The sequence below is a fragment of the Microbulbifer sp. ARAS458-1 genome (assembly GCF_045348205.1).
In the GTDB taxonomy this organism is placed as follows: Bacteria; Pseudomonadota; Gammaproteobacteria; order Pseudomonadales; family Cellvibrionaceae; genus Microbulbifer.
Genome location: NZ_CP155838.1, coordinates 1,824,419 through 1,882,089, shown reverse-complemented (window position 1 = coordinate 1,882,089; position 57,671 = coordinate 1,824,419). Strand labels below are relative to the sequence as shown.

50 protein-coding genes (1 of these 50 cut by a window edge) are annotated in these 57,671 nt (G+C 58.2%); 23 read left to right on the top strand and 27 right to left on the bottom strand.

Annotation, left to right across the window (positions count from 1 at the left end; translation table 11 throughout):
* Positions 1–750, top strand: partial view of a hypothetical protein gene (locus AAFH99_RS07765; RefSeq protein ID WP_406829100.1) — the 3' portion only. 165 nt of this gene lie to the left of the window's left edge; only the last 750 of its 915 coding nucleotides appear in the window; its start codon lies off the left edge, out of view; the stop codon is at positions 748–750.
* Positions 751–889: 139 nt separating this feature from the next.
* Positions 890–3,661 (top strand): valine--tRNA ligase, encoded by a 2,772-nt coding sequence (locus AAFH99_RS07760; RefSeq protein WP_406829099.1) that lies wholly within the window; start codon positions 890–892, stop codon positions 3,659–3,661.
* 179 nt (positions 3,662–3,840) lie between these two features.
* Here AAFH99_RS07760 and AAFH99_RS07755 read toward each other — a convergent pair whose 3' ends face one another.
* The 6 genes from AAFH99_RS07755 to AAFH99_RS07730 form a co-directional block, all read right to left on the bottom strand.
* The gene (locus AAFH99_RS07755; RefSeq protein WP_051687001.1) at positions 3,841–4,830 is read right to left on the bottom strand and encodes an alpha-L-glutamate ligase-like protein; all 990 of its coding nucleotides are present in this window, start codon (positions 4,828–4,830) and stop codon (positions 3,841–3,843) included.
* Positions 4,830–6,362 (bottom strand): inactive transglutaminase family protein, encoded by a 1,533-nt coding sequence (locus AAFH99_RS07750; RefSeq protein ID WP_043317250.1) that lies wholly within the window; start codon positions 6,360–6,362, stop codon positions 4,830–4,832. Before AAFH99_RS07750 ends, AAFH99_RS07755 begins: the two co-directional genes overlap by 1 nt.
* A gap of 117 nt (positions 6,363–6,479) precedes the next feature.
* On the bottom strand, positions 6,480–7,175 hold the full coding sequence (locus tag AAFH99_RS07745) for a RimK/LysX family protein (protein WP_051687002.1): 696 nt from the start codon (positions 7,173–7,175) through the stop codon (positions 6,480–6,482).
* 276 nt (positions 7,176–7,451) lie between these two features.
* The gene (locus AAFH99_RS07740) at positions 7,452–7,778 is read right to left on the bottom strand and encodes a YqcC family protein (protein WP_043317251.1); all 327 of its coding nucleotides are present in this window, start codon (positions 7,776–7,778) and stop codon (positions 7,452–7,454) included.
* A gap of 55 nt (positions 7,779–7,833) precedes the next feature.
* Positions 7,834–9,993: an ATP-dependent DNA helicase DinG gene (gene dinG / locus AAFH99_RS07735; protein WP_406829098.1), complete on the bottom strand. Its 2,160-nt coding sequence runs from the start codon at positions 9,991–9,993 to the stop codon at positions 7,834–7,836.
* Between the two features lie 86 nt (positions 9,994–10,079).
* Complete coding sequence (locus tag AAFH99_RS07730; RefSeq protein WP_043317255.1) at positions 10,080–11,255, bottom strand: 1-acyl-sn-glycerol-3-phosphate acyltransferase; 1,176 nt, start codon at positions 11,253–11,255, stop codon at positions 10,080–10,082.
* 337 nt (positions 11,256–11,592) lie between these two features.
* On the opposite strand from AAFH99_RS07730, the gene nhaC reads away from it, so the two are divergent.
* Both nhaC and AAFH99_RS07720 read left to right on the top strand, forming a co-directional pair.
* On the top strand, positions 11,593–13,083 hold the full coding sequence (gene nhaC / locus AAFH99_RS07725) for a Na+/H+ antiporter NhaC (RefSeq protein WP_043317257.1): 1,491 nt from the start codon (positions 11,593–11,595) through the stop codon (positions 13,081–13,083).
* Between the two features lie 8 nt (positions 13,084–13,091).
* Positions 13,092–14,150, top strand: coding sequence for a DUF3549 family protein (locus tag AAFH99_RS07720; RefSeq protein WP_406829097.1), 1,059 nt, complete (start codon positions 13,092–13,094; stop codon positions 14,148–14,150).
* A 446-nt stretch (positions 14,151–14,596) separates the two neighbouring features.
* Here AAFH99_RS07720 and AAFH99_RS07715 read toward each other — a convergent pair whose 3' ends face one another.
* A complete protein-coding gene (locus AAFH99_RS07715; RefSeq protein WP_043317261.1) occupies positions 14,597–14,851 on the bottom strand; it encodes a hypothetical protein in 255 nt (84 codons plus the stop codon).
* Positions 14,852–15,096: 245 nt separating this feature from the next.
* Between AAFH99_RS07715 and pgi the strand changes: the two genes are divergently transcribed.
* The gene (pgi, locus tag AAFH99_RS07710) at positions 15,097–16,710 is read left to right on the top strand and encodes a glucose-6-phosphate isomerase (RefSeq protein WP_406829096.1); all 1,614 of its coding nucleotides are present in this window, start codon (positions 15,097–15,099) and stop codon (positions 16,708–16,710) included.
* Between the two features lie 319 nt (positions 16,711–17,029).
* On the opposite strand, the gene AAFH99_RS07705 is transcribed toward pgi, so the two are convergent.
* The 7 genes from AAFH99_RS07705 to AAFH99_RS07675 all read right to left on the bottom strand — a co-directional run bounded on the left by AAFH99_RS07705 (position 17,030) and on the right by AAFH99_RS07675 (position 24,874).
* Entirely contained in the window at positions 17,030–17,800 is a 771-nt protein-coding gene (locus tag AAFH99_RS07705) for a slipin family protein (RefSeq protein WP_406829095.1), read from the bottom strand.
* 30 nt (positions 17,801–17,830) lie between these two features.
* Entirely contained in the window at positions 17,831–19,285 is a 1,455-nt protein-coding gene (locus tag AAFH99_RS07700; RefSeq protein ID WP_043317264.1) for a nodulation protein NfeD, read from the bottom strand.
* A gap of 133 nt (positions 19,286–19,418) precedes the next feature.
* A complete protein-coding gene (locus tag AAFH99_RS07695) occupies positions 19,419–21,095 on the bottom strand; it encodes a lysophospholipid acyltransferase family protein (protein WP_406829094.1) in 1,677 nt (558 codons plus the stop codon).
* Complete coding sequence (locus AAFH99_RS07690; protein WP_043317269.1) at positions 21,092–21,883, bottom strand: UDP-2,3-diacylglucosamine diphosphatase; 792 nt, start codon at positions 21,881–21,883, stop codon at positions 21,092–21,094. Before AAFH99_RS07690 ends, AAFH99_RS07695 begins: the two co-directional genes overlap by 4 nt.
* Positions 21,884–22,062: 179 nt before the next feature.
* Complete coding sequence (locus tag AAFH99_RS07685) at positions 22,063–22,788, bottom strand: hypothetical protein (protein WP_043317271.1); 726 nt, start codon at positions 22,786–22,788, stop codon at positions 22,063–22,065.
* A gap of 113 nt (positions 22,789–22,901) precedes the next feature.
* Complete coding sequence (locus AAFH99_RS07680; RefSeq protein ID WP_043317273.1) at positions 22,902–24,275, bottom strand: hypothetical protein; 1,374 nt, start codon at positions 24,273–24,275, stop codon at positions 22,902–22,904.
* Between the two features lie 266 nt (positions 24,276–24,541).
* A complete protein-coding gene (locus AAFH99_RS07675) occupies positions 24,542–24,874 on the bottom strand; it encodes a DUF1820 family protein (protein WP_197023776.1) in 333 nt (110 codons plus the stop codon).
* Between the two features lie 192 nt (positions 24,875–25,066).
* On the opposite strand from AAFH99_RS07675, the gene miaB reads away from it, so the two are divergent.
* The 6 genes from miaB to AAFH99_RS07645 all read left to right on the top strand — a co-directional run bounded on the left by miaB (position 25,067) and on the right by AAFH99_RS07645 (position 32,396).
* Positions 25,067–26,470, top strand: a complete 1,404-nt coding sequence (miaB, locus tag AAFH99_RS07670; protein ID WP_231491619.1) for a tRNA (N6-isopentenyl adenosine(37)-C2)-methylthiotransferase MiaB — start codon at positions 25,067–25,069, stop codon at positions 26,468–26,470.
* Positions 26,471–26,986: 516 nt separating this feature from the next.
* Positions 26,987–28,069 (top strand): PhoH family protein, encoded by a 1,083-nt coding sequence (locus tag AAFH99_RS07665; RefSeq protein WP_406829093.1) that lies wholly within the window; start codon positions 26,987–26,989, stop codon positions 28,067–28,069.
* A gap of 10 nt (positions 28,070–28,079) precedes the next feature.
* Positions 28,080–28,616: an rRNA maturation RNase YbeY gene (gene ybeY / locus AAFH99_RS07660; protein ID WP_051687083.1), complete on the top strand. Its 537-nt coding sequence runs from the start codon at positions 28,080–28,082 to the stop codon at positions 28,614–28,616.
* A gap of 32 nt (positions 28,617–28,648) precedes the next feature.
* Positions 28,649–29,545: an HlyC/CorC family transporter gene (locus AAFH99_RS07655; RefSeq protein ID WP_231491628.1), complete on the top strand. Its 897-nt coding sequence runs from the start codon at positions 28,649–28,651 to the stop codon at positions 29,543–29,545.
* Positions 29,545–31,146 carry an apolipoprotein N-acyltransferase gene (gene lnt / locus AAFH99_RS07650; RefSeq protein ID WP_043317275.1) on the top strand — a complete coding sequence of 534 codons (1,602 nt, stop codon included), beginning with the start codon at positions 29,545–29,547 and terminating at the stop codon, positions 31,144–31,146. The genes AAFH99_RS07655 and lnt overlap by 1 nt, the downstream gene beginning before the upstream one ends.
* A gap of 317 nt (positions 31,147–31,463) precedes the next feature.
* Positions 31,464–32,396: a TIGR01777 family oxidoreductase gene (locus tag AAFH99_RS07645; protein ID WP_406829092.1), complete on the top strand. Its 933-nt coding sequence runs from the start codon at positions 31,464–31,466 to the stop codon at positions 32,394–32,396.
* A gap of 32 nt (positions 32,397–32,428) precedes the next feature.
* On the opposite strand, the gene AAFH99_RS07640 is transcribed toward AAFH99_RS07645, so the two are convergent.
* The 3 genes from AAFH99_RS07640 to AAFH99_RS07630 form a co-directional block, all read right to left on the bottom strand.
* Complete coding sequence (locus AAFH99_RS07640) at positions 32,429–32,833, bottom strand: hypothetical protein (RefSeq protein ID WP_406829091.1); 405 nt, start codon at positions 32,831–32,833, stop codon at positions 32,429–32,431.
* A gap of 198 nt (positions 32,834–33,031) precedes the next feature.
* A complete protein-coding gene (locus AAFH99_RS07635) occupies positions 33,032–33,814 on the bottom strand; it encodes a YdcF family protein (RefSeq protein WP_406829090.1) in 783 nt (260 codons plus the stop codon).
* A gap of 93 nt (positions 33,815–33,907) precedes the next feature.
* The gene (locus AAFH99_RS07630; RefSeq protein WP_043317281.1) at positions 33,908–34,390 is read right to left on the bottom strand and encodes a hypothetical protein; all 483 of its coding nucleotides are present in this window, start codon (positions 34,388–34,390) and stop codon (positions 33,908–33,910) included.
* 102 nt (positions 34,391–34,492) lie between these two features.
* Here AAFH99_RS07630 and leuS point away from each other — a divergent pair, with 102 nt between their 5' ends.
* The 4 genes from leuS (at position 34,493) to AAFH99_RS07610 (ending at position 40,752) form a co-directional block, all read left to right on the top strand.
* The gene (leuS, locus tag AAFH99_RS07625; RefSeq protein ID WP_406829089.1) at positions 34,493–37,090 is read left to right on the top strand and encodes a leucine--tRNA ligase; all 2,598 of its coding nucleotides are present in this window, start codon (positions 34,493–34,495) and stop codon (positions 37,088–37,090) included.
* Positions 37,091–37,365: 275 nt separating this feature from the next.
* Positions 37,366–37,884 (top strand): LPS assembly lipoprotein LptE, encoded by a 519-nt coding sequence (gene lptE, locus AAFH99_RS07620; RefSeq protein WP_231491630.1) that lies wholly within the window; start codon positions 37,366–37,368, stop codon positions 37,882–37,884.
* Position 37,885: 1 nt separating this feature from the next.
* Entirely contained in the window at positions 37,886–38,890 is a 1,005-nt protein-coding gene (holA, locus tag AAFH99_RS07615) for a DNA polymerase III subunit delta (protein WP_043317286.1), read from the top strand.
* A 203-nt stretch (positions 38,891–39,093) separates the two neighbouring features.
* Positions 39,094–40,752, top strand: a complete 1,659-nt coding sequence (locus AAFH99_RS07610; protein ID WP_043317288.1) for an acyl-CoA dehydrogenase family protein — start codon at positions 39,094–39,096, stop codon at positions 40,750–40,752.
* 46 nt (positions 40,753–40,798) lie between these two features.
* Here AAFH99_RS07610 and AAFH99_RS07605 read toward each other — a convergent pair whose 3' ends face one another.
* The 5 genes from AAFH99_RS07605 to AAFH99_RS07585 form a co-directional block, all read right to left on the bottom strand.
* Complete coding sequence (locus AAFH99_RS07605; RefSeq protein ID WP_043317290.1) at positions 40,799–41,569, bottom strand: ATP-binding protein; 771 nt, start codon at positions 41,567–41,569, stop codon at positions 40,799–40,801.
* A 74-nt stretch (positions 41,570–41,643) separates the two neighbouring features.
* Positions 41,644–43,635 (bottom strand): aminotransferase class I/II-fold pyridoxal phosphate-dependent enzyme, encoded by a 1,992-nt coding sequence (locus AAFH99_RS07600; RefSeq protein ID WP_043317292.1) that lies wholly within the window; start codon positions 43,633–43,635, stop codon positions 41,644–41,646.
* A gap of 139 nt (positions 43,636–43,774) precedes the next feature.
* Positions 43,775–44,278: an NUDIX hydrolase gene (locus tag AAFH99_RS07595; RefSeq protein ID WP_231491632.1), complete on the bottom strand. Its 504-nt coding sequence runs from the start codon at positions 44,276–44,278 to the stop codon at positions 43,775–43,777.
* Between the two features lie 11 nt (positions 44,279–44,289).
* Positions 44,290–45,384 carry a phospholipase A gene (locus tag AAFH99_RS07590; RefSeq protein WP_406829088.1) on the bottom strand — a complete coding sequence of 365 codons (1,095 nt, stop codon included), beginning with the start codon at positions 45,382–45,384 and terminating at the stop codon, positions 44,290–44,292.
* A 157-nt stretch (positions 45,385–45,541) separates the two neighbouring features.
* A complete protein-coding gene (locus tag AAFH99_RS07585) occupies positions 45,542–46,264 on the bottom strand; it encodes a hypothetical protein (protein ID WP_406829087.1) in 723 nt (240 codons plus the stop codon).
* A 436-nt stretch (positions 46,265–46,700) separates the two neighbouring features.
* On the opposite strand from AAFH99_RS07585, the gene AAFH99_RS07580 reads away from it, so the two are divergent.
* Positions 46,701–47,162, top strand: coding sequence for an NfeD family protein (locus tag AAFH99_RS07580; RefSeq protein WP_043317295.1), 462 nt, complete (start codon positions 46,701–46,703; stop codon positions 47,160–47,162).
* Positions 47,163–47,213: 51 nt separating this feature from the next.
* Positions 47,214–48,059 (top strand): SPFH domain-containing protein, encoded by an 846-nt coding sequence (locus tag AAFH99_RS07575; RefSeq protein WP_043317297.1) that lies wholly within the window; start codon positions 47,214–47,216, stop codon positions 48,057–48,059.
* Positions 48,060–48,081: 22 nt separating this feature from the next.
* On the opposite strand, the gene AAFH99_RS07570 is transcribed toward AAFH99_RS07575, so the two are convergent.
* Both AAFH99_RS07570 and AAFH99_RS07565 read right to left on the bottom strand, forming a co-directional pair.
* Positions 48,082–48,570, bottom strand: coding sequence for a GNAT family N-acetyltransferase (locus tag AAFH99_RS07570; RefSeq protein ID WP_406829086.1), 489 nt, complete (start codon positions 48,568–48,570; stop codon positions 48,082–48,084).
* A gap of 41 nt (positions 48,571–48,611) precedes the next feature.
* Positions 48,612–48,800 (bottom strand): hypothetical protein, encoded by a 189-nt coding sequence (locus AAFH99_RS07565; RefSeq protein WP_406829085.1) that lies wholly within the window; start codon positions 48,798–48,800, stop codon positions 48,612–48,614.
* A 179-nt stretch (positions 48,801–48,979) separates the two neighbouring features.
* Between AAFH99_RS07565 and can the strand changes: the two genes are divergently transcribed.
* The 4 genes from can (at position 48,980) to AAFH99_RS07545 (ending at position 53,096) form a co-directional block, all read left to right on the top strand.
* On the top strand, positions 48,980–49,636 hold the full coding sequence (can, locus tag AAFH99_RS07560) for a carbonate dehydratase (protein WP_231491638.1): 657 nt from the start codon (positions 48,980–48,982) through the stop codon (positions 49,634–49,636).
* A gap of 176 nt (positions 49,637–49,812) precedes the next feature.
* On the top strand, positions 49,813–51,486 hold the full coding sequence (locus tag AAFH99_RS07555) for an FAD-dependent oxidoreductase (RefSeq protein WP_406829084.1): 1,674 nt from the start codon (positions 49,813–49,815) through the stop codon (positions 51,484–51,486).
* Positions 51,487–51,582: 96 nt separating this feature from the next.
* Positions 51,583–52,122, top strand: coding sequence for a flavin reductase family protein (locus AAFH99_RS07550; RefSeq protein WP_406829083.1), 540 nt, complete (start codon positions 51,583–51,585; stop codon positions 52,120–52,122).
* A gap of 206 nt (positions 52,123–52,328) precedes the next feature.
* Positions 52,329–53,096 (top strand): glycerophosphodiester phosphodiesterase, encoded by a 768-nt coding sequence (locus AAFH99_RS07545; protein ID WP_043317306.1) that lies wholly within the window; start codon positions 52,329–52,331, stop codon positions 53,094–53,096.
* Between the two features lie 24 nt (positions 53,097–53,120).
* Here AAFH99_RS07545 and AAFH99_RS07540 read toward each other — a convergent pair whose 3' ends face one another.
* Entirely contained in the window at positions 53,121–53,783 is a 663-nt protein-coding gene (locus AAFH99_RS07540; RefSeq protein ID WP_406829082.1) for a peroxiredoxin-like family protein, read from the bottom strand.
* Positions 53,784–53,937: 154 nt separating this feature from the next.
* On the opposite strand from AAFH99_RS07540, the gene AAFH99_RS07535 reads away from it, so the two are divergent.
* Positions 53,938–54,324 carry a DUF2750 domain-containing protein gene (locus AAFH99_RS07535; RefSeq protein WP_406829081.1) on the top strand — a complete coding sequence of 129 codons (387 nt, stop codon included), beginning with the start codon at positions 53,938–53,940 and terminating at the stop codon, positions 54,322–54,324.
* A gap of 18 nt (positions 54,325–54,342) precedes the next feature.
* Here the strand turns inward: AAFH99_RS07535 and AAFH99_RS07530 are convergent, their stop codons facing one another.
* Positions 54,343–54,582, bottom strand: a complete 240-nt coding sequence (locus tag AAFH99_RS07530) for a YdcH family protein (protein WP_043317311.1) — start codon at positions 54,580–54,582, stop codon at positions 54,343–54,345.
* A gap of 341 nt (positions 54,583–54,923) precedes the next feature.
* Here AAFH99_RS07530 and AAFH99_RS07525 point away from each other — a divergent pair, with 341 nt between their 5' ends.
* Positions 54,924–56,399, top strand: a complete 1,476-nt coding sequence (locus AAFH99_RS07525; protein ID WP_406829080.1) for a DUF3360 family protein — start codon at positions 54,924–54,926, stop codon at positions 56,397–56,399.
* A gap of 65 nt (positions 56,400–56,464) precedes the next feature.
* Here AAFH99_RS07525 and tnpC read toward each other — a convergent pair.
* The coding region (tnpC, locus tag AAFH99_RS07520; protein WP_406829079.1) for an IS66 family transposase at positions 56,465–57,671 on the bottom strand (1,207 nt) is incomplete at its 5' end.

Sequence of the window (57,671 nt, the reverse complement as noted above, 5' to 3'; positions counted from 1 at the left end):
CCACCGGTACTCAAGCCCGTATCAGCGAGCACTCAACAGCCGACACAGCAAGCCGCACCGCTGGCACCTCCGCGACCGCTGGAGGAAGCCGATCTGCCAATCCTGTTCAGTCCTATCGACGAAGAGCTCACCGAGGAATACGCACCAACCCTGAGTGACGCGGATCGTGAACTCCTGCGCCCACTGCAGGATCTCCCCCGGCCCGCCGGCCGAGACGAACCTGCCCCGGTCGCGAAGCAAGCCTCGCCGCAGCAGTCCCCGCAAGCGGCCTCCGAGGCCCGTGCAGAGTTTCAACCCGGGCTTTTCGACGCACCGCGCAAAGAAGTCCAGCCGCAGGCGCAAAGCCCCAAATCACCAGCACCGTCCAGCACAGCACATGCCTCTAACGCGGCAAAAATACAGAAGCCCGTGGAGACGGAAACCGGCGGAGACGTGAAAACCGCGGAAAAGGTGCGGGCCGCCGCCCCGCCTCTAGCCCGGGCCGCAACAGAAAACCCGTTTCTGCCACCGCATATCCGCGCACGCCTGACCGGTGGACGTATCCCCAAACCGGAGGCTGAGGTCACAGTATCGGCCACGGAGTCTCAGCCGGAAGCCGAACATACAGGTAAGGCCGCATCTGAGGACGAGCCCGGTATACGCGAACAGCTGATCGAACAGCTGATGGCCGAGCAGTTGCCCGAGCTAGAGCGACAGTTGCGTGCCAATATCACCGCCCTGGTGGACGAGATCTATCCGGAAGAAAGCTGAGCTCGACGAGCACCCGGCGCCACTCCTTTGCCCTGCCCGACCCCAGCGGTATAATTCCGCCCCTTTTATTTATTCAATGCCCCCGGAACCGATAGTGACCGGGCGGCCAGCCCATATAACGCAAGGCATTCCCCAGCGCATGGACAAGACATACCAGCCCAACGCCATCGAACAACAGTGGTACAAAACCTGGGAAGAGAACGGCTATTTCAAGCCCTCCGGCGACACCCAGGCCACTCCCTACTCCATCATGATTCCGCCACCCAACGTCACCGGCAGCCTGCACATGGGTCACGGTTTCCAAGAATCCATCATGGACGCGTTGATCCGTTACCACCGCATGAAGGGCGACAACACCCTGTGGCAGGTAGGTACCGACCACGCCGGTATCGCCACCCAGATGGTGGTGGAGCGTCTGCTGGCAGCGGAAGGTAAAAATCGCCACGAACTGGGCCGCGACAAGTTCATCGAGAAAGTGTGGGAGTGGAAGGAAGAGTCCGGCGGCAACATCACCCGCCAGCTGCGTCGCCTCGGCGCCAGCCCGGACTGGTCCCGTGAGCGCTTCACCATGGACGACGGTTTCTACAAGGCGGTGCAGGAAGTGTTTATCCGCCTGTACGAAGACGACCTGATCTACCGCGGCAAGCGCCTGGTGAACTGGGACCCGAAACTGCACACCGCCATTTCCGATCTGGAAGTGCTGAATGAGGAGGAACAGGGCAGCCTGTGGCACTTCCGCTACCCGCTGACCGATGGCTCCGGCCACCTTGTGGTCGCCACTACGCGCCCGGAAACCATGCTCGGCGATACCGCCGTGGCGGTGCACCCGGAAGACGAGCGCTACAAGCACCTGATCGGCAAGACCATCACCCTGCCGCTGGCCAATCGTGAAATCCCGATTATTGCGGACGATTACGTGGACCTGGAATTCGGTACCGGCTGCGTAAAGATCACCCCGGCCCACGATTTCAACGACTACGAAATGGGCCAGCGCCACGATCTGGAAATGATCAATATCCTGGACCAGGACGCCAACCTGAACGAAAACGTGCCGGAAAAATATCAGGGCATGGAGCGTTTCGCCGCGCGCAAGCAGGTGGTGGAAGATCTGGATGCCCTGGGCCTGCTGGAAAAAATCGAACCGCACACATTGAAAGTCCCCCGCGGCGACCGCTCTGGCGTCGTAATCGAGCCATGGCTCACCGATCAGTGGTATGTGAAAACCCAGCCGCTGGCCGACGAAGCCATCAAGGTGGTGGAAGACGGCCGCGTGGAGTTCGTGCCGAAGAATTACGAGAATATGTACTTCTCCTGGATGCGCGATATCCAGGACTGGTGTATCTCCCGTCAGCTGTGGTGGGGCCACCGCATCCCGGCGTGGTACGACAACGACGGTAAGGTTTATGTGGGCCGCTCGGAAGAAGAAGTGCGTGAGAAGCACAACCTGGGCGATATCGAACTGCGTCAGGACGAAGACGTACTCGATACCTGGTTCTCCTCCGGCCTGTGGACCTTCGGCACCCTCGGCTGGCCGGAAGAAACCCCGGAGCTGGCGGCGTTCCACCCGACCTCGGTACTGGTTACCGGCTTCGACATCATCTTCTTCTGGGTCGCGCGCATGATGATGCTGACCCTCTACTTCAAGAAAGAAGTCCCGTTCAAAACCGTGTACGTACACGGCCTGGTGCGTGACAGCCAGGGCCAGAAGATGTCCAAGTCCAAGGGCAACGTACTCGATCCCATCGACCTGATCGACGGTATCGACCTGGAAAGCCTGGTGGCCAAGCGCACCTCTGGTATGCAGGTGCCACACCTGCGCCAGAAGATTGAAAAGCAGACTCGCAAGGAGTTCCCCGAAGGTCTCGCCGCCTACGGTACCGACGCCCTGCGTTACACCTATTACTCGCTGGCCTCCACCGGCCGCGATATCAAGTTCGACGTGGGCCGCATCGAAGGCTTCCGCAACTTCTGCAACAAGATCTGGAACGCCTCCCGCTATGTGCTGCAGAACTGCGACGGCCACGACTGCGGCCAGGATGGTAGCGAAGATTTCGAGCTGAGCATTGCGGACCGCTGGATCATTTCCCAGCTGCAGCGCACCGAAATAGCCGTAAAAGAAGCCGTTGAAAGCTACCGCTTCGACCTGGCTTCCCAGGCCCTGTATGACTTTGTTTGGAGCGAGTACTGCAGCTGGTACCTGGAGCTGTCCAAGCCGGTACTGTGGGACGACAACGCCAGCGACGCGATCAAGAAAGGCACCCGCCGCACCCTGATCCGTGTTCTGGAAACCATCCTGCGCCTGGCGCACCCGCTGATGCCGTACATCACCGAGGAAATCTGGCAGCGCGTGAAGGACCTGGCGGGCAAGGCCGGCGACACCATCATGCTGCAGCCCTACCCGGAAGCCAATGCGCACCGCATTGACGAGAATGCCGAAGCGGCCATCGCGTGGCTGAAAGGGGTGATTGAAGGCGTGCGCAATATTCGCGGTGAAATGAATATTTCCCCGGCGAAGAAGATCCCGCTGATCCTGCGCGGCGGCTCCGAGCACGATGAAGACCTGCTCAAGCAGACCCGCAGCCTGCTCACCAAACTGGCGAGCCTGGAATCCATCGACTGGCTGGCAAAAGGCGCCGAAGCACCGGCCTCCTCCACCGCTTTTGTCGGCGAGCTGGAATTGCTGGTGCCCATGGCCGGCCTGATCGATGTGGAAGCGGAAAGTGCGCGGGTTCAGAAGGAGCTGGACAAGCTGGACAAAGACCTGAAACAGGTTGCCGGCAAGCTGCAGAACCCGAACTTTGTGGACAAGGCACCGGAAGCGGTGGTGAACAAGGAGAAGCAGAGACTGGCGGACCTGGAAAGCACCCGCACGCGCTTTGTCGAACAGCTGGAATCGCTGAAGAACCTGTAAACGAGTGGGTTGTTTCACCGAGAGGCCCATGCGGAATCTTATGTAGTGATTCCCATGGGCCATCGATATTCTCGCCCGTCATCCCGGCCTTGAGCCGGGATCCAGAATTGCACGATGCCCAAAGCTCAGCACTGGATACCGGCTTTCGCCGGTATGACGGTCATTAAGCTAAAGGCTATTTATAGCGCTAAGGGCTTAGCCGCAAAATAATCCATCGAATAAGCCACCCGTTCATCCACATTTTTTTCCAGCTGCTCCAGGTCCATATTCTCGATATGCTCCAGACGCGTGCGCAAGCCGACTCCGTTGGCGATCTGGATCGCGAGCCCGGGGCGCGCATTGGCTTCCAGCAGCAGCGGCCCGCGTTTGCGGTCCAGCACGATATCACAGCCGAGATAACCGAGCCCGGTCATTTCGTAACAGCTGGCGGCTAGCCGCACCAGCTCTTGCCAGTCCGGTACTTCCAGGTCCGAAAATGGCATCTGGGTATCCGGGTGAATATCCACCCGTATCCCCCGCTGCACCGCGTGTGAGGCCTTGCCCGTGGCGAGATCCACGCCCACGCCAACCGCCCCCTGGTGCAGGTTCGCCTTGCCATCGGAGTCGTGGGTGGAGCAACGGAGCATGGCCATTACCGGGTAGCCACGGAATACGATCACGCGAATATCCGGCACCCCCTCAAACGAGTACTTGTCGAAGATGGGGTCGAAATCCACCAGAGCTTCGATCATTACCCGGTCGGGCTTGCCGCCGAGGCTGTAAAGGCCGCTGTGGATATTGCTCACGTGGCGCTGTATATCCAACGCGGTGACTTGATTGCCGGAGGGCTTTACATAGTGTTCCCCGTCGCGCCCTACGATCACCAGAATACCCTTGCCGCCAGAGCCGCGTGCCGGCTTGATCACGAACTTATCCAGTGGCTCGATCACCTCCATTACCCGCGTACGACTGGGCTGGGTTTCAAAGGCGGCGATCAGTTCGGGGACGGGGATACGATAGCGCTTGGCTTGGCGCTTGGTATTCAGCTTGTCATCGACAATGGGGTACTTGTCGCGGTCGTTGTAACGCGCAATGTAGTGCACATTGCGCGCGTTCATGCCCAGCACACCGAGCTTTCTCAGCGCAAACGGTGAGACCAAACCTCCGCGAAAGAACGACGGCAGATGCATCAGCGCACCAGCTGGCGGAACCGCGCCAGTTCACCGAGCCGATAACCGGTGTAGTTACCGACAATCATGATAAAGCCCAGCAATACCAGTAACAGCTCAGGGAAGTTGAAGGTCCAGTGCTCGATATAGCGATTGGTCATCACCCACCAGGCGATCACCGCCACCAGCAGGCTGCCACCGGCCTGCACCACCACTTCGTAGGGGCCGTCTTCTTCCCACACGATGGACATACGCTCAATGGTCCAGGCGAGAATGATCATCGGGAAGAAAGTCACCGTCAGCGCCTGCTCGATACCGAGCTTGTAACTCACCACACTGATCGCCCCCATCAAGATCACCACCGTGACCACCACCGCGGCGATCCTCGCCACAAGGAGCAGGTTAAGCCTGCTGAGATAGAAACGGATCCACAGGCCGAGGATCAGGATCAGGACGAAAATCGCGAGGCCGGTAAACAGCTGGGTTTCGATAAAGGCGATGGCCAGCAGCACCGGCATAAAGGTACCGGACGTGCGCAGCCCCACAAATACCCTCAGCAGCACAACCACCAATGCACCTACCGGCACCAACAGGATCAGCTTGAAGATACTCTGCTGCTCAATGGGCAGGCTGTAGATGGAGAAATCCACCAGCGCTTCTTTCTCCTGGCTGGTACTCAACATGGCCACATCGCGGGCAGGTACATCATTGGAAATTACCGAGAAGGTCACGCCGGAGTTCCGGCCGCCCTCCACATCCAGCAGGCTCTTGCCCCCGCGCTGCCAGATAAAGAAATTTTTCGGTACGCCGGGGGAGCCGCTTTGAGGCTCGAACACGATCCAGCGCTTGCCATCGTATATTTCCAGCAGGTCTTCCGGGTCCAGACGGCGACGATCGTCTTCCAGGTACAGCCCGCGAATGCGGTGTGCGGGGATATCGGCGGCGGCAAGTACCAGCAGTGCCACATCCACAAAGGAGCGATTTTTGTAGTACCCGAATATCAGGTTACTGTCCTGGTTGCGGTTGTCACTGAGCGCGGTGAGTAATTCAGAGGTGAAAGTACTGGTATCGGAGGAGCGCTCACGCGCACTGCCAACCAGGGAATAGATCGCCTGGCGCACCGCTTCCTGTTCGGCCGCTCCGAGCAATGGTTTGACAACCTGGGTACTAAGATCCAGCGGCTGCTCCAGCGCAGCGCCGGGCGTCTGGTGTACATCCAACTGGTAAAACAGCGACTGTACGCCACTGGCCTGACGCTTGGCCCAGACCGCACGATACTCGTCGTCCTCGCTGATGATATTGAAACCGTAACCGGAGGAACTGAAGGTTTCCCCCAGCACTTCCATATTGCGCTGCTCGCGGGGCAGGGTCAGCGCCGCCTTGGCGGGACCGCCATCGGCCGTGAAGCGCACCTTGGCCTCAATGGTCCACACGGTACGGTATTCACCGGGCAACAGTGGGAAGCCCAGTTCGACATTTTTATAGATGGTAAGGCCGGCGCCCATCAGGGCGAGAATCGCGGCGAGAATATAGACCTGAGCCCGTGGCGACATTCGCCATTCCCCGTTTCAAAATGGATTGCAGCTTTTGGCCGCGTATTTTGCCGATTACCGCAAGTTCTGCCAGTAACCGCGCCACATTTCCGAGGCTTACCCGACAGTGATCACGGATTATTTGCCAACTACCGACACAGAACCATTGCCCTGGACCAGCTTGCGGCTCACATCGACCACCGCCGCATCTTTGAGGAAGTTCCGCCCGACCAGCAGCGGGAAGTCAAACTCCCCCCGCTCCACCAGGTTCACTTCCACCATGTGGGTCACCTCCCCAATGGTAAGGCTCATATTGACTACCGGACGACGCTGACGATCAAACCCCGGTCGCGCGACCCGTACATGACGCTTGATGGGAAGCTCGATTTTCACCGGCTCTCCATCGCCACCATCAGACAGGTCGAAGCGCACCCAATCGCTACCGTCACGCTCGAACGGCGTCAGCGCCACCACACTCAGTGAGCAGGTTGCAGCACCGGTGTCCACCAGCGCTTTGAGCCGCAGACCACCGGGCTCAACCACAAAATACTCCTCCGAGCCTAAAACGAGCTTGTCTTTGGCAACCGGGACTTCGACGATTTTCTCGAACTTGCGCTCGATCACACGCTCCACAACTTTCACTTCTGGCTCGGCACACACCACCGCTTCCACGGGCGGGCATTGACCGGCAGCGTCCGGAGCCACCTGCGCGGCAGGGGTATCTTCGAAGACGTTGGGGGCTTGCGGAGAGGCCGGTTCCGACGGACGCAGCGTCTCACAACCGGCCAGCAGCTGAACAAGCAGCAACAGGGAAATAAAAGGCAAAAACCGCATCTGTTCTTATTACTACCTTAGGGCGCGGGATCGGCCCTTTGCACTGTTATCAAGTAATCCTGGCGGTATGACAGCGGGTGCTCCTTGCACCCTGAATTTTGCAAAGCCCGGATATTACCTTATCCACTTCACAACTGCACCGGGGGCCCGATCACCCTTTTCACGGGTGGGGCGCACGCCTGGAGGAAAGAGTAGCCGGCAATCGGCGAGACGCGATGGTACCAACTGGTCACAACGAATCAAGCGACATTCAGCGAAATACGACCCGGGAGAGGCTCAGCCGCGAACCAGTCGCTCGTCAATTTCGGTCAGTTTGGCAACCAGAATCGCACCCGACAGACTGCCGCCGCGGAAGTGCTCCTCTGCCATAGGGGCGATACCGCACTGCTGTGGCAACGGTTGTTCAAATTCCACCAGATGGCTCATGCGTGCCAGGAATACAAACTGCAACCACTGCGGAAAGGTCAGAGTGTCCACACAGAAGGGCTGAGTGCTGGCGAGGGCCTCGGCGCTGGGCGGGGTGTCTTCCCAGAGATCAAGGGCGCGCAGCTCCGCTTCGATTTCCAGCAGCAGGGTAGCTATATCCGAATAGATAGACTTCATAACAGGTAACTTTCCAGTCGATTGAGGGGCCCAATCAGCGGACACAATCAACGAACTAACTAATGGCGCGCCTGAACGGCGGAAGCGAGTCCAGCATGGCACGGCCATATCGCTTGGTGACGATGCGGCGGTCCAGCAGGGTGATGGCGCCGCTGTCCCGCTCTGTCCGCAGCAGACGACCACAGGCCTGCACCAGTTTCAACGCCGCATCCGGTACCGTAATCTGCATAAACGGGTTGCCGCCCTTGGCTTCTATCCATTCCGCCAACGCGGCCTCAATTGGATCATCCGGTACTGCAAATGGTAGTTTGGCAATAATCACATGACGGCAATAATTACCGGGCAGGTCGAGCCCTTCCGCGAAACTGGCAAGACCGAACAAGACACTGCGCCCACCCTTGTCGACACTTTTTTTATGGCTCTCCAGCAGTTGCTGGCGGGATTGTTGCCCCTGCATCAGTATGCGGTTGCGCCAGGTTCCCGGCAGGGACTCGTACACCGTTTCCATCTGCCGGCGGGAAGCAAACAGTACGAGAGCCCCCCCCTCTTCGTCCGCCGCTAACAGGTCCGGCAAGGCCCCGATCACCGCATCGGTATGCAGGTCCGCATTGTTGGCCTCCACCGCATCTTTCGGCACACGCAATTCCGCGCGGGAGAAATCGAACGGACTGGGCACAACCTCGTAACTGGCGTTATCCGGTGTGCCTGCGCGCATTTTGAGCCGATCAAAACGTCCCAGGGCGGTGAGTGTGGCCGACGTCAGCACGGCGCCATAGCAGCGGCGCCACAGACTGTATTCCAGAGTTTTGCCGGCGAGGATCGGCGAACTGCACACTTCGAAATCAAAGGAACCGCCCCAGTCCACCAGGGTAATCCAGCGGGCCTGCGGCACAGAGCCCTGGTCTTCCCGGGAGTAATTTGCCCACAACTGTAAATTTGCCTCGGCACGCCCATGCCAACCGCCGAGCACCGGATACCAACGCTCCAGATCGACAATTGGCACCGGACTGTGGGCATCTTCCATCATGCGCTGGACCACCTGCACCATTTTGCCGAGCAGCGCTTCCATTTCATCGAAGTCCTCGCGCAACTGATCGGCCAGCTGCATCAGGGGTTCCGGTACCACGCCGCCTTCAAAGCGGAAACGGGCACTGCGAGACTGCTGGCCGCCGCGGCCGCGCTCCTCCTCGAATTCGCACAGGTCTTCAATCAGCGGCCAGGCCATTTCCAGCTTCTGCTTGGCGGAAGCGAACAGCGCGGGTAAGTCCTCGCCGGCGCGATCCAGCTCGCCGCCATCACCGATCTCCCCCAGTAACTGACTCAGGTTTTTATTGGCCTGATCCAGCCAGCCGGTGGTGGCTCCCACACGGCTGTGGTGGGCAAAGTGATTAAGCGCCTTGTCCGGCAGGTGGTGGGCCTCGTCAAGGACGTAAATAGAGTCTTCCGGCGCCGGCAGAATAGCGCCACCGCCCAATGCCAGATCCGCCAGCAGCAGATCGTGGTTGGCCACGATCACGCGGCTTTTGCCCAGGCTTTCACGGGCGCGGAAGAAGCTGCAACTGCTCACATGGGGACAGCGACGGCCGCTGCACTGGCGGTGGTCGGTAGTGACGCGGCTCCAGTCTTCCCCCTCCAGGGTGTCTTTCCAGTTATCGCGGTCGCCGTCCCAGCGGCCGCTGGCCAGCTCATCGGCCATTTCCCGATACAGTTTGACGCCCGCCTCGTCCACCTGGGGCTTTTCATCCTCGTACAGGGCAAGGGAGGCTCCAACACCGCTGGAGGTGAGCTCGGTAAGCAATTGATCCAGTTTTGATAAACACAGGTAGCGCCCGCGGCCCTTGGCCAGTGCCACATCGAATTTAAGCCCGGAATGACGCACCAGCTCCGGCAGATCCTTGAGGATGATCTGCTCCTGCAGGGCTACGGTAGCGGTGGAGACAACGAGGGTTTTGTCGTGGGCGATGGCCATGGGGATGGCCGCCAGCAGGTAAGAGACGGTTTTACCGGTACCAGTGCCCGCCTCCACCACACAGATATGCTGGCCGTCGGTCTTGCCGTGGTCGCGCTCACCGGCGCCGTTGCGCTCGATACCGCCCAGGGTGCGGGCAATCGCCGCAATCATCAGTTTCTGGCCGTAGCGGGCTTTCAGCTCGCGGCCGTTGAGAAACTGACGATAGGCGTTCTGGATGGATTCTTTGTCTTTTTCGCTGAGCACTGGGGACCGACTGAACCTGCACTAAAGGAGTAAATCAGCCGGGCATTATCCATGCTTGCTTAGGATTGCGCCAATCAGGATTCCGCTCACTGCTCGAAAGCGAGCCGCGAAACCACCGGGTTTGCGTACCCCTGGATGGCCTTGTCCCGCCAGCGCTCGTCAATGGCAGCCATACGCTGCTCGAATTGCTCGCGGATCTCCTGGTGCTCATCCGGGTGCCAGGGCTTGGGGGGATAGCCCACGGGTACCTGAGGCGCTTCCCCATAGATCATCTGATAGGCAATCAGGTTGGTAGGGTGCAGCACATAGTTGCCGATAATCTGACGATCGATCTCGTCCGCAAGCGCCGCTACATCATTGAAATCTTTCTCGATCGGGGTGCCGAAGGCCGCGTGGATATGGCCCTTCTTGCCAACAACGCCCTTGCCGATGCTGCCGAGATCTTCGTGGGCTTCCTTCTGGTACTCGTCCTGGTGTTCCTTGATGTACAGCTCGCGGGCCTTGTAGCGGTCACAGGGGTCCCACTCGTAGGAAATGGACAGGGGAACAATATGCAGCTCACGCCAGAAGTCGGCGAATGACTGCTCTTTGGGCTTGGCCATGGCAAACATCGCCGCCAGCGCCGGGTTGGTGCGGTCCAGGCCGTCTTTGGCGCGGCCAGCGCGCTGGGCGATCCACACATGTTCATTGTCATTGACGATGGAGTGGTGGATGTATTTCGACAGGGTCGTGGCCGCGGTCAGTTTTTCGCGGCGGCTACCGGAACTGCGCTTAACCACAAAACACTTGTTGAGTTTCATGATGTCCGAGGCAAACTGCTTCGACAACAGGTTATCGCCGATGGCAATACGCGAGGTTTCATGTCCCTCCTTGAACATGGCGAGAATCGCCAGCGCAGGGTCCATGGCAATATCCCGGTGGTTGCTTACGAACAGACACGCGCGGTCCCGCGGCAGAGTATCCAGGCCGGAGATGGTGAGGCCGCAACTGGTGCGGTTGACCGCTTTCTCCAGATACTTGGCGATGACTTCCTGCACGCCGCGCACATTATTGGCGTTGCGGAACTCAAAACGCACGAACTGGCGTACCAGCCAGGCGAGGGGGCGCTCCAGCTTGCTGGCCGCGCCGGGGAGCAGGAAATGGGCCACCACCCGGGACATTTCCGGGTCTTCTACCAGGCGGCGCAGCGCGGGGCGCACTTCGTCGTCCCGGTAGGGGCGGATTTCATCAAACTGACTGGGGTCGATATTTCTCGCATTCATGGAGTAGTGCTACCTGCCAACTTCAGCGCGCCGAGGATTCGGGCCCGCCACGCTCTGGCTCATTCTTATTTTGGCCCAGCCTGCACCCTCCGATACCTGACCGGGGGCATTGCCGGGCGAAACCGGCGCAGAACATACCGGATGCAGCGGCGAACTGCCAGCGCCAGTGGCGACTCGCAGGTAACCTGCGGGCCTTTGCCACTACCAGCCTCACCGGCATCACTATAGACATATGCGGAGCCCGCCCCGAGAATAGACCGCTTTATAACAAGAAACTGACCTGGCTCCCTGGTCACAAGCTGAGAGCCGGATACTTGCCTGCCACTAGGAGACCGCCTTGAGTCACACCAGTTCCAGCGAGTCGCATCACGACTCCCGTACACCCAGCTTGCTGGATGCCCTGATCCCGCTCCTGATCCTGATCGCGCTATTATCCCTGTCGGTATATTTTTATGGCGCCGATTCGTCCTACGGCCCCAATCAGATTGCATTACTGCTGTGTGCCGGTGTGGCTTCGTTGGTGGGCATGAAAAACGGCTTCACCTGGAAGGAAATGGAAGGCGGTATGCTACACGGCATGAGCCTGGTGTTCGGCGCCATCCTGATCCTGTTGGCGGTGGGGGCTCTGATCGGCAGCTGGATTCTCGCCGGCACCGTGCCGTCAATGATCTATTACGGGGTGCAGATGCTCTCACCCCAGTGGTTCTACGCCGCCAGCTGCATTATCTGCGCGGTTGTCGGCCTCAGCATTGGCTCCAGCTGGACCACCGCCGGCACCCTGGGTGTAGCCCTGATGGGGATCGCCGCCGCTCTTGGCCTGAACCCGGCAATCACCGCCGGTGCGGTCATCTCTGGAGCCTACTTTGGCGACAAGATGTCGCCACTATCCGATACCACTAACGTGGCAGCCGCCGTCACCTCCAACGACCTGTTCCTGCACATCCGCCACATGCTGTGGACCACCATTCCGGCGTTTACCATCGCGCTTGTGGTCTTCGCCGTCATCGGGCTTAGCTCCGATACCGGCCACGCCTCCGCGGAAGATATCCAGACACTGCTTGGCGCTCTGCAGGATGAGTTCAGCATTTCTATCGTGAGCATGTTGCCCCTGGCACTGCTGTTGGCGATGGCGTGGAAGAAAGTACCCGCTTACCCCACGCTGATAATCGGTGCGCTGGTTGGCTGTATGATCGCGATGATTTTCGAGCCCAACGCCACTCGCCAGCTGGCCGGCGGTGAAGGGCCGCTGAGCCTGCTGAAAGGCGCCTGGCACAGTCTGTTCGACGGCTACAAGTCCACCTCCAGCAATGAAGCCGTGGCCTCTCTTCTCTCCAAGGGCGGCATGAGCAGCATGCTCAATACCATCTGGCTGATTATTTCCGCGATGGCCTTCGGTGGCGTAATGGAGCGCGCCGGCTTCCTCGAGCGAATCGTCAACTGGGCGTTGTCAGGCGTGAAGACGGTGGGCGGTCTTATCACCTCAACGGTGCTCACCTGCTTCGGTATGAATGCCGCCGCTGGCGACCAGTACATGGCCATTATTATTCCCGGCCGTATGTTCCGCGAAGCCTTTGAAGGCAAAGGCCTGCACGGTCTGAATCTGTCGCGCACCCTGGAGGACTCCGGCACCATAACCTCGGTACTGATTCCGTGGAATACCTGTGGCGCCTATATGAGTGCCACCCTCGGTATTGCCACTTTCACTTACGCGCCCTTCGCCCTGTTCAATATTATCTGTCCGCTGCTCGCCATCGCCTACGGCTGGCTGCATTTCAAACAGATGCCTCTGGGCGTGCAGCAACCCTTACAAGATGCCGAGAAAGCCTGACGTACCCAATGGCCAACACCTTAACCGACCTGATTACCGACGCGGACTTTGATCTGCGCTGGTTCGACCTGGGGCGCCGTGTGCGCCCGGTTTCCAGAAAGTCCGCGCAAGAATTTGAAAACGGCGCCGCCCCGTGGCCCCACCCCTATTTGCGTCACGCCTGGTGTGGTCTGCTCTTGACCCCACGGGAAACCGACAAGGAAAGTGCTGCAGAACCCGCAGTGTGGTTCCTGCGCCTCCCGCTGGATGAGCAGGGAAAGTTACTCCTGCCGATCCGCGACCGCTTTTTACGGGAGCTGCAGCAGGCGCTCATACCGCAGCAACAGGGCGCCCCAGCCCCGGCCAAGGCCCTGCAGCAGGCGCTGGAACACAGCGGACTGATGTTTACACCCGCCGCGGACAAGCGTGCGGTTTTCCACGCGCAAGCGGCGAAGCTGCTGGGACGCCCTGCCAGCGACCACTACCCCGCCGCCAGGGCGTACGCCAAGGATCCGGCCGCGTTTCCCTGGGAGCAACTGGCTCTACAAGGTCTGGCGGATCTGGCGGTGCGCTGGGGTAAGGAGCAGGACAATCTGGCAGTGAATCTACCCCGCTTTGCCGCGCCGGCTCTCATTTCTCTGTGCCAGTGCCTGGAGAGCGAGGCCATTGACCACCAGCTGACAGGCCCCCTGATTACCCGCGCCCGGCAATCCCTTGAATCTGCATCTCCGGATTTCACCCTGGTAATCGCCGTTATTCGCGGCGTATCACACAGCACGGCAGCGGGTATGCGGCGACAATTTCTGACATGGCTCCTAGAGCAGGATCCCGCTGGTGCCGCCACTCAACCAGAAGTGCTTGCGGCTATTGGCAGTCGCTGCAGTGACGACCTTATGGAACCGGGCCTGGCAAAAAGCTGGCTGGAGCGTCTCAGCGCGAGCCAGCCCCAGGAAACCTTCAATCTGCTGCTGACCGATTTGCTGTTTCTTCCCCAACTGCGCAACGTGCTGCTGGGTGTTTTGCGCCACCCGCAGCGCCAGGAATCGGTGGCTGTCTCTTTCGGTCGCTTCTTGCAATCCGGTACCTGAGCCGCCACCGCTTCACTTTTATTCCGCAAAAAAGTGCCCCACTGACACCTCCCGATTTACGCGTATAAAAAAATGCGCGTAAATCTACGAGCTTTTATCTGCATTTTCCCGGCCATTTTTCAATTTCTGGCGCCGCCTTCTTCGCTACATCACAGCAAAGAAGGAAAAAAAATTCTTTTTCACTTTACTGAAAAAAAATAATACCCACTCTGCTGCACCGCAGAGCGGCTGCTAAACGCAATTTGGCGTTTAACCCTTTAAATTCAGGCCCACAGGGACGACAAACTGGCGGCGTTTTTATCCTGAATTCACCTGTGGCGGCTATTTTAACCGCGCGCCTATTACACTCCATTGGGCGGTATGTTTGTAGAAAAGATTTTTACAAAGCACACCAAACAGGTGACGTTTTATTGTCTATGCTATTGACTAACATCAACGGAAAGGAGTTAGGGGATGAATTTCACTCCAGCCAAGTACTTAACCGGAATTATTTGTGCACTGGTCCTCGCAGGTTGTTGTGCACCGGCTCCGATGCCGGCCGCCTGCCCTCCAGGATCAGAGCAAATTCCGACCTCCATGGCTTGTCCTGCGGACGCGGATTGCTGGATGGCATCCGATAATGTTCGCTGCATGAAAGTGGTTAAATAACCGCTCTCAGACAGGTTCATGCAAATGCCGCTTTTCGAAGCGGCATTTTGCATTCTGCCCTCCGAGATTTATTCCATTCCGCTCTGCAAGCTCCGGCTTCCCTCTTCTCACGCGGCTCAACCACAACGCATCGACTCAGTTATCGGTCGACCGCTCTGTAACTTGTGGCTGTTTTGCTGCACCGTAATTGCACACGCAAAACCGATTGGCATCACACTGGCCGCACTGCGTATTTGTCGCTAATATCAGCAGTTTTCCTGCCGAACATAAATTTTTTTTCAGCGAAGAACTAATGACCATGGATGCTCTCCCCCTGTCTGCCGCCATTGCCTCTCTGCAACAACACAAGGACCAGCAGCGTTGGTCATTGCGCGACCTGTTTGCCACTGATGCAGAGCGGGCGCAAACCTTCTGCGCAGAAGCTGCGGGTATTTATCTGGACTACAGCAAGAACCTGCTGAGCACAGACACACTGCAACAGCTTCTGGACTACACAACTACCGCACAACTCAAAAACCGCATCGGCGCCCTGTTCGCCGGCACCAACATCAACAACACAGAACACCGCCCGGCCCTGCACACCGCCCTGCGCTTTCAGGGCGAGCCCAAGTCCGAGCATGAGCAGGCAGTGGCCGACTGCCGCGCGCAGATGGCCCAGTTCGCCGAACAGATTCACAGCGGCACCTGGACCGGCTTTAGCGGCAAGCGTATCCGCCACGTGGTCAATATTGGTATCGGCGGTTCCGACTTGGGGCCGCGCATGGTGTGGGAAGCACTGCGCCCCTGGCACAACCCCGAGCTGACGGTGCACTTTGTGGCGAACATCGACGGCGCCGACCTGAGCGACACCATCGCTCCCCTGCCCGCAGACGAGACGCTGTTTATCGTCGCCTCTAAGTCCTTCTCCACCCTCGAAACCCGCCAGAACGCACTTTCAGCACGCCAGTGGGTGCTCGACGCCGGGTGTGCAGAGTCCGATCTGGAAAAACACTTTGTCGCGGTGAGCAGCAATATCGTCGCGGCCCAGGACTTCGGCATCGCCGCACAGAATATTTTCCCCATGTGGGACTGGGTGGGTGGCCGCTACTCACTCTGGTCCGCCATCGGATTGCCTGTCGCCCTGGCCTGCGGGTTTGAGGTGTACAGCGAGCTGTTGGAAGGTGCCAACGCCATGGACCGTCACTTCGCGGAGGCGCAGTTCGCGCAGAATCTGCCGGTGCTGATGGCGCTGATTCATTTCTGGTACCGCCAGTGCTGGGGGGCCAGCAGCCTCGCGGTTCTCCCCTATGCCCAGCGCCTGGCCAAGTTTCCGGCGTGGCTGCAGCAATTGGATATGGAGAGCCTGGGCAAAAGCGTGACCCGCGGTGGCGAGCACTTGCCCTATCCGAGCGGCGCGGTGATCTGGGGTGCCGAGGGCAGTAACGGCCAGCACTCTTTCCACCAGTTGCTGCACCAGGGCACGGATATGATTCCAGCGGACTTTATTGCCATCAAGGAACCGACGTCTGAACTGAAAGAACAGCACCAGTGGCTGTTGTCCTGCTGCCTGAGCCAGAGCCAGGCACTACTCAAGGGTAAGTCCCTGGCGGAGGCCCGCAAGGAGCTGGAGGCCTCGGGCCATACCCACAAAGAGGTGCATCAACTGGCCCCCCACAAGGTGGTGCCGGGCAACCGCCCGAGCAATACCCTGGTGGTGGAAAAGCTGGATCCGTTCCACCTGGGTAGCCTGCTGGCGCTCTACGAGCACAAGGTGTTTACCTTTGGCTGTCTGTTAGACATCAATCCGTTTGATCAGTGGGGCGTGGAATTAGGCAAGGTGCTGGGCAATGGTGTGCACGCGGCCATTGATGGGGATATCCCAGAGGATTGGGATGGCTCTACGGCCCATCTACTGAAGCTGCTTCTCAAGTAACGCGTAGTTTGGTGGTAATCACTTAGGCGACCCTGTGGCGGCAAAGCACTGGGTATCTGTTTTCAAAACCGCTGTGAATACATCCCTGTACGCTGCGTCGGCAACATCCCTGTTGCCGACGCTTTTGAAAACAGATACCCAGCACTTTGCCTTCGCATCTCACTACGTGCTCCACCCCAAAAGACGTTACCCCTCAGTTTGAGCTAGGCCACACACTTCGAATTTAAGGTGGAGTGCCGGGTGCGGGTTTTCAGGAGCGCCCAGGGATGGGTTCACAGCGGTCCTGAAAACCCGCACCCGGTGCTCCGCCGCCACTTAACTAGCTAGTGGGACCACCACGCTTCGCCCCTTGATCAAGTAACGGCTTAATCAAATCCATCGGCAGTGGGAACACAATCGTAGAGTTCTGCTCCCCAGCAATATCAATTAGAGTTTGCATGTATCGCAGCGTAATAGCGTTCGAGTTCTTGGAAAGCTGATCCGCCGCCTCAGTGAGCTTCCGTGCCGCCTGCGCCTCACCCTCGGCATGAATCACCTTCGCCCGCCGTGAACGCTCCGCTTCCGCCTGCTGGGCGATTGCACGGATCATGCTCTCATCCAGATCAATGTGCTTAATTTCCACATTGGTGACCTTTACGCCCCAGGCATCGGTCTGCTCATCGAGGATTTTCTGAATATCCACATTGAGCTTGTCGCGTTCGGATAGCATCTCATCCAACTCGTGCTTACCCAACACAGAGCGCATCGTGGTCTGGGATAACTGGCTTACCGCCTCGTGGTAGTTTTCCACATTGATGATTGCCGACTGTGGATCGATTACCCGGTAGTACACCACCGCATTCACTTTGACCGACACATTATCCCGGCTGATCACATCCTGAGTGGGCACATCCATCACTACCACACGCAGGTCCACCCGCTCCATCGTCTGGAGCACCGGAATGATAATGATCAGCCCCGGCCCCTTTACCGCCTGGAAACGCCCGAGAAAGAACACCACCGCACGCTCGTACTCCCGCAGGATGCGGATCGCGTACATGACTATCAGCACAACCGCCAGAATCAACAGGCTGGCAAAATAACTGATCATAAGAATGCTCCTTTTTCGCCTTGTAAATGGCTATTCCGGTTGAACCCGAAGGTTCAATCCATGCTCCGCGGTGACCGTCACCAGCTGCCCTTCGGTCAATAGATTGTCACAGTGGGCCCGCCAGATTTCGCCGTCGATTTTTACCAATAACTCCGGTTCCACTTCGATCACCACCGCGGTTCGCCCCACCATGGCCTTGTTCGCGGCCACCTTGGGCTTCCGCAGACTATGACCCACGGCGTACAGTAAACCCAGAAGCCCCAATCCACTGACCGCAGCAATGGAGCCGATCAATGCCTTGGAAACCTGCATGCCCGGCACATCGCTGTCGATCAGCATGACCGAGCCAATCACCAGGGCAACAACCCCACCAATACCCAGTGCGCCAAAGCTCGGTACAAACAGCTCCGCCGCGATCAACAGCGCACCCACGATAATCAGCGCCAACCCTACGTAGTTGATCGGTAGGACCTGTAACGCATAAAACGCCAGTAACAAACAGATCACACCGACAACGCCGGGTACGATGGCGCCGGGGCTGTAGCCTTCAAAAATAAGACCGTAAATTCCGATCAACAGGAGGATATAGGCGATCTGTGGGTTGGTTATCAATGACAAAAGCTCATTGCGCCAATCGGGCTCGTAAGCGACTACCGGTAGCTCATTGATCGTGCTGGCGATCTGTTGCTTGCTGCCATTCAATAGGATTTCACGATTGGGCAGTTGTTTAATCAACCGTTGCTGGTTTTCGGCCACCACATCGATGACGTTGTCCGCCAATGCCTCCTTGGCGGTCAGTGTTGCGGCATCGCGCACGGCTTTTTCCGCCCAGTCCGCATTGCGTCCGTGACGATGAGCCAGACCGCGGATATAGGCCACGGAGTCGTTAATAACTTTGCGCTCCATAGCGCTACCGGATTTTATCGCCCCCGTTTCCGCATCACTTTCATCGCTCCCGCCCGATTGTTTTTCATCGCTTTTATCATCCGCCGATTTGTCGGGCGATCTCTGCGGAGGCTCCTGCTGTCCGGGCATACCGCCAATCTGTACCGGTGTCGCCGCACCCAGGGTTGTCGACGGTGTCATCGCCGCCACATGACTGGCATAGAGAATATAGGTGCCGGCGCTGGCGGCCCGGGCACCGGCGGGCGTGACGTAAGTGACGTAGGGAACCTCAGAGGCAAGAATATGCTGAATAATATCCCGCGTGGCCGCATCCAGCCCGCCCGGGGTATCCATATTTACGATAAACAAGCGCGCTCCCGCTTCCCGGGCGCTCTCGCTGGTGCGAATCAGATAATCGGTGGTCGCAGGCCCGATCGGGCCATTGATGGAAAGCTGCGCGATATGGGGCTGATTCTGCACTTCCGACGGCGCGGAATCTTCCCCCTCCTGCTCCACTTGGGAAAAACCAGAATGGGAAAACACCTGCGCCAGAATCAGCAGCAGGCAGGCGGTTACTACTTTCGAACACCACTGTTGCATAAGTGTTATCCCGGGTGCGAAAGAACAGGAAACACAAGCGTAACAGAATTGAGGAAGAAGACAGGGAAAGGCGCGCCGGTTGCAAATAAGCGACTATTCAGAACCAGCGTGCCGCGCTCTAAGATGTGGGCACTTAATTTGCTGCCAAGTACCGCCTGGCAAACTTGGAATCCATTTTTTCCAGGTCCACCACCACCAGGCCATCCACCGAGTCGCAGAAATCCGGGTCAATATTGAACGCATGAAAACTGGTGCCGCCGGGGCTGGTCACCGCGGTGTATTTCTTGAAAAGTGGCGGTAGAACAACGCCCTCCTCTTTCAGAATCTGCTTCAGCTGCAGCATGTCCTCATTGGCATCACCGTTGAGCTCCGGTAGGTCCGCTCGGGCTTCGACAAACGGCAAACGCGCGTTACCCATGGGCTGCTGGGTTGCGAAGTGGTGGAGGAAATAACGCACGATGGCAGACTTGGCTCGGCGGGAGAAATTACCGGGCATGGAAACCGGGCCAAACAGGTAGCGGCGGTCATTGCGCAGTATCCACTGGCCGATACCACACCACAATAGATCCAGGCCACGGCTGCGCCAATACTCCGGCAGCAGGAAGCTGCGCCCCAGCTCCGCCGATGCCGGCAGGCACTCTTCCGGCGAACGGGAATAGTTGAACAGGGTGGTGCTGTATATCTTGTCTGCGGTGAGACCATCGGTACTTACCAGGCGATAAGCGCCGGCTATTTGCTGGCGCTCTTTGTCCCAAAGCAACAGGTGATCGTACCAGGCGTCAAACGCATCCCAGTCGCGGCTGTTGCCGGTACCCTCGCCCACCGCGCGGAAGGCGATCTCCCGTAGACGGGACAGCTCCCGCATCACCGGGCAATCCGGACGCTGGCGGTAGAGTTTTACCTCAAACTCACTCTGTGCCACCAGCGTCTCACAGTCGCCCAGTACCACCGCCACTTCGGGAGCGGCTTCCGCTCCGGCGATTGGCTCCGGCGCCAATCCCTGGGGGTTTTTGTGCAGGCGGTAGACCTGTTTTTTCCACAGCTTGGCCTGTGCGCGGGGCGCCATAGGCCAGTCTCGATAGTGCTCCGGGGTTACCGGTGTGCCAATGCGGATATCAATCCCTTTGCTGACCTGCTTGAACATTTCGCGAATCAGCCACAGCGTCGACAGGGGCTTGTTCACCATCGACAGACCATACCACCACAGGGAATTTCGCCCGCGTACCTGTACCGGCAGAATTGGCGCACCGGTCTTGTCCGCAAAGCGGATAAACCCGGGGTTCCAGCGGCCATCCCGCACACCCTGAGGAGTCAGCCGCGACACCTCTCCTGCTGGGAATACGATGATCACTCCGCCGGCGCGCAGATGGCTGTAAATACCTTCAACGTCTTCACGGCGGGTGCGACCGTTAAAGTTATCCACCGGCAGTAGATAGCCACGCAGGGGTTCAATATTCCACAGCAACTGGCTGGCCACTGCTTTCACATCTTTGCGTACCCGCGCCACCATATCGATCAGCGCGAGCCCATCGAGACTGCCCAGTGGGTGGTTGGACACTATCACCAACGGGCCAGACGTGGGTATCCGCTCCAGTTCCGCCAGATTGACGTCGTAATGGAAATCAAAGGAGCGGAATACCTGTCGGATAAAATCCAGGCCACCAAGATGCGGGAAGTTCTTGCCGAATTGCTGCAACTGCTGCTCACAACAGATTTTCTTTACCGTGGCAGATACCAGGCGGCGTGCTGGACTCTTCGGCGCAGCACTATACCAAGGGTTTTTTTGCAACAGGTTTTCTAGCTGAATCATGCGGCTACCGCCTCTGTCATGATGCGCGCAATCTTCGGCGTCCGGTGCCAGTGCAGTACGCTTAGGGCGCCACTTTTTTCTTCCACAATGGCGGTCATGGAGTCGACCCAGTCTCCGCAGTTGGCATAAGTTACCGCGCTGTCTTTCGCAGCGCTGTGACGAATACCCGCACGATGGATGTGCCCACAGATAACGCCGTCGAAACCGCGACGACCGGTTTCGCGAATGGCCACCTCCTCAAATTTGTTCATCATCCGTCGAGCCGCATTCACACGATTTTTTACGTGATTGGCCAGAGACCACCAGGGCTTATCGAACCGGCTGCGCCAGTAATTGATCCAGCGGTTGATCCGCAACATCAGGTAGTAGCTCTGGTCACCGATGTGGTAGCTGACAGGATTGATTTCGATGTGGTGTTCAAACTGATCGCCGTGGGTCACCCAGTAGCGCTTGCCATCCGCACTGGTATGCGTCCACTCGCGTTCAACCCGGATATTGCCAAGACGCTTGCCAGCCCAGCTGCGCATGGGCGCATCGTGGTTACCGGGGACATAGATGATTTCCGGCACACGGGTACTGAGGTCTGAGAGCATCTCCAGCAACATACTGGAAGCCTTGCACCAGCTGCCCTTCCCCTGGGACATGGCCTTCATATCGAAAATATCGCCCACCAGGTACACGGTATCTGCGGTGTTCTGGGCCAGGAAATCCGCCAGCCTCTGTGGCTCGCTATCCCGGCTGCCCAGGTGAACGTCAGAAATCCACAGTGCGCGATATCGATTACTCATTGGCAAGTTCCATCCAGATTCCATCAAGGGTTTGGACCACATCAGATGGGATAAAACTTTGCTTGAGTTTTCTTACAAACCGGCGGCTGTTTCTTGAAGCTTCTATTGCAAACCGGCCACAAGGAGGAAAATAGTGACGAAAAGTGATTTTTTGGGGAATAACAGTATGGTTTCCACCATCAGTTGCGCACCCGCTGAATGGTTTCCAGCCGCGATACACTACCCAGATAATCCTGCCAACTGGCCTCCAGTTCGGCGGTCTGGTAGCGCTGGTACTTCTCCCGGTCCAGCCAGTAAACGCGGGTGCGGGCCCGCCGCAGGTCGATCAGTGGCAGTTGATCGATCGCCGCCGATCCCCGCTTGAAGACCGAACCGGCGCGAGAATTCTGAATCATATCGCTGACAATAGTGAGATGGACGTTCTCAGCGGCCGGGTCCAGATGATTGAGCGCCACCACATCGGATAGCGCCTCGTAGATGGGAGAGACCGGTTGCTCGCCACCGGATACCGCGCGGCCGATAGCGTGATCCAGGGGCTGCTCAAAGCGCTGTTTATACAATGCCTGCACAAACTGCTGGTTCGCCGTCAGCGCACTGACGTCTTCCCCGGAGTGCGGCTTGCACAGATTGATTACCGGCTCCGACAACCCGTTGTAATGATCGTCCAGCACGAATATGGAAAAACGATCGTTGACCGCCGCCGACTCCAGCAAGCCCGACAAATGTGTTTTGAGGAAGTGGGTCTGGTGCGCCGAAAGCGTGTCGGAAGCGTCGATAACCACAAGGTGCTGGGCAAAGCGCGGAAGGTGCGGATTGCACAGGGTGACCTTATCGAAATCCCGCGCTGGCGAGCGCACCACCTGCAGCGCAAACACCACCAGCGCTGCCAGGATCAGCGCTCCCAAGGCAAAAATCAGCGTGCCTCTTTTGTCTTCCCTGGACAATCGTCGCCAGGGGCGAGCCCGGCTGAGCGAACGACCGGGTGAGCGACAAGAGCGGCGACGGTGAAAGCCTCCCATCACGCTCTCCGCAAACCGTTGTCCAGTTCCAGTTTATCCACCAGCGCCCCCAGGGACGCCTGAATGGCCTCACAACGACAATTAACCACATCCACCGCATCGCAATAGCTCTGGTCAAGCTCTTCCATGACCGCCTCAAAGGTAATGAGGTCACGCTTATGCTGTTCCAGCCCTGTGGTATTCAGCTGCGGCAGCTTGTCCAATTCGAAGCGCAACAGCTCGCCAAAGTAGGCAGAGCGCCGGTTCATCATGCGAGCAGAGTAGGATTGATAGTACCGCACCAACTCATCCAGAAGCCCCTGTGCCTTTACGATGTCTTCGTGATAGTGGCGATGAATTTCTTCGCTACGCTCGATACTGGCCTTGAACTGGATAAACTGGGCGCGAATGGTTTTTTCCGTATCGGAGATGGTTTCCTGAATGTCCTCCGCCATCTCGTTCACACTTTCAATGGCGTCTTCATGGGCCTCGCGCCACGCCTGCTGTTGCTGCTTTACCCGTCGGGTGATTGCGGTGTAACCAGGGTAGCGGTCATCCACCACAAAGAATTTTGCTGTCAATAGAATCACCGCGATGCCACTGACCACCACCATAATCCAGGAATTGAAATCCTGAATGCCCAGCGGTTGCGCCAGTAAAGTGGTCATCGCCATCTGGGAGGCCGCAAACGGATTGGTCTCCAGCGCCTCGCGGTAATGCCCCACACTGAGCACAAAGATCGCGGCGGCAAACAGTACGCCCACAAACAGTGTGCCGGCACAGAACTTTCTTGCCGGGTTATGGTGAAAACAGTGACGCAGAGAAAACGCAAGGAACACGGCAAAACCGAGATTGATCATGGAGATGATAAATGCCTGGAAGAAGCCACCTACCAGACCAAGCTCACTACCCTTAGACAGAAAAAACGCGTTCAGTACCGTTTCCATGATGACGATAAAAAAGATCACCGAGAGGTGCAGAATCCTGGATTCACGGTATACCGCCTCTCGGGTAAGCCCATTGCGCTGGCGGAACATTTCCAGATCCATACGCTGCGCGGAATACTCCTGCGCGCGCTGCTTGAGTCCGCTCACCAGATTTGCCAGGCGGCCGGCGACCGTCTTCTCCACCAGCGATTCGGTATTTTTCAATTCCTGATGCAGTTGCCGGATATCCACTGCGCTGCGATCGGCCAGTTCCCTGTCCAGCTCGCGCTGACGATTTGCGTGTACCCTGCCGATAATCTCCCGCACCACATAAGAGCGCATGCTCTCTTCGCTTTCGGTATGGTTGCGTCGATCAACTTCAGGGATACCCGCTTTCACGTCGCGCTCGACGCGCTGTTCGATTTTGAGGGCGGTGATGGCGGCTTTGGTGGCCGGAATAGAGGTCATGCTGTCACCTAAAAACTTCCACTACATTTTAGGTTTTCGGGAGGAGTCACTCCCTTTTTCAGCATAGCTGGCAGTGTTTCGCCGACACCGTCGATGCGACAAATGGCCCTTAAAAAGAAATTGTCACGCCAGAATTTCCCCACCTTGGCGCGCCTCTCTACCCACGGGCCGCCATTTCCCTTTTTGCCGCGGCGCGCGGACCATAAACTCCGAACATAAAAAAAACGGGCCAATTGGCCCGTTTTCACATTCTCGATTGATTCCACTCAGTCGGAATCTGTCGGGTGTCGCATGGGTGCCGGAAACGGGAACTGTGCCACCTTGTCGCCCTTCACCTCGTGCACCTTGCCTACGCCCTCTTTCTCCACCTCGTCGATACGCACAATGCTGTGCATGGGGATATAGGAACGCTTCACTGATGAAAACTCGGTCTTCAGCTTTTCTTCACTGGGATCCACCACCAGCTGGGACTTCTCCCCAAAAACGAACTCTTCCACTTCGATAAAGCCGTACATCTCACTCTGGTAGATGGCACGCGCGTAGAGCTCGAACACCTGGTTCTGATTGTGGAAAATGACTTTGTAGATTGGGTTTGCCATAGATCGCTCAATGAGGGGGCGGAAATGTACAAGGGAAATTGCGAAAGCCCCGTGAATTCTAGTGTGCGGGTGGCCTCAGCCACGAAAAGCGCGGAAGGGTACCACTGGATCCAACCCCCGTCTATGCAGCCCCAAACGCGGCCGGTATAATGCCCCACCTTTTGAACTGACCAGTTTTTAACCAGGCCCAACATGTCTATTGAGATGTCCCCCGAGAAGTCCTCCGAACCGACCGAAAAACCGGTGAAGAAGCTCTTTATCAAGACCCACGGCTGCCAGATGAATGAGTACGATTCTGCGCGCATGCGGGACCTGCTGGGCGAATCCCACCAGATGGTGCCCACCGACGACCCGGAAGACGCGGACGTGCTGCTGGTAAATACTTGTTCTATCCGAGAGAAGGCACAGGAAAAATTGTTCCACCAACTGGGCCGCTGGAAGCACCTGAAAGAAAAGAATCCGGACCTGGTGATCGGGGTTGGCGGCTGTGTGGCAAGCCAGGAGGGGGAGGCCATTGCCAAGCGCGCCCCTTATGTAGACCTGGTATTCGGTCCGCAGACCCTGCACCGACTGCCGGAGATGATGGAAACCAAGAAACAGCAGAGCGGTGCCATCGTTGTCGACGTGTCTTTCCCGGAAATCGAAAAATTCGACCGCCTGCCGCAGCCGGAAGCGGACGGGGTAAGCGCCTTCGTTTCAATCATGGAAGGCTGCTCCAAGTACTGCACCTTCTGCGTGGTGCCCTACACCCGTGGTGAGGAAGTGAGCCGTCCGGTAGCGGACGTGCTGGCAGAAGTGGCGCACCTGGCAGACCAGGGGGTCCGTGAGGTAAACCTACTGGGCCAGAACGTAAACGCTTACCGCGCGCCCGGCGAAGACGGCCAGATCGTGGATTTTGCCGAGCTGATCACCTACGTTGCCGCCATCGACGGCATCGACCGCATCCGCTACACCACCTCGCACCCGGTGGAGTTTTCCGATGCGCTGATCGATGTGTACGCGGAAGTACCGGAGCTGGTAAACCACCTGCACCTGCCGGTTCAGAGCGGTTCCGACCGCATCCTGATGGCGATGAAGCGCGGCCACACGGCGCTCGAGTACAAGTCCAAGATTCGCCGCCTGAAGGCGATCCGCCCGGATATCTGCCTGTCGTCCGATTTCATTATCGGCTTCCCCGGTGAGACCGAGCGCGACTTCGAGGCCACCATGAAGCTGATTCAGGATGTGGGTTTCGATATTTCCTTCAGCTTCATTTACTCCGCCCGCCCGGGTACCCCGGCGGCGGATCTGCCGGACGACACCCCGGAAGAGGTGAAGAAACAGCGTCTGCAACTGCTGCAACACCGTATCAACCAGCAGGCCCGGGAAATCGCGCGTCGCATGGTGGGGAACGTGGAGCGCGTTCTGGTCAGCGGCGTCTCCAAGAAAGACCCGGGCCAGTTGCAGGGCCGGACCGAAAACAACCGTGTGGTCAATTTCCGTTGTGACCAGTTGGAGCTGATCGGTAAGTTTGCCGATGTGCTGATTGAAGAAGCACTGCCGAACTCCCTGCGCGGAACTCTGGTGGCTTCTGAGCTGGATGGGCCGCTGAGCTGATTTAACCTTCGGGGCAACCGATTAGTAGGCCCCGAGGCGGCCCTGCTGTCGGGATTCGTTTCCGGGACACGCTACAAGCACATCCATGTGCGCTCGGACACGGCCATCCATGGCCGCGTACGGTCCCGGAAACGAATCCCGACATCAGCGCCTTAGCTTTTGACAACTGTGATTTTCGACCTGTTCAGGGGCGAAAATACTGGGAACTCGGGGTTAAGGCGCCGATACCGATAGCCCTTTGTGAGACCTTCCGCGAGAGGGACCTCGCGGAAGAGCCCCCAGGGATGGGTTCACGGCGTGTCTCACAAAGGGCTATCGGTAGCGGGGCCGCCACACCACCACCTACGAAGCACCACAGCCCACTACGAAGTACCGAATTCCCGAAGCGACCTCAAACCTTCATACTCCCCTGTTATAAGCCACCGGACCGGTTAGAACCCATTCGTCACAAACCGGCCTTTCCCATATTGGCGAAATGGGTATAACCTACAGACTGAACCATCAGACAAAAGGTGCATGGAAACCAATTTGGAAACGCAAGCCCTCGCTCACAGCATCACCCTTGAGCCCAACGACGCTCGCCGCCTGGCCAACCTCTGCGGCCAATTCGATCAACACCTACGCCAGATAGAACAGCGACTGGATATCGAAATCCGCAATCGCGGTAATCAGTTTGCTTTTTATGGAGACGCCAAGTCCGCCCGCGCCGCCGGTGAGATTCTCAATAACCTGTACCAGGAAGCCGGAGCCAATGACGAAGTGACCCCGGAGCAGATCCATCTTGCTCTGCAGGAGTCCGGCGTCGAAGAGCTGACCAATGGGAAACAGCAGATCCAGGAAGGTGAGGACGACCAGGTTGTACTGATCCGCACCAAAAAGTGTTCCGTACGCCCGCGCGGAATCAACCAGCGCAAATATGTACGCGCGGTTCAGACCAACGATATCAACTTCGGTATTGGCCCCGCCGGTACCGGTAAAACCTATCTGGCGGTGGCCTGCGCCGTAGAAGCCCTGCTCAAGGACTCCGTGGAGCGCATCCTGCTGGTTCGCCCGGCGGTGGAAGCCGGCGAGAAACTGGGCTTTCTGCCCGGTGACCTGAGCCAGAAGGTCGACCCCTACCTGCGCCCCCTGTACGACGCCCTGTATGAAATGCTCGGTTTCGAGACCGTAGGCAAGCTGATCGAGCGCAATGTGATCGAGGTGGCCCCGCTGGCCTATATGCGCGGCCGCACCCTGAACAACGCGTTTGTGATTCTCGACGAGAGCCAGAACACCACCCGCGAGCAGATGAAGATGTTCCTGACCCGGATCGGCTTCGGATCCACCGCGGTGATTACCGGTGACCCCAGCCAGATCGACCTGCCCCGCGGCCAGGCCTCCGGCCTCAAACACGCGATTGAAGTGCTGAGCAACGTCAACGGCATCAGCTTCACCCACTTCGGCGCCAAAGACGTGGTGCGCCACCCGTTAGTGCAACGGATCGTGGAGGCCTACGGCGAACACGAGGCGGAAGTGGAAGCGCAGCAGGAAGCCGAGCGCGCGGCGCGCAAGGCCGCCGCACTGCAAGCCGCCGGCCGCGCTGGAGAAGATGCGGCCTGAGGCCGCGCCCATGAACGCCAATCTTTCCGAGAGCCAGTCGCGCTCGCCCGCTGACGTCCACCTGGATGTGCAGCGGGCCACCTCCTGCTCCCCACTCCCCTCTGATGCTGATCTTGCCCTGTGGGCGACGGCGGCGGTGGGCGAGCATCGCCCCGAAGCCGAGATCTCCCTGCGCATCGTCGACGAGGACGAGAGCCAGGCCCTGAACGGCCAGTATCGCGGCAAAGACAAACCCACCAATGTGCTTTCTTTCCCTGCGGACATCCCGCCGGAGCTGGGTCTGCCGCTGCTCGGCGACCTGGTGATCTGTGCGCAGGTAGTGGCGCGGGAAGCGGAACAGCAGCACAAAGCCCTGTCCGCACACTGGGCACACATGGTGGTCCATGGCACACTGCATCTTCTGGGTTACGACCATATCGAGGACGATGAGGCCGAGATCATGGAAAATCTGGAAACCCGGATACTGGGCAGCCTGGGAATCAAAGACCCTTATTTGCCCGCAGAAGAATCGACTGACGCGCCGGCGCACGATGCGCGGGCCGAATAAATGAACAACGGAACCGACGAGTAACGCGGAGTATGGCCACATCCATGACCACCGACGAACCCCCAAGTAGCTCCTCTTCCAACCGCCCCCGATCGGGGGAGAAAAACTGGTTGGAGAAAATACTGGGTGCCTTCTCACAAGAACCCAAATCCCGCGATGAACTGCTGGACATCATCAAGGACGCCGCCGAAAACAAGGTGGTCGATGCCGAAGCCCTGTCTATCATCGAGGGCGCGCTGGATGTATCCAGCCAACAGGTGCGGGAGATCATGATTCCGCGCTCGCAGATGGTGGTGGTCAGCATCGAGGACTGCCCCAAAGACTTCCTCCCCAAAATCATCGAATCCGGCCACTCCCGTTTCCCGGTGGTGGGCGAGAGCATCGACGATATCCGCGGAATCCTGCTGGCCAAAGACCTACTGCCGCTGGTACTGAAAGGCGTGGACGATTTCCGCCTGGAAGAACATATCCGCCCCGCCAATATCATTCCCGAAAGCAAACGCCTGAATATCCTGCTGCGGGAGTTCCGCGAGAACCGCTATCACATGGCTGTCGTAATCGACGAGTATGGTGGTGTCTCGGGCGTGGTGACCATTGAAGATATTCTCGAAGAAATCGTCGGCGAGATCGAAGACGAGACCGACGAGGAAGAAGCGGATAGCTTTATCCGCAAAGTGAGCGACAACGACTTTGTGGTGAAAGCGCTCACCCCCATCGAGGATTTCAACGAATACTTCGAGGTCGAATTCAGCGATGAAGAGTTCGACACCATCGGCGGTCTGATCATGCAGTCCTTCGGCCACCTGCCGGGGCGCGATGAAATGACCAAACTCGGGGAATTCAAATTCCGCGTCCTCTACGCCGACAACCGGCAGATTCACCTGCTGCGCGTTAGTCGGTTCGACAGGCCCGCAGAAGAAGATGGTTGATGCGTAATTCTCTGCTCTTCTCGAGGGCTTTGCCCTCAATGGCCGCCCTGATCGCGGGCGGCCTGCTTACGCTTTCCTTTGCGCCTTACAACCTCTGGTGGTGCAGCCTGCTTTCCATCGGCCTGTTTGCCTGGTTGCTGGCTCCCGGAAAACAGGCACCGACACTTGGCGGCAGACAGACCTTTTGGCGGGCACTGTGTTACGGCTTTGGCCTGTTCGCCACCGGCGGCTCCTGGGTGTATGTCTCCATCACCGACTTCGGTAACTCATCTCCACTGCTCGGGGTGATTCTTACCGGTGCCTTTGTCGGTATTATGGCGGTGCTGTTTGCCCTGCCGTTTATTTTACTCGCGCGCTTCCGCGCAAACCCGGTTTCCTTTGCCCTCGCCTTTGCCGCACTCTGGTTTATCAGCGAGTGGTTCCGCACCTGGATGTTTACCGGCTTTCCCTGGCTGTTTGCCGGTTACGGACATATCCACACCTGGCTCGCCGGTTGGGCGCCGGTTCTGAGTGTGTACGGTATCGGCCTGTTGTTGGCGTTTACCTGTGCGGTATTCGCGCTGCTCGCACGCCGAGCGTTCGGCGCGAACCCGTGGAAATCTCCTGCAGTAATAGCTCTCGGAGTGACTGCAACCCTGATCTGGCCCGCTGGCCTGTTGCTCAAGAACTCCGAATGGACAACGCCCGGCGAAGACTCTCGCACCGTTGGGCTTGTTCAGGCCAATATTCCACAGGACAAAAAGTGGAAGCCGGAATTTCGCGGTGAGACGATTCGACGTTACCAGGCCGCGACAGAAACCCTGCACCAACAGGGCGTAGATCTGGTGATCTGGCCGGAAGCGGCACTGCCGCTGCTGTACCATCATGCACCCAATCTGATGGAAGCATTACAGGGCAATGCACGGGACGCCGAAACCGATCTGATCACAGGCATCCTCTACGACACCGAGAGGGACTACCGCCGTGTAGTGCACAACTCGGCAGCCGTGTTCGGCAGTGAGCAGCAGCTTTACCACAAACGCCACCTTGTACCATTTGGTGAATATGTACCGCTGGAAGACTGGATTCGCGGCACCATCGAATTTTTTAATCTGCCAACGTCGTTTATCCGCCCCGGCCCCGAAGGCCAGGCACCGCTGAACGCGGGCGGGCTCAGCTGGGCACCGCTGATCTGCTACGAAATCGTTTACCCACAACTGGTATCCCAAAGCAGTGGTGACGCGCAGGTTCTACTCACTCTGAGCAATGATGCCTGGTTCGGAAAATCTATCGGTCCCCTGCAACATATGCAGATGGCGCAGATGCGCGCACTGGAGACCCGCCGCTACCTGGTACGCGGTACCAATACCGGTGTCACTGCCATCGTCGCCCCCGACGGCAGCATCACCGAGCAATTACCACAGTTTGAACAGGCCACTCTTATCGGCGAGGTACAGGCTCGCAGCGGTCTCACACCCTTTATGGTGCTAGGCGTTTGGGGCCTACTGACGCTGTCCGCGCTGATGCTATTGGCCGCGGCACTGCTGCAACGCCGTTCGGTAGCGCCCACTGAGGACGTCGCCACAGACGGTGAAGGCACGCTTAGCGGCGCGCCTGACTGACCTATTCACACCGCTCTACCGATTCGCCGGCGGCAAATGCGCCCGTTTGCCGCCGGGTTTCTCCTCTGAACCCAATATTCCCCGGGAATCCGCGGCAAGCGACCTTGCGACTGCTATTATCGTGAGATATTTACCGGGTATCACGCCCGCTGGCCTGGCATATTGCCGGCGCCCTCCCGTCCGCCTCAGGCACACGAAATGCCACCGGCGTAAACGGATACGAAAAAATTTGCACTTTTTAACTGCACAGATCTTTTCCCGGCGCGGCAACCTCTAGCTGGCGCTGGCAGACATAGTGCGGCATGGATGCCAGATTTATGCATTGCTTGATTACCGGCGGCACCGGCCTGATCGGCCGCCAATTCTGCGCGAAATGGCTGGAGCGAGGCCACCAACTCACCGTTCTCAGTCGCACCCCGGCCAAGGTACACCGCCAGTGCGGAGAGGCGGCGCATGCGGTGCGCGAACTACAGCAGATACAGAACCCGGTGGATCTCGTGGTGAATCTGGCGGGTGAGCCCATTTCCAAGCGCTGGAGCGAAGCCCGTAAACAGGAAATCCGCCGCTCCCGCCTCGACACCACCGCCGAGCTGGTGCGCTGGATTCTTTCTCAACCACGCCGGCCCAGGTATGTGCTCTCCGGCTCCGCGGTGGGCTACTACGGTGACCGGGGTGGCGATCTGCTCAAGGAAAACAGTGGTCCGGGAGGTGGCTTCGCCGCTGAGCTCTGCCGCGACTGGGAGGCGGCCACAGATCCACTACAGCAGGCCGGTATCTGTGTGGGCACCATGCGCACCGCCATCGTACTGTCGACCGAGGGGGGCGCTCTGAAACAGATGTTGCCCGCATTCAAAGCCGGTCTCGGCGGCCCCATGAGTTGCGGCGAGCAGTGGATGAGCTGGATTCACGAGGCGGATATCGTCGGCCTGATGCTTCACGCCATCGACCGTCAATTGTGTGTGCCCTTCAACGCCTGCGCACCGGAGCCGGTCACCAACAACAGCTTCTCGCGATTACTGGCAAAACAGTTACATCGACCATGTCTGATGCGCACACCCGCCTGGATGTTGAAAATCCTGTTTGGAGAAATGGCCGAGGAGTTGTTACTGGCAAGCCAGCGCATGGAGCCGCGCACCGCACTGGATAGCGGCTACAGCTTCCAGTATCCCACTCTGGAAAAAGCCCTGGAAGACCTGCTGGCCCCAGCGGGGAGTAATGGCAGTGCCCAGGCTTCATCGCGAGGGCATTGATTGGGGTCTAGATTCGGGGTGTAGAAAATTACTTACGCCGCGGCGTTACTTTGCACCAGAACTTCGTCGAGGTAGCTGCGCGCAGACTCAGACGTCACCGGATCGGCCTTGCACTCCATTGGTGCAGAACCCACCCACTGGGCGTGCCAGCGAAACCAGCTGTGGGCGTCTGCGCTGCCGGTAGCACCCTCTCCGCCCGCCTTTTCCCGACGCAACTCGACAAAATCGGTGTGTTCGGGGTCCAACTTGAACTCGCGCACAATTTGGCCAACAAACGTTTCGAAATTTTTACTGAGTTTGGCACCACTTTCCGCGCCTGCGGACAACATCACCAGTTGCCGACTGCCCCGGCGAGCCATTTTGAAACCCACCCACACCGGGCGATTCAGTCGATTGTGCAACTGAATAGGGGAAAATGACGCAGGAAATTCTGACATCAATCCGTACCTCAATCTTTTTTGTTGTTATTCGCTGGGTAGCCTGAACAGCCACTGCCCGATTCCCGCGCGGGGTATCCTCGGGGACAGTGGCGAAGGCAGCCATATTAGTTTTATCTGAAACTACCGGCAACCTCACCAGCGATCCAAAACTCGCAGTTCCTTTCCAGTCAACCCGTCAGGGTCATACCACTCAATTCAACACTGTCTGCGCGCAGGCAGCGACCGCCAGCGATACCACTGCAGCCCCAGTAATTCACGCCAGTACACCTGGCTGCGCACCAATGCTGCAGCACTGGGCAACCAGCGCAGCAAACCGCTCTCGCCCCTGGGCAGCAACTCTGCGGGGCTCCCTACGGCCAGTGGCTGCACCTGCAGCCCGGCGCGTGCAAAGGTTTCTGCAGCGCGGGGCATATGCCACCAGTGAGTCACCAGAAGTACGCTTTCGACTCCCGAATCGTGAAGAAGTGCCGCCGAATTAGAAGCATTCTCCGCCGTGTTGCGACTGCAATTCTCGCGCCAGGTAACACTGCGATCGAACAACGTTTCCAATGCAGCGGCCATCAGATCTGATTCCGGCAGGGTTTCTTGATCAAACACACGCCCACCAGTTACCAGGATCGGTAGCTTGGTTGGAGCCTCCGCCACCGCCCGGGTAACCCGCTCAAGGCTCGCCGCGGACAGGCGCTCGTCCCCGCTTTCCCAATCCCGGTATCGCCCTCCACCAAGAATGACCACGGCCGCAGGCTCCATTTCCGGTACCTCCGGCATTTGCTTGACCAATCGTTCGCCAAGCCAGCCGGAGAAGGCCGGCGTCGCGCATATCCACAGCGAGATAAAGCACAGGATAGCCAGAGGGAATGACAGCTTGGCAACCGGGGAAGAGGATGGGAAAAACCAGAAAGCCAGGGCCAGCAACATCCCGGCCAGGGGCGCGAATGGCGGCATTACCAGAGTCGTGAGTGCAGTCTGCAGTTCCATATTGGGTTCGCCTGCGATCCGTTTCAGGGAAAAGATATACGCTATGGGCTCGAGATAGACCCCGCTGCGGGTGCAGATTCGCTTGCCGCAGAGCTATGGGTGATTTGCCCCATCGACAATTTGCCGGAAACAGCCATAGCCACAGCGGTGGCATGGGGTCACCTCGGTACCGGTGTCCGGTAGTGCCCGGTAACCACAGGCCAGGCACTGGAGCTCCTCGCCCTCGCCAACGTTTTCTCCGGCCAGCGCCCAGGGCTCACCGCGCTTGATACAACCCATTACCGCTGGCCATACGGTCTTGGTGGGGTCAGCGGCATCCAGCAGCCAATCTCCCACTCGCTCCTCTTGGGTCAGCAGTTCCCCTCCCAGGTCCTGCAGATAGTGCTCCGCGCGGTGGACGTCATCTTTGATCCAGGCATTGAGGAAAGCCGCCTTACGCGCGGTGAACTTCTCCACGTCCAGCTCTTCACCCACCAGCTTTTCCAGCTCGCGCCTGGTTTCGGTGGAGAGCTTGCCATCCTCCCCCGGCAGATCGGGATTCGCGACTTTGCGGGCCTGTTTAGGTTTCTTACTCACCCTATCCCTCCTATAATTCGCCGTTTTCCGGCAGAACCGCGCAGGCGGTTGCCGGTCCGAATATCCCAATAGATCGAGTCACAGAGTATAGGTTCCCCACCGATGGAAGAGCAGTACAACCCCTCCGCAGTCGAAGCCGCCGCCCAGGAGCATTGGGCCGAGCAGAAAAGCTTCGAGGTAAAGGAAGACCCCAGCCGCGACAAGTTCTACTGCCTATCCATGTTCCCCTATCCCAGCGGCAAGCTGCATATGGGGCACGTGCGCAACTACACCATCACCGACGTGATCTCGCGCTACCAGCGTATGCAGGGCAAAAACGTGCTGCACCCTATGGGTTGGGACGCCTTCGGTCTGCCGGCGGAAAATGCCGCCATCCAGAACAAGACCGCGCCCGCCAAGTGGACCTACTCCAATATCGACTATATGAAAGGCCAGCTGAAGTCTCTGGGCTTCGGCTTTGACTGGTCCCGTGAACTGGCCACCTGTCAGCCCAGCTATTACAAGTGGGAGCAGTGGTTCTTCACCCGCCTGTACAAGAAAGGCCTGGTGTACAAAAAGATGGCCACGGTGAACTGGGACCCGGTAGATCAGACCGTTCTCGCCAACGAACAGGTGGAAGACGGCCGCGGCTGGCGCTCCGGTGCCCTGGTCGAACGCCGGGAAATCCCCCAGTGGTTTATCAAGATCACTGATTACGCCGAAGAACTGCTCAAGGATCTGGACCAGCTGCCGGACTGGCCGGAACAGGTGCGCACCATGCAGCGCAACTGGATCGGCAAATCCAAAGGGGTCGAGCTGGCCTTCGCCCTGCCGAAAACCATTGCCGGTGTCGACCACTTCGACGTCTACACCACCCGCCCGGACACCCTCATGGGCGTCACCTACGTATCCCTGGCGGCGGAGCATCCGATCGCCCAGGAGCTGGCGGAATCGAATCCGGAGCTCAAGGCGTTTATCGCCGAGTGCAAAAAACAGTCCCTGTCCGAGGCCGATATGGCCACCATGGACAAAAAAGGCATGGATACCGGCCTCAAGGCCATCCACCCGCTTACCGGCGAAGAAGTGCCCGTGTGGGTCGCCAACTACGTGCTGATGGATTACGGCTCCGGCGCCGTGATGGCGGTACCCGCCCACGACCAGCGCGACTGGGAATTTGCCCAAAAATACGACCTGCCGATCAAGCAGGTGATCGCCCCCACCGGCGATGAATCCATCGACCTGGAGAAAGAAGCCTTCACCGAAAAAGGCGTGCTGGTGAATTCCGGCGGATTCGATGGCCTCGACTTCGACGCCGCCTTCAATGCCATCGCCGACGGTCTGGAAGCCGCCGGCAAGGGCCGCGTCACCACCAACTACCGCCTGCGCGATTGGGGTGTCTCCCGCCAGCGTTACTGGGGTGCACCGATTCCCATGTTCAACCTGGCAGACGGCGGCGAAATTCCGGTACCGGCGGAAAAACTGCCGATCCTGCTGCCGGAAGACGTCACCCTGGACGGCACCACCTCCCCGATCAAGGCGGACCCCGAGTGGCGCAAAGACGAACACAACGGCGAAGCGGTCGAGCGTGAGACCGACACCTTCGACACCTTCATGGAGTCCAGCTGGTACTACGCCCGCTACACCTGCCCCGACTTCGAAGAAGGCATGCTCGACCCGGACCGCGCCAACTACTGGCTGCCGGTGGACCAGTACGTGGGCGGCATCGAACACGCCATCCTGCATCTGCTGTACGCGCGCTTCTTCCACAAACTGATGCGCGACGAAGGCCTGGTAAAAAGCGACGAGCCCTTCAAGCGCCTGCTGTGCCAGGGCATGGTACTGGCCGAATCCTTCTACAAAGAAGACAACGGCCACAAAACCTGGATCTCTCCTGCAGACGTCGACGTAGAGCGCGACGACAAGGGCAAGCCGATCAAAGCCATCGAGCGCGCCACCGGTGAAGAAGTCATCGCCGGCGGCGTAGTGAAAATGTCCAAGTCCAAGAACAACGGCATCGACCCCCACGCTGCGGTTGAGGAATACGGTGCCGACACCGTACGCCTGTTCACCATGTTCGCCGCCCCCCCCGAGCAAACCCTCGAATGGCACGACTCCGGCGTGGAAGGCGCCAGCCGCTTCCTGCGCAAACTGTGGAAAACCGTCCACGGCCATATCCAGGCCGGCGACGGCAGCAGCGCGATTGACGTAAACAACCTGAGCGACAAGCAACAACAGCTGCGCCGCAAAACCCACGAGACCATCCAGAAAGTCAGCGACGACTACGGCCGCCGCCAGACCTTCAACACCGCCGTTGCCGCGGTCATGGAACTGCTGAACGAAGTCACCAAAACCGCAGAGCGCGACTCCGCCAACGGCCTCGCCGTAGAACGCGAAGCCCTGCAGGCCGCCGTCATGCTCCTCGCCCCGGTCACCCCGCACATCAGCCACGAACTATGGAAAGCGCTGGGCAACAGCGGCGAACTGGTCGATGCTCCCTGGCCGAAAGTGGACGAGAAAGCCCTGGTCCGCTCCAGTATCACCCTGGTGGTACAGGTCAACGGCAAACTGCGCGCAAAACTCGAAGCACCCGCAGACGCCGACAAAGAAACCCTGGAAAAAATGGCGCTGGCAGACGAGAACGTACTGAAATTTACCGAAGGTAAAACCGTGCGCAAGGTGATTGTGGTACCAGGCAAGCTGGTCAACATCGTCGCCAACTAAATAGCCCGGATTGGTGGATGCGCTCCGCTTATCCACCCTACAAATTAAGGCCGCACCTCGACGTAGGGTGGATAAGCGCAGCGCATCCACCATTGCTCACGAAGTACAATGATCAGACGCGAAGGACGGGTGCCGGGTACAGGTTTTCAGGAGCGTCGCAAACGGGATGTTTGCGTCGCAGCGCCCAGGGATGGGTCTACCGCGGTCCTGAAAACCTGTACCCGGTGCCCGTCCGCCACAAGACAATAAACCACCGGACCGAGATGAAAAATACAGTGCTCCGCATAACCGCAATAATCCTGGCCATCGCAATCTCAGCCTGTGGCTGGCACCTCCGCGGCGCACCGAAAAACTTCCCCCCCGGAAGCAAGCTCTACATCACCACCGAAGACCCCAGAAGCGAACTCGCCGAAAGCATCACCCGCTTACTGCAAACCAGCGGCCTGCCTTTAGCAGAAGCCCCTAACGAAGCCGACTTCACCCTCACCATCCACAAAGAGATCGAACAGAAACGCACTGTCTCCGTGGATGCCCAGGGCCGCGCCTCCGAATACGAACTCATCACCAGCGCCGAGTACAGCGTGCGTGACAACACCGGCCGCGATCTCCTTACCATGGCCCGCGCCGACGTCTACCGCACCCTCGAATGGGACGACGCCGAAGTCGTCAGTAAAGGGGAAGAAGAGCGCCTGCAGCGGGAAGAAATGCGCCGCGAACTCATCGGGCGGATCATCGACCGCCTACGCCGTATCGAAATCAACACCCCCGTCCGCGACAGCCCGGCACTCCCCTGACATGCCACGTATCAACCCGCGTCAGCTCCCGCAGAACCTCCGCCAGGGGTTAGCCCCCATCTACGTCGTCACCGGCGACGAACCCCTGCTGGTACAGGAGTGCTGCGACAGCATCCGCGATACCGCGCGCAAACACGGCTTTAACGAGCGCGATCTGCTGCATGGCGAGCACAATTTCGACTGGGGCCAGCTGCTCTCCGCCGCCGGCAGCATGTCCCTGTTCGCCGATAAAAAAATCATCGAACTGCGCCTTCCCGGCGGCAAACCCGGCGACAAAGGCAGTAAAGCCCTGCAGGAATTCGCCAGCATGGCGAATGAGGAAACCCTGCTGTTATTAGTTCTGCCACGCCTAGACCGATCGCAGCTGAACAGCAAATGGGTAAAGGCGCTGGAGGCCAAGGGCGTACTGGTCCAGATCTGGCCGGTAGATGCCTCTGAAATGCCCCGCTGGATCCACCAGCGCCTGCGCGCAGCCAACCTCGACGCCGAACCGGAAGCCATCCAGATCCTGGCCGAGCGTGTGGAAGGCAACCTGCTCGCCGCCAGCCAGGAAATCGAAAAGCTGAAACTGCTGGCGCAGGACTCGGTGATCACCGCCGACACCATGAACAACGTCGTCGCCAGCTCCGCCCGCTACGACGTTTTCGGCCTCATCGACAAAGCACTGGCCGGTGATGCCGCCGGCGCGGTGCGCACACTTCAAGGCCTGCGCGCAGAAGGCGTAGAAGCCCCGGTAGTTCTCTGGGCCATCGCCCGGGAAATCCGCACGCTACTGGAAACCCAGCAGAAACTCGATCAGGGCCAGCCGATCAATCGACTGGTGCGAATCCAGAAACGCCAACCACTGGTCCAGGCCGCCTGCCAGCGCCTGCGCCCCCGCCATCTGGAAAACTTCCTGATGCGTGCTCGCGCTGTGGACAACGCGATCAAAGGCGGCAAAGAAATGGACCCCTGGGCAGGTCTGCTGGAGCTCACCCTAAATCTCTCTGGCAAACGCAGCATCTAATAATTCCTCCCTCGTAGAAGCCTGCGTGCAGGCAAACCGAACAATACTCCGGTCCGTTCGCCTGCAACCCGCCGCCTGCGCCTCTCACTTTGGCGCCGCAAGCCAAGTATTCCGGCATGTCCTGACATGCCTACCCCCTGTCAAGCCGCTAGGATATTCGTTAGCCACTCTCCAACGTCCACCGCTCCAGTCAGAGACCAGACATGACGAATAAAATAATGACGACCGACCTCGCCTCCACCCATCGGGTACGCAACCAGCCGGCGCCGCTACAGGGACACAATCTCTACGCCGGTGACATTGCGCTGATAGAGGCGGTGGCGCGCAACGGAGGACATTGGGGTGAAGCGGATCTGCAGCGGTACGGGGAGGTGTGTGGAAGACCGGAGTGGATCGAACGGGGTTTTCAGGCAAACCACCACAAACCGGAGTTTGAGCCCCACGATCGGGTGGGGAACCGTATCGACCAGGTGAACTACCACCCGGCCTACCACCAGCTGATGCAGCTGGCCAAAAGTGAGGCCCTGCACTCGTCGCCGTGGACGGAACCGAAGCCCGGCGCGCATGTAGTGCGTGCCGCCAAGTACTACCTGCACAGTCAGCTGGAGTCCGGCCACGGCTGCCCGATCACCATGACCTTTGCGGCGGTGCCCTCCATCAGCCTCGCTCCCGCACTGGCAAAAGAGTGGCTGCCAAAGATTACCGATCGCGATTACGATCCCAGCAATCGCCCCCACACCGAAAAGTCCGCACTCACCATAGGCATGGGGATGACAGAGAAACAGGGCGGGTCCGATGTGCGCGCCAACACCACCACCGCAACCCCGATTGGCGACGGCACCTACGAACTCCTCGGCCACAAATGGTTTACCTCCGCCCCCATGTGCGATGCCTTTCTGATGCTGGCGCAGACCGGCGCTGGGCTAAGCTGTTTTCTGGTTCCCCGCTGGCGCCCGGACGGAACCAAAAACCCGATTGAGGTACAGCGCCTGAAAAACAAGGCCGGCAACGTTTCCAATGCGTCGTCAGAAATCGAGCTTCGCGGCGCGCTCGGCTGGCTGGTGGGTGAGGAGGGCCGAGGTGTACCGGCCATTATCGAAATGGTCTCCACCACCCGTTTCGACTGCATGATCGGCTCCTCCGCTGGGCAGCGTCAGGCCACGCTACAGGCGATCTACCACGCGAGCCAACGCAGCGCCTTCGGCAAAACCCTGATCGAACAGCCACTGATGCAGAACGTCCTCGCAGATCTGCAACTGGAATTGGAGGGCTCCGTCGCCATGACCATGCGCATGGCGCAGGCCATGGATCATCCTGACGATGAGCAGCAGAAACTGCTGATGCGCCTCGGCACAGCGGTGGGAAAGTACTGGATCTGCAAGCGCACACCGCACCACGCTTACGAAGCCGCAGAGTGCCTCGGCGGTAATGGGGTGATCGAAAATTTCATTACCGCACGCTTGTACCGCGATGCCCCGATCAATGCGATCTGGGAAGGCTCGGGCAACATTCAGGCGCTGGACGTACTGCGTGCAGTAACCAAAACCCCCGCCGCATTGACCACCTGGATTGACGAGCTTGAAAAAAGCAAAGGCTGTGACCTGCGCTTTGACCGCGCGCTGACACGTTTACAAAGCCAGTTCGCGGACCTCGATCAGATGGAATACCGCGCGCGACATCTGGTAGATCAACTGGCTCTGACCATACAGAGCCACTTGCTGATACAAGCCGGGAACACCGCTGTGGCCGAGGGATTTATCGCTTCCAGGCTCGGCGCGCAGGGGGCACACAACACAGGTACCCTGCCGGTGGGCATCGATGTGAAAGCAGTAATCGAGCGCGGCAATCCACTGGTCGTGTGACACTCGCCTGTAGCAGCCTGCAAAGCAGACTCCTACACGTAACCGGTTAATTGGAATAACTTTTGAAGAACTGCTCCGCCGTGCGCCCACTGTGGCTGGCGCGGAGCATGGCAAACTGTTTGGCGGCGGTGTGGAGTTGGTCGCGGTCACCGTCAAACTCGGAAAAATACTGATCCACTATTTTCAAGTAGCTATCCCAGTCCGCAGGATAGAAACTCAGCCAGAGTCCGAAGCGGTCCGCCAGGGACAGGGTTTCTTCCACCACATCTCCGTGGTGAAGCTCGCCGTTCACGATTTTCGTCTGCTGGTTGTCCTGTGTACTTTCCGGGATCAGATGGCGTCGGTTGGATGTTGCGTACAATAGAACATTTTCGGGAGGCAGCTCCAGGGAACCGGCGAGAATGGTTTTGAGCGCTTTATAACGTTCATCACCTTTCTCAAATGAAAAGTCGTCGCAGAACAGGATAAAACGATACTTGCACACCTCGTCACTATCGAGGTAGTCGACAATTTCTGGCAGATCATCCAGATCCTGGAGATTGATCTCGATACAGCGCAACCCTTCGCTACCGAACCGGTTCAATAACGCCTTGATCAGACTGGATTTTCCCGTACCACGAGCACCCCACAAGAGTGTATGGTTAGCGGGCTCCCCTCGCAGGAACTTCTCGGTATTTTCCACCAGTTGCCGCTTTTGTTCGTCAATTCCCAATAACTGATCCAGGCGAACCGGATCCAGACGACGAACAGGCTTTAACACGCCTTGCTGAGCGCGCCAGATTGCCGCGATCTGTTGATCCCAATCAATTTTTTGCATACCGAACGGCTCCCGATTCGAAGCCGCAAAAAGTACACCGTCACACGCATGCAATCAATCGCCATACATCTGTGTCAGCTTTTCCGCTTGAATACGGCCTTCTTCATCACCCGCAACATCGGTTCATCAGAGCGGAAGATCAGCCCGTGAATTTCCGTGGCGTTCTGCCCCTGCAGCAGCTGTTGTAAGAATTGCACGATCTGCGCGGAAATTTCCTGTCCCGGCACCAGAACCGGTATCCCCGGGGGGTAGGGAACAATTTCGTCGGCGCAGGTGCGGCCAACCAGCTTTTTCTCCGCTGCCACACCATTGTCCATCAGCGGAAGTTCTTCGGTTTCAGCAAAATAGGCATCCGCTGGCAAACAGTTGAGATGGGTGAATTCCGGCAACTGCCGGGCTGTACCCACATGACTGCGCTTGCGCGGCTGGCGCGCCAGTTGCTTGAGAGCGTGAACCAGGCGCAGTAATTTGCTTTCAGTACTGCCGAGGGTCACCAGCACCGTTACGGTGTTGTAGGTCGTTTTTTCTACCTGAATCCCAAACTGATCAAACAGTTTGACCTGAATCTCCTTGCCGGAATAACCGCTACCCGATACGTCGATGGTGACCTTGGTGGGATCCAGGCGGATATTGTCTTTCGCCAACGGTGCCGGAACCAGATCCTCAAGGGTCAGTGCGCGGAATACACCGGTGGCATCCACCTCGCGACGCAGCGTAGCCACCATTTGCGCGCAGTGGCGCAAACGGCCATAGCCTTCCATCACCATCTGCTTACGGGCCACATCGAGACTCGCGATCATGGAGTACTGGGGGCTGGTGGACGCGTACATGTTCAGGTTTTCACGGAAACGGAACTCATCGAAATCCGGATCCTGCACGTGGATCATGCTGGCCTGGGAGAAGGCCGACAACATCTTGTGAGTGCTCTGGGTGACATAGTCGGCCCCGCACTCCAAGGCGGTTGGCCGCAATTCAGTATGAAAATATCCGTGTGCGTACCAGGCTTCGTCGATCAGCACCTTCACCCCTCGCTCGTGAGCGTAGTCAATGATCGGTTTGAGGTCGTAACGCAGGCCGTCGTAGGTACAGGAGGTAATCACCAGCAGCCCCGCATCCGGGTGTTCGTCCAGCGCCTTCTCGATATCTGCCCGACACACCGGGCCATAAATCCCGAATTGCGGGTGCAGGGTGGACTTGAGGTACACCGGCTCCACCCGGTTCATGACGATCGCATGGTGCACCGACTTGTGACAGGCCTGATCGACAATGATCTTGCCGCCACCACCGAGAATCTGCTGGATCACCACCTTATTCGCGGTTGAGGTGCCGTTGGTGAGAAAAAACGTCTGTTCGGCGCCGAACGCCTGGGCCGCAAGATCCTGTGCTTCCTGAATCACCGAATGGGGTTCAAGCAGACTGTCCAGCACCTGTACCGATACCGACAGATCGGTATTGAAAACGTGCTCACCCATAAAGCGGTAGAAGTCGCCCACCCAGGGGCTGTTTCGCAGACTGTCGCCGCCGGAGTGACCCGGGGTATGCCAGGCATCGCGGGCAGAGAAAACGTATTCTTTAAGCGTATCGGCAAAGGGGGTGGAAGCGCGGCGAGCAATAAATGCCTGCACCAGGCGGAACATATGGTTGAAGTTGCATTCGCGGCGGTCAAACAGCTCATCAAAACGCTTGCGCACGGACGCCGGGGCCCCCCCCTGATCATTAAGGAATGAATCCTGCGCCACCAGGAATACATTCAGCTGTGCACGCACCGCGTGCATACGATCCGCCAGCTGCTCGGCGGCCTTGAGCTCATCCGAAGCGCAGCCACCATCAATAATGAGTGCCTGTAACTGGTCTTCCTCCCGCAGGCATTTCTCCAGAGCACTGGTGGCCACCGATTCAAACCGCAGCCCATAAGGATTCTCGTGCTGTGCGGCGGTCGCGTTGAGCGCGCTGACCCAACTACTGCTCAGATCGCGGTCATTACTGACCAGCGCGACACGGCACTCCAGCGGCTGGCGCTGTTCACAGAGATTGCCCAGATCAGGCATTGTCAGTTCTACACCCATAACATTTCTTCTTATCTTTCAGCATAGGAGACAGATACTAAATGAGGCTGGCGCCGTTTAGGGGGGGACTGCGGAAATTGGCAATAAGCACCAGAAAGCGGGGGGGATACGAAATCAATGGTCGAAAAATGTGATCACATTAGAATTTTGCGCTCTGAACTTCCCCGTTAAACTGCAAACAATGCTGCACCCGCACGCGCTGTACCGGCGACAGGTCATTTAACGCAAAGTAGTCAAACGCGGAATGCTCAGACGACAGGGTGATATCGCCGTTACTGTTCCCCACGCCGTGGGTTTTCAGGTGCGCGCGAAAGATAAATACGTGGGAGTTGTATACCCGGTGGTAATAGACGCCACTCAGATAGTCGATGACGATCTCCCGGCCCAGCTCTTCCCGGCACTCCCGGTGCAGGGCCTCATGAATCGTCTCGCCCAGGTCCAGGGCGCCGCCAGGCAGGCCCCAACTTTTATCAGCGTAGGTGGCACGTAATTGCAGCACTTCCCCTGCTTCGTTGGTGATGACCGCGTGTGCACTCAGTTTGTAGGTATCGTCGAATCCCATCCGTGGACCTTCATCAGCATTCCAGGCACCATTGAAATCGGCGGAAGGTGGCGCCACCCGGCGCGCACACAGCAGACGCACCTCGGTGCCACTTAACTTCCCGTGCCCCGGGCCAGTTCAAAACCAATCCCCAGGGTCTGCACCGATTCATCGTAGTCGATCAGGCTCTCTCCGTAGCCGTTGAAGTATTTCACATAGCCACGTACCCGGCTGCCCATGGGAAAGCTCCAACGCAGTTCACCCGCCCCCTTGTTGTCGGAGCGCAGGTTGTTTCGCACCATGATGGAAATATTGTGGTCGCCCCGCTCTACCCCTCCAACAAATTCGAAGTGCCCCAGATAGAACTCCAGGTCTGGGTTGTCGTCGTCTTCCCTGTCTTCCGGAATGCGGTACCAGGGCTTGACGGTGAAATAGACATCGTCCTTTTCAAACGCGAAGTTGGCGTAAATCCGATTCCAGCTGCGCGACAGCGGCTCACTTCGGCCATTGGACTGATGGTTGAATGCGATCTGATTGGCCACATTCTGGAACCCGAAAATGGTCCAATCGTTCAACCAGGTCATGATCAGCTCCGGCTCGTGATTGGTCTCGCGAAATGGCGCAGAATCGTCCGAGTTGTACGCCTGCCAGAACGAGCGGTTGGTATAGGCAAAGCTCATAAAAGATGCCTTGCCCAGAAAACCGCGCCAAACGGGCACCTGTACCGAGAGCTGGAACTGTACCTCGATGGAATCCAGGTCGACCTCGTGTTCTGTGTCGTAATCTTCCAGCCCGCCCTTGTTGGGTTTGGGATTGTAGGTAATCGGCAGAAGATAGTTGGTCTTATGGGACGCCAGAGTGAACGGGTTCTGCGCAGCATCGCGGATGGCCTGAGCGCGCTCGCTGACCAGTACATCCGCGGACTCCTGAGGGGACACCTCCGGGGTGGTGGCAAAAACCGGAGTTTCCTCCACCCGGCGCCCCTCGCGGATCACCGACAGTTCGCAGCGGATACGCATTTCTTCGAGCGTGATATTGGCGGGCGCAGTAAGTAACTGCTCACGTAAGCAGTTCTGCTGGCGCCGCTCTTCACTTTGTAGGGAATCATCGGTCTGCAGAATCTCGATTTCTTCGTAACCGGATTGCGCCTCGACCTCTTGCTCCGCGATGGTTTCTTGTGCACACACCGGCTCTGCGGTCAAAACCACAGCGGCGGCGAAACCATAGAGAAGGGGCCAGCGGGGGAAGGGAAGCAAAGATCGAACAGAAAACAACGAATGGTGCTCCTGAATAAACACGGAACGCCAGTTTACATGGTTTGGGAATCTAAAGTGTGCAGCCAGTCAGCTTGCGTCTGCGCGTAGTTCAGCTCAGGGACGCGAGCTCCGGCGACCACTCCAGATCGCGCAGGCGCACCTGCCAGAGACGGCCGGTACTACTAGGCCAGTCGTACCCCACCAGCAAGCCGCGGGGGTCTACAAAGCAGTGGGCATCGCGCTCGGCTTCATCGCCCTGGTAGGAAAATACGGTGATGTCGGAGCCCAGATCATGCACCCCCTGGATATTCGCATCACCCGCCATAACCTCAGCCCGGCGATGGCTCACCCGCGGCGACAGCAGCTTGCCCCGCTGGGACGGGTCGACAATGTCCGGGGCAACCACTTCACAGCCAAATTCCATATCGCACAGGCGCTGCAGCAGGGGCCCCATGAGTATGCGCATCAGCGGAAACAGCAGCCGATTGCCGCCTTCCAGAACCATCTGTTGGGGGCCGTTGGGGCCGGTCCAGTCGGCCTCAATGGGGTCGCCCATGGCGGCGCTCCCGTTATTGGTAGGCGCCAGGCGGTAGTGGGCATTCACCTCATCGACTTCGTCTTTCCAGTTCACCAGGCATTCGGTCACCAGCCCCGCGTCCATCAACGCGCGGACTTCGATACCGTGCCCCTGCTCACCCACCAGCCTGCGGCTGATAAGCAGCTGCCGGCCCTGCTCATCGCGCCCCAGCTGCCACTCGTCCTGTACCGGCATGGTTCTGCCATCACAGCTGTACTGGTAGCGGCCCTGGGCAAGGTTAGCGGTCATTCGCATATAGTGTTCATCCATGATTTCGCGAGATATTTTCGGGGATAACCCGGGTACAAACGCACAAAATTGATGCATATTTTCTGCTCGTTCGCTGGAGAACTCGGATGTGCAGATACGACTTCAGCATCTTGTGGGAAACTTTCACGGTACCAGCGGAGTAAAACTCACCGGCACCTGCAAAAAGTATTGCACAGCCCCCCGAATTTGCTGCGCTTTCATGAAGTTTTTACGAATTTTTATGGAACTATTTTCACGGTAAATTCCGCGGATCATACGTGATAACCAGGCTCTATTGTGCGGAGGATGTGCGACGGGATTGTGCTCCGACACCCCCACCTGGTATATCCCGCGCGGGCATTAACGCTTTCAGGCATAATCACGGAATTGCTCATTCAATTTGGCAGCAAGCTTCAAGAATTAACACAAGGAGAAAGCCATCATGCTCGAATGGCTGAATACACACATCGCCTACTGGCACTGGCTGGTACTGGGACTATTGCTGGTAACCGCCGAGATCTTCGTTTCCGGCTTTATCCTGTTCTGGTTCGGTCTCGCCGCACTTTTTATGGGGGTATTACTGATGCTGGTGGGCATGCCGATTACCGCGCAGCTGCTGATCTGGGCGGGGCTGTCTATTGCACTGGTGTTTCTGTGGCAGAAATTTATCAAACCCAACTGGAAAGACCGCACTACTTCGGGCATGGCAATGGAAGCGCTGACCGGCCAAGTTGGTTCAGTGATCGACTCCAACATTGGCAAAGCCCGCGGACGCATGCGCTTCCCGGCACCCATTCTCGGCGAAGATGAGTGGATGTTTATGAGTACCAGTGAGATTGCGGTGGGCGAAAGGGTCAAAGTGATGAATATTTCCGGTAACACACTGGTAGTCAGCCCGCTCTGACCGAACGACTTTCAATCCAAACACACAGAATATTTTATTGGGGAAATGTAAATGGAAGGTTTATCTGTAGTCTTGGCACTGGTAGTGCTGGTGATTATCACCGTCGGCATGGGGGTACGTATCGTACCGCAGGGCTCCAAACACATCGTGCAACGGCTGGGCAAATACCACAGCACACTAAACCCGGGCATGAATGTCATCATCCCTTATGTGGACCAGGTACCCTACAAGGTGACTACCAAAGATATCGTGCTGGATATCCCCTCTCAGGAAGTCATCACTCAGGACAACGCCACGATCATTGCCAACGCCGTTGCCTATATCAACATCGTCTCGCCAGAAAAGGCGGTGTACGGTGTTGAAGACTACGAAATTGCGATTCAGAACCTGGTGCAGACTGCGCTGCGCTCCATCGTCGGTGAGATGTCCCTCGACGCTGCGCTCTCGTCCCGCGACCTGATCAAGGCCAAGCTGAAGGAAGCCATTTCCGACGATATTGCCGACTGGGGAATCAATCTGAAAACCGTGGAGATTCAGGACATCAACCCCTCGGCTACCATGCAGAAAGCGATGGAAGAACAGGCCGCCGCTGAGCGCCAGCGCCGTGCCACGGTTACCCGTGCGGAAGGGGAAAAACAGGCCGCAATTCTGGAGGCAGATGGCCGCCTGGAAGCATCAAAGCGGGATGCCAAGGCTCAGGTAGTACTGGCGGATGCCAGCCGGGAAGCCATTGAGCGCGTCACTCAGGCCATTGGCGACAAGGAAATGCCGGTGATGTATCTGCTGGGGGAGCGCTATATCAATGCGCTGGAGGAACTCTCTACCTCCGCTAACGCCAAAAATATCCTGCTACCCGCAGATCTGCCCAATGCTGTAAAAGGGCTACTGAACCGATAGCGCTTATGGCAGCGCACCTGTGTTACAGGTAGCGCTGCCAGAACTCCGCCTGGCCAAACTCTTCATCGAGAGCGTAGGGTTTGAAACCCACCTTGCGATAGGCCGCCTGCGCCGGCAGGTTTTTCTCCAGCACTTCCAAGGTAATCTTGCCGCAACCGCGCGCCCTGGCCTCTGCCACCACTTTCTCGAACATCAGGGTGCAGATTCCCGCGCCGCGGGCGGACGGGCTCACAGTCACATCGTGAATATTCACTAGCGGCTGGCACATGAAGGTGGAGAAACCCATAAAACAGTTCACCAGCCCAACCGCCTTACCCCCCTGATACGCCAGCACCGAAAACGCACCAGGAAAGGCCGCAAGACGCTCCAGCAGCGCGTCATGACAGATTTCCGGCAGTGGTTCACCGCCGCCACAGGGGTCCAGCGCATACTCACTCAACAACGCCAGAAGATCTGCGCCCTGTCTCGCGTCGCGGTAATCGGCAATTACCGTCTCAACCGTGTTATTCATATTCTCCCCAAACTCCGATTTCTGCTACTCAATGAGATTGATCAGCAGTCCGTGCGCGCGGCTTCCGCCCGCGCAACCAGCTCGCTCTGCGCCTGAAAAAAGCGGCGGTAATTACGCACCCGCGCCCGCTGGGCCAACAGCCAGCGCACTTTTTTCCGCCGTCGTGTCAACGCCGCATTGTGTTTATTGAAGCGGCGTGGGCGGCGAATACTGGTTCTGCGGCATCCCATAATCAATCTCTGCGAAAGGCATAGCGGGCGTTACACACCGTGAAAGGCGCAGGGTAACAGAAGGGGATCACCGGTGCAGACATTCCCGCCAGTATCCCCTCGCGAAAACCACAGGCATTCCACGCCTGTCCCAAACAGGATATTCTGCGCAGTCACTGCACACCAATGGAATGACAACCTTGTCCCAGCTCCAAGACCTGATAGAAAAAAACCGTTCCTGGTCGGAAACTACCCGCAAGGAAAAACCCGATTTCTTCCTCAAGCTCTCCGAACAACAAACACCGGAATACCTGTGGATTGGCTGTGCCGACAGCCGCGTACCCGCCAACCAGATCGTCGACCTGTTGCCGGGCGAGCTGTTCGTCCACCGCAATGTTGCCAATGTGGTGGTGCACTCGGACCTGAACTGTCTGTCAGTGATCCAGTTTGCAGTCGAAGTGCTCAAGGTCAAACACATCATGGTTGTGGGCCACTACGGCTGCGGCGGTGTCAAGGCAGCCCTGGAAGACACTCGTCTGGGGCTGATCGAAAGCTGGTTGCGCCATATCAAGGACGTGCGCGACAAACATCACACCCTGATCGAGTTGTTTAAAGAACAGGATCGTGTGGATCTGCTGTGTGAATTGAATGTCCTGGAGCAGGTGATTCACGTGTGCCAGACCACACCGGTGCGCGACGCCTGGGAGAATGGTCAAGAACTGTCTGTACACGGTTGGGTCTACGGCTTGTCCAATGGGCTGATCAATGACCTGAAGATCACCGTCGAGAACACCGGGCAGATCACCGATATGTATCACCGCGCACTCACCAGCATCGCTCAGAGAGGCAAGGAGTAACCCTTGCCCCGGGCACTGCCCACACCCGGTGCCGCCCCTCCCGGACCCCATGAAAACCCGGGAAATCACCGGCTAAATCAGAGGTTCCTTAACTTTCCCCGCGTTTTTCCCTAAACTCCACAGCCTCCAAAATCGACCGCTCGACCTTTACGAATAACGCTGTTTCCGGGGTAATCATGTCCGACTTCCGTGTGTGGGAATGCCAGATCTGTGGCTGGATTTACGACGAAGCCAAAGGCTCGCCAGACGACGGTATTCCCCCAGGTACACGCTGGGAAGACATTCCCGACGACTGGGCCTGCCCAGAGTGTGGCGCCACCAAAGACGAATTCGAAATGCTCGCGGTGGTGGCCACTGCCCCGGGACACAAGCCACAGGCCAGCACCCAAAGTAAACAGGTAGCAGCCACAGCGGCACAGTCTACAGCAGTGCACTCTGCCGCAGGCCGTATCTGGGAATGCATGGTGTGCGGCTGGATTTACGACGAAGCCAAAGGGGCACCAGAGGAAGGCATCGCCCCCGGCACCCGCTGGGAAGATATTCCGGCCGACTGGACCTGCCCGGAATGCGGCGTCGGTAAAGAAGATTTCGATATGGTGCTGGTAAGTCAGCCGGATGCCGAGGCCCCTGGAGAGCAACCCGCGGAACACATCCGCCCTGCGCTCGACGATACCCTGCCACTGGTGATCATCGGTACCGGTCTCGCGGGATACCATCTGGCCAGGGAGTTCCGCAAACTGGATCAGCGCACCCCATTGATGCTGATCACCGGTGACGACGGTACCTTCTATTCAAAGCCTCTGCTGTCCGCCTCGCTCGCCCACGGGAAAACGCCGCAACAACTGGCCACCGCCACCGCGGAAGATATGGCGAAAGAACTGAACGCAGAAATTCTGGTGCACACCCATGTCACCAATCTGGACCGCAGCGCCAAACTGCTGACCCTGGTATCCGACAGTGGCGGCATAAGCGCCGAACTCGCTTACGGACGACTGGTATTTGCCACCGGTGCCAATTGCGCGCCGCTACCGCCCATTGAGGGCAATGGACTATCGCGCCTGTTCCGGGTAAACAGCCTGACCGATTACCACCGCTTCCGCACCGCGCTGGCCAACCGCAAGCGGGTACTGTTGATGGGCGCCGGCCTGATCGGTTGCGAGCTTGCCAACGACCTGATTCAGGCGGGCTACAACGTCGAGGTGGTGGACCCGCAGTCCTGGCCGCTGGCCAACCTGCTGCCGGAAGCCGCAGGGCGGGATATTCAGACATCTCTTGAAAACGCAGGAGTACACTTCCACTTTGGCCACAGCGTCAACAGGCTGCAGCAGCACGCCGGCGGAGTCCGCGCGGAACTGGCCGATGGCAATACCCTCGATGCGGACTTGGCCCTCGCCGCCCTTGGCCTCATACCAAATACCGGCCTCGCTGAAGCCGCGGGGCTCGGGGTTCGTCGCGGCATCGTCACCAGTCGCCAGCTGCAGACCAACGATCCCGATATCTTTGCACTGGGGGATTGCGCGGAAGTCGACGGCCATAATCTCTTTTACGTCGCACCACTCACCCAGAGCGCGCGTGCACTGGCGCAGACGCTCAACGGTACTCCAACCCCGGTGCGCTTTGGCTGCCTGCCGGTCGCGGTAAAAACCACCTTGCGCCCCACCGTAGTCTGCCCGCCCAGATCTGCGGAAGTGACGGGGGACTGGAAGGTCACGAGGCTGGACGACGGAATCGTCGCGGAGTACCTGGACGCCAGCGGCCAGCTCCACGGTTTCGCCCTCACCGGCAGTGGTATCACCGAGCGCGACGTCCTCAGCCAGCGCTGCCAGCCCCTGATGGCCACAGAGGGCTGACCGGACGCCGTTCGCGATAAAGAAAGTCACGCAATGGCGGCGCTTTTCCCGTAGAATGGCCGCCAGCACAAATTTTGACCACAAATTGATCGAAGTATGACGGCACCTTCAAATTCCGCCCCCTCTTCCGTTAGCCCGGTATCCAGTCAGGATTCCCAGGCCGAGCGCGCCCGCGCCCTGCGCGACACCCTTGGCCAGTTCGCCACCGGGGTAACCGTTGTCACAACCCTGGACGCAGCCGGCCAGCCGGTGGGTATGACCGTCAACAGCTTCAACTCTGTATCCCTGGACCCGGCACTGATCCTGTGGAGCATCGACCGCGGATCCCTCAGCTACAGCGCTTTCACCGAATGTGAGCGCTTTGTGGTACACGTGCTGAAGGGTGACCAACAGCATGTTTCCAACCTGTTTGCCGGCCGCGGTGCCGACAAGTTCGGCCAGGTAAAATGGCACCGGGGCGCCGAAGGTATCCCGCAGCTGGACGATTGCGCCGCCCTGTTCCACTGCCGCCGCGCGCAGAATATCGCCGGTGGCGACCACACCATCCTGCTGGGCGAAGTACTGGAATTCTCCGCCGCCGGCGGCGAACCTCTGGTGTTTCACCGAGGCCGCTATCGCGCCCTTGCCGGCGAGTAAGGCCACTGGGCGCATGCCGGGCCACAAGGGCCCGGATTCTCGCAACCGGTCCGTTATTCCCCGGCTGCGTTATAACCCCACAGAAAAACCACACCAAATATTCTAAAAACTCCCCCCAAATTCCCGCCTCGCCGTTGTGACCCTGTCACCTCGTAGTCATACTTTTAAATCATCATTGGGAGACCTCCGCCACTGTGGACGTCGAAATGCGATCAGCCGACACCCTCTTCTGCTTTGCTCACCGGGGCTACCCCAAACGGGCCACGGAGAACACCCTGCAGGCCATCTCCCACGCACTGGAATTCGATATTGACGGTGTGGAAATCGACGTTTGGAATGTGGGCGGCGAGCTGATCGTCAAACACGACCGCCGCCTGGGCCGCCTGCTGGCGGGGCAGGAACTGCTGACGGATATGGCACCCAGTGCCCTGCGCAAAATGCTGCTACCCGGCGGCGAGCAGGTGCCTACCCTGCGGGAAGTACTGGAACTGATCGGCAACCACGTGCAGCTGAATATCGAATTGAAAGGCCCCAACTGCGCAGCACTCGCCGCCCGAGAGCTGGAATCCTACATCCGCGACAACGGCGTCAGCTACGAGCAGTACATCGTCTCGTCCTTTGACCATCGCCAGATCTACGAATGCCTGAAGCTGATCCCCCAGGTGCGCCGCGGCGTACTGATTGACGGCGTGCCGCTGGATCTTGCCGCCTGCGCGGAGCCCTTACAGGCCTACTCCATGCATCACAGCCTCAATTTTGTGTGCCCGGAAATCATTGCCGATGGCCACCGGCGGGGCCTGAAAAGCTATGTGTTCACGGTCAACCATCCGCACGACCTCGCCCTGGTAGCCGCCATGGGAGCGGACGGCGTGTTTACCGACGAGCCAAAGCTGATCATGGATTACAACGCCGCCAAAACCGCCGAAGTACTGGCGGAGCAGATCCAACCGGCCGGGGGACTCAAAGCCGGCTGATTCTGGGCCCGATCTGTTCAGTGGCTAGTTGCGGCTGTCCAGTACCTCTAACAGCTGCCCGACACTGGGGCGGGTCTTGTAGTCTTTGGAGACATGGGCCCACTCCACGACGCCCTCTTTATTCACAAGAAAGATTCCCGGTGCCGCGATTTTGTGGTGATCCCGCCCCGACCAGTCCTCAAGCACAATTCCGTAAGTTTTGTACTTCTCCACCGTCGCATCGTCGATCTGCACCACCACATCAAATGCCTCGTGGGCTTTCAGATCCGGGTCGGACAATACCGGGAAAGGAATCTCGTAGGTCGCCTTGGCCATGGCACCCGCATCCGGCTTATCCGCGCTGATCAGCACCGGCGTCACTCCGCGCTTTTCAAACTCTGGCCACGCCTCTGCCAGCTGACGGATCTGAACATTGCAGTAAGGGCACCAGCCCCCTCGATAGAAAATCACCAGTATCGGCGCCTTGTAGGCCACCAGGGAGCGCAGGGAAATCGCATCTCCCTTATGATCGCGCACGGTAAAATCCTCTGGCTTGGCCCCCGCCTTCAGCCCCACATCCCCGGTGCCAAGCGCCGCATCCTCGGTCACCGAGAGCTCCGGCAAGCGCTCAGGCAATTTGACGTCCTCCGCCTGCACTCCGGAAAAGATCCCGAGCAACAGTGAAAACAGACACAATACTCTTCTCATGACGACTCCTTTTTCTCAATTGCGAACTCGCTTTCAAATTACCATACTCTGAGCGACCGGCGTGGCGCATAATGAACATTTCACAAAACGGCAACTTGCCAATCCCGCCACCCAAACAGCGACGAAGCCACCCAAAGCCACAAGAAGTTACCCTATGAGCGAAGATCACCTGGAAAGCGTACTGGAACAGTCCTGCGAAGAGCGCTTTGAATATTTTCTGGACCTGGTGGGGGAAGAACGGGAAGTCTGGATATTGATCAACAGCGACGAGCACTTCCTCAAGCTGCACAGCGATGAGGATGGCGGCTTCGACTACCTCCCCGTGTGGCCGAGCGCCGAGTTTGCCGAAGCCTACAGCGCCAGTGACAGCGACCTGACGCCGAAAAGTATCCCTCTCCCCCAGTTCCTCAACCGCTGGTTGCCCGGCCTGAAAAAAGACCGTATCGAGGTAGGCATATTTCCCGGTGCAGATCACAGCGTATGGATCACCGAACCCGCAGACCTGGAGCAGGACCTGCGGGACGAGCTATCACGGTTTTGACATGTAACCCGGGCGCACTCAGTGCCCGTGGTTTTTCGCCTGAGTGTAAAGTTGATCCTTCAACCGCGCACGCTCGGTCTTCAGTGCCCGGAAATGGTGATCGTCCGTCGCCACCCCTCGCTCCTCCAGACCGCGAATGGTTTTATCCAGCTTGTGGTAATTATCGCGATCGGTCTTGAACTGGATACTGTCCTGAACAAGGTGACGGATACTGTCGGCGAGGTCGGGAAATTCGGTTTCCAGGGTGCGCATGGTCATGGGCAGAGGCTCCGATTAGTTAGTAAGCAGGAAGCTGGAGGTTCACTCCTGAATACTAGTGTCGAAGCGGTCCCCTCCACATTACTCGCCACGGACCAATATCCCCGCCAGCAACGCATCCGCGCCGCCCCCTCCTGATTTTACCTTGTCATCAACCGTGTCCTGCACCAGGCGCGGGGCTCGCTTTCCTCGACTGTCCCGCGTCTATAGTTACCTAAACGCCAGATACCTGAACACCCGCAGAGCTGACCAAGGCCCTTTGATAAGAGCCAATGATAAGGAGCTTTGAGAAAAACCTTTGAGAAGAACCTTCAATAAGTGCCCCTGTGAAGGACCATTAGATGACAGAGCCTCAAACCGAGAATAGCTACCGGACACAGCGCAAGCCGAGATCAGCGTTTGCCACCCGCGAAGCCTATCTTGAGCACGAACTGCAAGTCATGGCCCCGCGCCGCTGGGCCCCCAACTACCCATTCCGCGACTACCGTTTTGAGTGGGAAGACTGGATCCCCGCCATGGCCGCCACTATCGGCAAGGTAGTGATGGTGGCCGCTATTGTGGCGGCATTCGCCACACCGCTGGGGCTTTCCACCGAATTTATAACGGAGAATATCCGTTTCGAGATGCTGATCGCGGCAGTTCTGTTCGCCTTCTTTCTTTCCGGATTCCTGAACCCCACCGCCAACCTGCCCGGCACCCACGGGCCACTGATCCCCATGATTCCCCTTGTCGTCGCCTCCGGAGGGCACCCCATGGCACTGGGGATCATGATCGGAATACTGGGCTTTATCCTGGGTATCACCAAAGGCGGGAGCCTGCTCACCCGACTGACCAGCAATGGGGTAGCTGGCGGCCTGCTGCTGTACCTCGGATTTATTGGTGTAACCAGCCAGGTGGGGCGCCTGTTTAGCTGGGCGGAAAGCTTCGACAAGGGCCATATCGCTTTCGTCGTACTGCTCGCCACCATAGTCATGTACGCCCTGCTCGAGCACTTCCGCAAACGCTGGCTGGCCATTCCGCTGGGGTGCCTGCTGGCGGGGCTGGTGGCCTTCGCACTGGGGGCACCCTTCGAATTCACCACCGAACCAGGCCTGCCGAACATGAACCCGGCATATTGGTGGGGAGAAACTACCGGCTGGCAGCTGGGTTTGCCGGACCTGAAGGCGTTCCTGGCGGTCACCCCCTTCGCCATTCTCGCCGTCGCCATGTGGTCCCCGGACTTCCTCGGCCATCAGGTGTTCCAGCGACTCAACTACCCGAAAAACACCGACCGGGTAATCATGAATATTGACGACACCATGATCGGCGCCGCCTCCCGGCAAATTGTCGGCAGTGTCATGGGGGGCGCAAATATCACCTCCTCCTGGGGGACCTACATCGTGCCGGCGGCAATCGCCAAACGGCCAATTCCCGGCGGTGCCGTACTCACCGGTATCCTGTGTATTGCCACGGCAATACTCGGCTACCCCATGGATCTCGCGGTATGGCCACCGGTGTTAAGCATCGCGCTAATCGTTGGCGTGTTCCTGCCACTATTGGAAGCCGGCATGCAAATGACCCGCAAGGGCAAGACCACAGAATCCGCCGCGGTTGTCATTTTCTCCTCTGCCATCGTCAATCCGGTGTTCGGCTGGTCTTTGACCGTACTGCTGGACAATCTGGGGTTGATTGGCTGTAAAGAGCGTGGGCAGGAGCTGGGGCACACTGGCCGGTGGATTATTCCCGGGATTGTTTTTGCTTTGCTGTGTGTTGTGATGTTGGCGATTGGGATGTTTCCGGGGGTGCCGGCGGTAGTGGGGACTTTTAGAGTGGAGTAGGCATAAGTGACCGAGTATCAAAGGCTGGGAGAAAGTTGCCTTAATCCTCTTCTATTCGTAAGCGATCAGTCTTCCCCACCCTCGACATAAGCGCGGCATTCGGGTAACTCCGCAGCCCTGACCTTCCACGGTAGCAATGCCTCAATGGCCTCCACTGATTCGGCTTGTGGCAGACGGCTGTATACCGCAGCCAGATATTCGTGCGGCTCCAGGCCATTCAGCTTAGCCGTTTCAATCAGGCTGTATAGCGCCGCACTGGCTTTGGCCCCTTTCGGCGTATCACTGAAGAGCCAGTTCTTGCGGCCGATTACGAACGGACGGATAGCATTCTCAGCGGCGTTGTTGTCGATTCTTAGGCGGCCATCTTCTGTATGCCGATAGAGTTTCGTCCAGTTCTTATCGAGGTACGACATCGCCTTGCCAAGCGCGCTTTTGGGTAACGTTTTTTGGAGGTTTCTATCAAGCCACTCGCGTAGTTTTTCCAGTACAGGCAGGCTTTTGGTTTGCCGGAGCTGGTAGCGTTCTTCGACACTACACGTTTTGGCTTGCCGCTCGATGCCGTAGAGGTGGCCGATATAGTTCAATGCGATGTCGGCCTTGCTGGGCGCTTTCGATTTGTTCTTTTTACCTTTGCTGCTTGCAACCTTTTGTGCCTCGATAAATTTCCGCCGCGCGTGGGCCCAGCAACCGATGTGCGTGATGGTGTTTTCACTACCCACGGCGTGGTAACCGGCATAGTCGTCGGTCTGTAGATAGCCGGTGTAGCCGGACAATAGGCGGCCGGCCACGTCGCCACTGCGGCTGGCGTGGTAGTCGTAGAGTACGACTTGCTCATCCGGGAGGCCGCCGAGGCGTACCCACATATAGGATTTGCTCTCCGGTGGCTTGTCGGGCTCCTTGAGTACCTGCACTGGTGTTTCATCGCACTGAATGATGGGACCTGATCGTAATCGGTCTTCCATCAGGTTCAGCAGTGGCTGTACCAGCTCACCGCAGCGGATAATCCAGTTGGCCAGAGTGTTACGTGGGAGATCTACGCCATATCGGGCGAAGATCTTCTCCTGTCGGGCCAGCGGCAGTGCATCTTGGTATTTGGCAACGGTGACCTGGGCCAGCAGGCCGGGACTGGCATTGCTTTTCGGGATGGGCTGGGCCGGTAGTGGCGCCGTTTTGACATTGGACTCGCAGGTCTTGCAGGCGTACTTCTTGCGTACGTGCTGGATGACCTGGATTTTGGCCGGGATGATGTCGAGTTGTTCGCTGATCTCTTCG

Bases quoted from the DNA above. Each gene is read 5' to 3' on its own strand.
- AAFH99_RS07760 (WP_406829099.1), top strand. From the start codon at position 890: ATGGACAAGACATACCAGCCCAACGCCATCGAACAACAGTGGTACAAA.
- AAFH99_RS07755 (WP_051687001.1), bottom strand. From the start codon at position 4,830: ATGCATCTGCCGTCGTTCTTTCGCGGAGGTTTGGTCTCACCGTTTGCG.
- AAFH99_RS07750 (WP_043317250.1), bottom strand. From the start codon at position 6,362: ATGTCGCCACGGGCTCAGGTCTATATTCTCGCCGCGATTCTCGCCCTG.
- AAFH99_RS07745 (WP_051687002.1), bottom strand. From the start codon at position 7,175: ATGCGGTTTTTGCCTTTTATTTCCCTGTTGCTGCTTGTTCAGCTGCTG.
- AAFH99_RS07740 (WP_043317251.1), bottom strand. From the start codon at position 7,778: ATGAAGTCTATCTATTCGGATATAGCTACCCTGCTGCTGGAAATCGAA.
- AAFH99_RS07730 (WP_043317255.1), bottom strand. From the start codon at position 11,255: ATGAATGCGAGAAATATCGACCCCAGTCAGTTTGATGAAATCCGCCCC.
- AAFH99_RS07720 (WP_406829097.1), top strand. From the start codon at position 13,092: ATGGCCAACACCTTAACCGACCTGATTACCGACGCGGACTTTGATCTG.
- AAFH99_RS07715 (WP_043317261.1), bottom strand. From the start codon at position 14,851: ATGCAAAATGCCGCTTCGAAAAGCGGCATTTGCATGAACCTGTCTGAG.
- pgi (WP_406829096.1), top strand. From the start codon at position 15,097: ATGGATGCTCTCCCCCTGTCTGCCGCCATTGCCTCTCTGCAACAACAC.
- AAFH99_RS07705 (WP_406829095.1), bottom strand. From the start codon at position 17,800: ATGATCAGTTATTTTGCCAGCCTGTTGATTCTGGCGGTTGTGCTGATA.
- AAFH99_RS07700 (WP_043317264.1), bottom strand. From the start codon at position 19,285: ATGCAACAGTGGTGTTCGAAAGTAGTAACCGCCTGCCTGCTGCTGATT.
- AAFH99_RS07695 (WP_406829094.1), bottom strand. From the start codon at position 21,095: ATGATTCAGCTAGAAAACCTGTTGCAAAAAAACCCTTGGTATAGTGCT.
- AAFH99_RS07690 (WP_043317269.1), bottom strand. From the start codon at position 21,883: ATGAGTAATCGATATCGCGCACTGTGGATTTCTGACGTTCACCTGGGC.
- AAFH99_RS07680 (WP_043317273.1), bottom strand. From the start codon at position 24,275: ATGACCTCTATTCCGGCCACCAAAGCCGCCATCACCGCCCTCAAAATC.
- AAFH99_RS07675 (WP_197023776.1), bottom strand. From the start codon at position 24,874: ATGGCAAACCCAATCTACAAAGTCATTTTCCACAATCAGAACCAGGTG.
- miaB (WP_231491619.1), top strand. From the start codon at position 25,067: ATGTCTATTGAGATGTCCCCCGAGAAGTCCTCCGAACCGACCGAAAAA.
- AAFH99_RS07665 (WP_406829093.1), top strand. From the start codon at position 26,987: ATGGAAACCAATTTGGAAACGCAAGCCCTCGCTCACAGCATCACCCTT.
- ybeY (WP_051687083.1), top strand. From the start codon at position 28,080: ATGAACGCCAATCTTTCCGAGAGCCAGTCGCGCTCGCCCGCTGACGTC.
- AAFH99_RS07655 (WP_231491628.1), top strand. From the start codon at position 28,649: ATGGCCACATCCATGACCACCGACGAACCCCCAAGTAGCTCCTCTTCC.
- lnt (WP_043317275.1), top strand. From the start codon at position 29,545: ATGCGTAATTCTCTGCTCTTCTCGAGGGCTTTGCCCTCAATGGCCGCC.
- AAFH99_RS07645 (WP_406829092.1), top strand. From the start codon at position 31,464: ATGCATTGCTTGATTACCGGCGGCACCGGCCTGATCGGCCGCCAATTC.
- AAFH99_RS07640 (WP_406829091.1), bottom strand. From the start codon at position 32,833: ATGTCAGAATTTCCTGCGTCATTTTCCCCTATTCAGTTGCACAATCGA.
- AAFH99_RS07635 (WP_406829090.1), bottom strand. From the start codon at position 33,814: ATGGAACTGCAGACTGCACTCACGACTCTGGTAATGCCGCCATTCGCG.
- leuS (WP_406829089.1), top strand. From the start codon at position 34,493: ATGGAAGAGCAGTACAACCCCTCCGCAGTCGAAGCCGCCGCCCAGGAG.
- holA (WP_043317286.1), top strand. From the start codon at position 37,886: ATGCCACGTATCAACCCGCGTCAGCTCCCGCAGAACCTCCGCCAGGGG.
- AAFH99_RS07610 (WP_043317288.1), top strand. From the start codon at position 39,094: ATGACGAATAAAATAATGACGACCGACCTCGCCTCCACCCATCGGGTA.
- AAFH99_RS07605 (WP_043317290.1), bottom strand. From the start codon at position 41,569: ATGCAAAAAATTGATTGGGATCAACAGATCGCGGCAATCTGGCGCGCT.
- AAFH99_RS07600 (WP_043317292.1), bottom strand. From the start codon at position 43,635: ATGGGTGTAGAACTGACAATGCCTGATCTGGGCAATCTCTGTGAACAG.
- AAFH99_RS07585 (WP_406829087.1), bottom strand. From the start codon at position 46,264: ATGCGAATGACCGCTAACCTTGCCCAGGGCCGCTACCAGTACAGCTGT.
- AAFH99_RS07580 (WP_043317295.1), top strand. From the start codon at position 46,701: ATGCTCGAATGGCTGAATACACACATCGCCTACTGGCACTGGCTGGTA.
- AAFH99_RS07575 (WP_043317297.1), top strand. From the start codon at position 47,214: ATGGAAGGTTTATCTGTAGTCTTGGCACTGGTAGTGCTGGTGATTATC.
- AAFH99_RS07570 (WP_406829086.1), bottom strand. From the start codon at position 48,570: ATGAATAACACGGTTGAGACGGTAATTGCCGATTACCGCGACGCGAGA.
- AAFH99_RS07565 (WP_406829085.1), bottom strand. From the start codon at position 48,800: ATGGGATGCCGCAGAACCAGTATTCGCCGCCCACGCCGCTTCAATAAA.
- AAFH99_RS07555 (WP_406829084.1), top strand. From the start codon at position 49,813: ATGTCCGACTTCCGTGTGTGGGAATGCCAGATCTGTGGCTGGATTTAC.
- AAFH99_RS07550 (WP_406829083.1), top strand. From the start codon at position 51,583: ATGACGGCACCTTCAAATTCCGCCCCCTCTTCCGTTAGCCCGGTATCC.
- AAFH99_RS07545 (WP_043317306.1), top strand. From the start codon at position 52,329: ATGCGATCAGCCGACACCCTCTTCTGCTTTGCTCACCGGGGCTACCCC.
- AAFH99_RS07540 (WP_406829082.1), bottom strand. From the start codon at position 53,783: ATGAGAAGAGTATTGTGTCTGTTTTCACTGTTGCTCGGGATCTTTTCC.
- AAFH99_RS07535 (WP_406829081.1), top strand. From the start codon at position 53,938: ATGAGCGAAGATCACCTGGAAAGCGTACTGGAACAGTCCTGCGAAGAG.
- AAFH99_RS07530 (WP_043317311.1), bottom strand. From the start codon at position 54,582: ATGACCATGCGCACCCTGGAAACCGAATTTCCCGACCTCGCCGACAGT.
- AAFH99_RS07525 (WP_406829080.1), top strand. From the start codon at position 54,924: ATGACAGAGCCTCAAACCGAGAATAGCTACCGGACACAGCGCAAGCCG.